47 protein-coding genes and 2 riboswitches (1 of these 49 running past the window's edge) are annotated in these 57,671 nt (G+C 36.6%); of the genes, 9 read left to right on the top strand and 38 right to left on the bottom strand.

Going from position 1 to position 57,671, the window contains the following annotated elements; genetic code table 11:
• From WKT09_RS03655 to WKT09_RS03585, 15 genes are all read right to left on the bottom strand, one after another.
• Positions 1 to 245, bottom strand: the 5' portion of a protein-coding gene (locus tag WKT09_RS03655; protein WP_340414746.1) for a DUF423 domain-containing protein. It extends 124 nt beyond the left edge of the window; the window shows 245 of its 369 coding nt (coding positions 1–245); the start codon lies at positions 243 to 245; the stop codon falls past the left edge of the window.
• Between the two features lie 39 nt (positions 246 to 284).
• A complete protein-coding gene (locus WKT09_RS03650) occupies positions 285 to 554 on the bottom strand; it encodes a DUF5327 family protein (RefSeq protein WP_340414745.1) in 270 nt (89 codons plus the stop codon).
• Between the two features lie 111 nt (positions 555 to 665).
• Entirely contained in the window at positions 666 to 1,832 is a 1,167-nt protein-coding gene (locus tag WKT09_RS03645; protein ID WP_340414744.1) for a M24 family metallopeptidase, read from the bottom strand.
• A gap of 149 nt (positions 1,833 to 1,981) precedes the next feature.
• Positions 1,982 to 3,064: a TRAP transporter substrate-binding protein DctP gene (dctP, locus tag WKT09_RS03640; RefSeq protein WP_340414743.1), complete on the bottom strand. Its 1,083-nt coding sequence runs from the start codon at positions 3,062 to 3,064 to the stop codon at positions 1,982 to 1,984.
• A 90-nt stretch (positions 3,065 to 3,154) separates the two neighbouring features.
• Complete coding sequence (locus tag WKT09_RS03635; RefSeq protein WP_340414742.1) at positions 3,155 to 4,447, bottom strand: TRAP transporter large permease; 1,293 nt, start codon at positions 4,445 to 4,447, stop codon at positions 3,155 to 3,157.
• A gap of 4 nt (positions 4,448 to 4,451) precedes the next feature.
• Positions 4,452 to 4,973 (bottom strand): TRAP transporter small permease, encoded by a 522-nt coding sequence (locus tag WKT09_RS03630; RefSeq protein WP_340414741.1) that lies wholly within the window; start codon positions 4,971 to 4,973, stop codon positions 4,452 to 4,454.
• Between the two features lie 46 nt (positions 4,974 to 5,019).
• A complete protein-coding gene (locus WKT09_RS03625; protein WP_340414740.1) occupies positions 5,020 to 5,754 on the bottom strand; it encodes a maleate cis-trans isomerase family protein in 735 nt (244 codons plus the stop codon).
• Positions 5,755 to 5,978: 224 nt separating this feature from the next.
• Positions 5,979 to 7,286: an aminotransferase family protein gene (locus tag WKT09_RS03620; protein ID WP_340414739.1), complete on the bottom strand. Its 1,308-nt coding sequence runs from the start codon at positions 7,284 to 7,286 to the stop codon at positions 5,979 to 5,981.
• A gap of 18 nt (positions 7,287 to 7,304) precedes the next feature.
• Positions 7,305 to 8,738: an aldehyde dehydrogenase family protein gene (locus tag WKT09_RS03615; RefSeq protein ID WP_340414738.1), complete on the bottom strand. Its 1,434-nt coding sequence runs from the start codon at positions 8,736 to 8,738 to the stop codon at positions 7,305 to 7,307.
• Between the two features lies 1 nt (position 8,739).
• Positions 8,740 to 9,969, bottom strand: coding sequence for a M20 metallopeptidase family protein (locus WKT09_RS03610; protein ID WP_340414737.1), 1,230 nt, complete (start codon positions 9,967 to 9,969; stop codon positions 8,740 to 8,742).
• Positions 9,970 to 9,979: 10 nt separating this feature from the next.
• Entirely contained in the window at positions 9,980 to 10,942 is a 963-nt protein-coding gene (locus WKT09_RS03605; RefSeq protein ID WP_340414736.1) for a cyclodeaminase, read from the bottom strand.
• Between the two features lie 259 nt (positions 10,943 to 11,201).
• Positions 11,202 to 12,851, bottom strand: coding sequence for a PucR family transcriptional regulator (locus WKT09_RS03600; protein ID WP_340414735.1), 1,650 nt, complete (start codon positions 12,849 to 12,851; stop codon positions 11,202 to 11,204).
• A gap of 18 nt (positions 12,852 to 12,869) precedes the next feature.
• Complete coding sequence (locus WKT09_RS03595; protein ID WP_340414734.1) at positions 12,870 to 13,841, bottom strand: threonine ammonia-lyase; 972 nt, start codon at positions 13,839 to 13,841, stop codon at positions 12,870 to 12,872.
• 16 nt (positions 13,842 to 13,857) lie between these two features.
• Complete coding sequence (aspA, locus tag WKT09_RS03590) at positions 13,858 to 15,279, bottom strand: aspartate ammonia-lyase (protein WP_340414733.1); 1,422 nt, start codon at positions 15,277 to 15,279, stop codon at positions 13,858 to 13,860.
• 180 nt (positions 15,280 to 15,459) lie between these two features.
• Positions 15,460 to 16,215 carry a TerC family protein gene (locus tag WKT09_RS03585; RefSeq protein ID WP_340414732.1) on the bottom strand — a complete coding sequence of 252 codons (756 nt, stop codon included), beginning with the start codon at positions 16,213 to 16,215 and terminating at the stop codon, positions 15,460 to 15,462.
• A gap of 303 nt (positions 16,216 to 16,518) precedes the next feature.
• On the opposite strand from WKT09_RS03585, the gene WKT09_RS03580 reads away from it, so the two are divergent.
• Complete coding sequence (locus WKT09_RS03580) at positions 16,519 to 16,698, top strand: SE1832 family protein (protein WP_340414731.1); 180 nt, start codon at positions 16,519 to 16,521, stop codon at positions 16,696 to 16,698.
• A gap of 378 nt (positions 16,699 to 17,076) precedes the next feature.
• Here WKT09_RS03580 and WKT09_RS03575 read toward each other — a convergent pair whose 3' ends face one another.
• From WKT09_RS03575 to megL, 5 genes are all read right to left on the bottom strand, one after another.
• Positions 17,077 to 18,906, bottom strand: coding sequence for a cation:proton antiporter (locus tag WKT09_RS03575; protein WP_340414730.1), 1,830 nt, complete (start codon positions 18,904 to 18,906; stop codon positions 17,077 to 17,079).
• Positions 18,907 to 19,161: 255 nt separating this feature from the next.
• Complete coding sequence (locus tag WKT09_RS03570; RefSeq protein WP_340414729.1) at positions 19,162 to 20,397, bottom strand: aminopeptidase; 1,236 nt, start codon at positions 20,395 to 20,397, stop codon at positions 19,162 to 19,164.
• A gap of 66 nt (positions 20,398 to 20,463) precedes the next feature.
• Positions 20,464 to 20,964, bottom strand: a complete 501-nt coding sequence (locus tag WKT09_RS03565) for an acyl-CoA thioesterase (RefSeq protein ID WP_340414728.1) — start codon at positions 20,962 to 20,964, stop codon at positions 20,464 to 20,466.
• A gap of 12 nt (positions 20,965 to 20,976) precedes the next feature.
• Positions 20,977 to 22,425, bottom strand: coding sequence for a cardiolipin synthase (gene cls, locus WKT09_RS03560; RefSeq protein WP_340414727.1), 1,449 nt, complete (start codon positions 22,423 to 22,425; stop codon positions 20,977 to 20,979).
• 47 nt (positions 22,426 to 22,472) lie between these two features.
• Complete coding sequence (megL, locus tag WKT09_RS03555; RefSeq protein ID WP_340414726.1) at positions 22,473 to 23,639, bottom strand: methionine gamma-lyase; 1,167 nt, start codon at positions 23,637 to 23,639, stop codon at positions 22,473 to 22,475.
• Positions 23,640 to 23,797: 158 nt separating this feature from the next.
• Between megL and rarD the strand changes: the two genes are divergently transcribed.
• The 5 genes from rarD (at position 23,798) to WKT09_RS03530 (ending at position 30,110) form a co-directional block, all read left to right on the top strand.
• Positions 23,798 to 24,706: an EamA family transporter RarD gene (gene rarD / locus WKT09_RS03550; RefSeq protein ID WP_340414725.1), complete on the top strand. Its 909-nt coding sequence runs from the start codon at positions 23,798 to 23,800 to the stop codon at positions 24,704 to 24,706.
• Positions 24,707 to 24,757: 51 nt separating this feature from the next.
• A riboswitch (SAM riboswitch) is annotated at positions 24,758 to 24,865 on the top strand.
• Between the two features lie 113 nt (positions 24,866 to 24,978).
• Positions 24,979 to 26,607, top strand: coding sequence for an O-acetylhomoserine aminocarboxypropyltransferase/cysteine synthase family protein (locus WKT09_RS03545; RefSeq protein ID WP_340414724.1), 1,629 nt, complete (start codon positions 24,979 to 24,981; stop codon positions 26,605 to 26,607).
• A gap of 291 nt (positions 26,608 to 26,898) precedes the next feature.
• On the top strand, positions 26,899 to 27,795 hold the full coding sequence (locus WKT09_RS03540) for an SGNH/GDSL hydrolase family protein (protein WP_340414723.1): 897 nt from the start codon (positions 26,899 to 26,901) through the stop codon (positions 27,793 to 27,795).
• The gene (locus WKT09_RS03535) at positions 27,788 to 28,417 is read left to right on the top strand and encodes a YpmS family protein (RefSeq protein WP_340414722.1); all 630 of its coding nucleotides are present in this window, start codon (positions 27,788 to 27,790) and stop codon (positions 28,415 to 28,417) included. Before WKT09_RS03540 ends, WKT09_RS03535 begins: the two co-directional genes overlap by 8 nt.
• Positions 28,418 to 28,490: 73 nt before the next feature.
• Entirely contained in the window at positions 28,491 to 30,110 is a 1,620-nt protein-coding gene (locus tag WKT09_RS03530; protein WP_340414721.1) for an ABC-F family ATP-binding cassette domain-containing protein, read from the top strand.
• A gap of 891 nt (positions 30,111 to 31,001) precedes the next feature.
• Here WKT09_RS03530 and WKT09_RS03525 read toward each other — a convergent pair.
• The 7 genes from WKT09_RS03525 to WKT09_RS03495 form a co-directional block, all read right to left on the bottom strand.
• Positions 31,002 to 31,994 (bottom strand): ABC transporter ATP-binding protein, encoded by a 993-nt coding sequence (locus WKT09_RS03525; protein ID WP_340414720.1) that lies wholly within the window; start codon positions 31,992 to 31,994, stop codon positions 31,002 to 31,004.
• On the bottom strand, positions 31,987 to 33,012 hold the full coding sequence (locus tag WKT09_RS03520) for an ABC transporter ATP-binding protein (protein WP_340414719.1): 1,026 nt from the start codon (positions 33,010 to 33,012) through the stop codon (positions 31,987 to 31,989). The genes WKT09_RS03525 and WKT09_RS03520 overlap by 8 nt, the downstream gene beginning before the upstream one ends.
• Positions 33,013 to 33,029: 17 nt before the next feature.
• On the bottom strand, positions 33,030 to 33,953 hold the full coding sequence (locus tag WKT09_RS03515) for an ABC transporter permease (protein ID WP_340414718.1): 924 nt from the start codon (positions 33,951 to 33,953) through the stop codon (positions 33,030 to 33,032).
• Positions 33,953 to 34,885 carry an ABC transporter permease gene (locus WKT09_RS03510; protein WP_340414717.1) on the bottom strand — a complete coding sequence of 311 codons (933 nt, stop codon included), beginning with the start codon at positions 34,883 to 34,885 and terminating at the stop codon, positions 33,953 to 33,955. Before WKT09_RS03510 ends, WKT09_RS03515 begins: the two co-directional genes overlap by 1 nt.
• A gap of 156 nt (positions 34,886 to 35,041) precedes the next feature.
• Positions 35,042 to 36,706: a peptide ABC transporter substrate-binding protein gene (locus WKT09_RS03505; RefSeq protein ID WP_340414716.1), complete on the bottom strand. Its 1,665-nt coding sequence runs from the start codon at positions 36,704 to 36,706 to the stop codon at positions 35,042 to 35,044.
• A 131-nt stretch (positions 36,707 to 36,837) separates the two neighbouring features.
• The gene (locus WKT09_RS03500) at positions 36,838 to 38,361 is read right to left on the bottom strand and encodes an MFS transporter (RefSeq protein ID WP_340414715.1); all 1,524 of its coding nucleotides are present in this window, start codon (positions 38,359 to 38,361) and stop codon (positions 36,838 to 36,840) included.
• Between the two features lie 123 nt (positions 38,362 to 38,484).
• Positions 38,485 to 39,390, bottom strand: a complete 906-nt coding sequence (locus tag WKT09_RS03495) for a DUF1002 domain-containing protein (protein ID WP_340414714.1) — start codon at positions 39,388 to 39,390, stop codon at positions 38,485 to 38,487.
• 269 nt (positions 39,391 to 39,659) lie between these two features.
• Here WKT09_RS03495 and WKT09_RS03490 point away from each other — a divergent pair, with 269 nt between their 5' ends.
• On the top strand, positions 39,660 to 39,905 hold the full coding sequence (locus tag WKT09_RS03490) for a DUF1450 domain-containing protein (protein WP_340414713.1): 246 nt from the start codon (positions 39,660 to 39,662) through the stop codon (positions 39,903 to 39,905).
• Positions 39,906 to 39,922: 17 nt separating this feature from the next.
• Here WKT09_RS03490 and WKT09_RS03485 read toward each other — a convergent pair whose 3' ends face one another.
• The 4 genes from WKT09_RS03485 to WKT09_RS03470 all read right to left on the bottom strand — a co-directional run bounded on the left by WKT09_RS03485 (position 39,923) and on the right by WKT09_RS03470 (position 43,576).
• On the bottom strand, positions 39,923 to 41,095 hold the full coding sequence (locus tag WKT09_RS03485) for an iron-containing alcohol dehydrogenase (protein WP_340414712.1): 1,173 nt from the start codon (positions 41,093 to 41,095) through the stop codon (positions 39,923 to 39,925).
• Between the two features lie 63 nt (positions 41,096 to 41,158).
• On the bottom strand, positions 41,159 to 41,536 hold the full coding sequence (locus WKT09_RS03480) for a RidA family protein (RefSeq protein ID WP_340414711.1): 378 nt from the start codon (positions 41,534 to 41,536) through the stop codon (positions 41,159 to 41,161).
• A gap of 84 nt (positions 41,537 to 41,620) precedes the next feature.
• On the bottom strand, positions 41,621 to 42,226 hold the full coding sequence (locus WKT09_RS03475; RefSeq protein WP_340414710.1) for a lysozyme family protein: 606 nt from the start codon (positions 42,224 to 42,226) through the stop codon (positions 41,621 to 41,623).
• 15 nt (positions 42,227 to 42,241) lie between these two features.
• A complete protein-coding gene (locus tag WKT09_RS03470; protein WP_340414709.1) occupies positions 42,242 to 43,576 on the bottom strand; it encodes an MATE family efflux transporter in 1,335 nt (444 codons plus the stop codon).
• A 146-nt stretch (positions 43,577 to 43,722) separates the two neighbouring features.
• On the opposite strand from WKT09_RS03470, the gene WKT09_RS03465 reads away from it, so the two are divergent.
• Complete coding sequence (locus tag WKT09_RS03465; protein ID WP_340414708.1) at positions 43,723 to 45,336, top strand: long-chain fatty acid--CoA ligase; 1,614 nt, start codon at positions 43,723 to 43,725, stop codon at positions 45,334 to 45,336.
• 108 nt (positions 45,337 to 45,444) lie between these two features.
• Here WKT09_RS03465 and WKT09_RS03460 read toward each other — a convergent pair whose 3' ends face one another.
• The 7 genes from WKT09_RS03460 to WKT09_RS03430 all read right to left on the bottom strand — a co-directional run bounded on the left by WKT09_RS03460 (position 45,445) and on the right by WKT09_RS03430 (position 56,107).
• The gene (locus WKT09_RS03460) at positions 45,445 to 45,594 is read right to left on the bottom strand and encodes a hypothetical protein (protein ID WP_336266577.1); all 150 of its coding nucleotides are present in this window, start codon (positions 45,592 to 45,594) and stop codon (positions 45,445 to 45,447) included.
• A 755-nt stretch (positions 45,595 to 46,349) separates the two neighbouring features.
• A complete protein-coding gene (locus WKT09_RS03455; protein ID WP_340414707.1) occupies positions 46,350 to 49,517 on the bottom strand; it encodes a DEAD/DEAH box helicase in 3,168 nt (1,055 codons plus the stop codon).
• Between the two features lie 34 nt (positions 49,518 to 49,551).
• A complete protein-coding gene (locus WKT09_RS03450) occupies positions 49,552 to 50,727 on the bottom strand; it encodes an MFS transporter (protein ID WP_340414706.1) in 1,176 nt (391 codons plus the stop codon).
• A 266-nt stretch (positions 50,728 to 50,993) separates the two neighbouring features.
• A complete protein-coding gene (locus WKT09_RS03445; RefSeq protein ID WP_340414705.1) occupies positions 50,994 to 52,037 on the bottom strand; it encodes a ribonucleotide-diphosphate reductase subunit beta in 1,044 nt (347 codons plus the stop codon).
• Complete coding sequence (locus tag WKT09_RS03440) at positions 52,018 to 52,452, bottom strand: flavodoxin (protein WP_340414704.1); 435 nt, start codon at positions 52,450 to 52,452, stop codon at positions 52,018 to 52,020. The genes WKT09_RS03445 and WKT09_RS03440 overlap by 20 nt, the downstream gene beginning before the upstream one ends.
• Entirely contained in the window at positions 52,449 to 54,674 is a 2,226-nt protein-coding gene (locus WKT09_RS03435; protein WP_340414703.1) for a ribonucleoside-diphosphate reductase subunit alpha, read from the bottom strand. The genes WKT09_RS03440 and WKT09_RS03435 overlap by 4 nt, the downstream gene beginning before the upstream one ends.
• Positions 54,675 to 54,863: 189 nt before the next feature.
• Positions 54,864 to 55,075, bottom strand: a riboswitch (cobalamin riboswitch).
• Between the two features lie 126 nt (positions 55,076 to 55,201).
• Positions 55,202 to 56,107, bottom strand: a complete 906-nt coding sequence (locus tag WKT09_RS03430) for a LysR family transcriptional regulator (protein ID WP_340414702.1) — start codon at positions 56,105 to 56,107, stop codon at positions 55,202 to 55,204.
• 160 nt (positions 56,108 to 56,267) lie between these two features.
• On the opposite strand from WKT09_RS03430, the gene gdhA reads away from it, so the two are divergent.
• Positions 56,268 to 57,650, top strand: coding sequence for an NADP-specific glutamate dehydrogenase (gene gdhA / locus WKT09_RS03425; protein WP_340414701.1), 1,383 nt, complete (start codon positions 56,268 to 56,270; stop codon positions 57,648 to 57,650).
• Positions 57,651 to 57,671 lie beyond the last annotated feature (21 nt).

Below are 57,671 nucleotides of genomic sequence, written 5' to 3'. Positions count from 1 at the left end.
GAGAATAATAATGTACCAATAACAAATAACCATCCTGCCGCTACTAATGAGCCAGTCTGTTCTTTTAACAATAAGATACTAACGGCTAATAATGCTCCCGTATGGAACATTTGGTACTTTACTGCTTTTTCCCAAGCATCTAACGCTTTTTCAGAAATTTTCCCTTCTAATCCATGTGCGCCAAACGCTCCTAATGCAACTGCTAAAAATCCATAAATCGCACTAATGACAAAAAATACTTTCATTCTCTCATCCTACCCTTTCCTTTTCTATTGATTTGCTTATTAAAAGTCAAAAATCGATGTGCCATCATCTTGATGGTCTATTGTTTGATGTTCTACCTGTTCTGGTGTAACGATCTTTTTCGTTTCTATTTGATTAGGAACACCCATCGATTGTGTAGACATTTTGGTCATAGATGTTTCTTCAATGATTAATTCCGCTAATACATGTACTTTTTGTATTTGCTGTCTCATAACCTCTTCATTCGACGTTTGTTTCGCTAATTGTAGTGCTTGGTCCATCTTATGAAGCAATGTCTTTTTTGAAATCATGTATTACCCTCCACTTCTTATCTTAGTATATCATGGACATTTATCCCTGTTGCATAAAAAAATGAACAACTTAGTAACAATATACACTTTACTAAATTGTTCATCGAATCATTACTTTATAAATAATTTTCTGTCTACGTTTGCTAATACTTCCACCCCTGTTTCTGTCACACGAAATGTTTCACTTATTTCCATACCGATATGATCGTACCATAACCCTGGAATCATATGAAATACCATATTTGGTTGTAACACTGTTTTATCTCCCGGTCTTAAACTAGCCGTATGCTCGCCCCAATCTGGCGGATAGTTTAATCCTGTCGCATATCCAATCCGCGATTCTTTCTCATAGCCACGTTTTTGAATGGATGTTCGCCACGCAAGTTCCACCTCTTCACATGTTACACCCGGCTTAATAATAGATAAAGCCGCTTCCATTCCTTCTACTGCTACATCTGCCAACTCTTTTAATTGATCTGTCGGCTCACCAATGACCATCGTCCTTGCAAGCGGAGAATGGTATCGTTTATGACAACCAGCAAGTTCTAAAATGACTGGATCTCCTTCTTTGTACACTTCATCTGTCCAAGTCAAATGGCAGGCAGATGTTTTTTCACCAGTCGGTAACAACGGAACAATCGCAGTATAATCTCCCCCATATGCTTCTGTGCCAGAAATTTGTTTATGATAAATTTCTGCTACGACATCACATTGTCTCACACCGGCATGTATTTGTTCTATTGCATGTTCCATCGTCATCGTTACGATGTTTGCAGCTCGCTTTATTAATTGTATCTCTTCATCCGATTTTACAATGCGAATCCAGTTGACTAAACTCGTTCCATCGACAAAACTAGCATTGGGCAACTTTTTCGTTAATTGAATATAGTTTTTCGCTGTAAAATAATATGCATCAAATTCAGCAGCAATCGTCTTAGTATCCTGATTCATCTCTTCTAACAAATCGGCAACAAAGTCCATCGGATGGCGATCCGTTGCTTGCACATAATGATCTGGATAGGAAAGGATGTTTTCATCTTTTAACCATGTCGTAAATTGTGCAGCAGTTGCATCAATGCCGCGACCAACCCATATCGGTTCATCATGGTCCAATGTAACGATAATTAATTGATGCACATAAAACGACCATGCATCAAATCCTGTTACATAATTCATGTTTGCTGGGTCTGTTAACAACAATACATCAATCCCACGAGACTGCATACTTTCCTTTGTTTTTTGTATCCTTTTTTCATACTCAGCCTTTGAAAACAACATATTATTTCACCCTCATTCTGTCCTATTTTGCGTAAAGAAAACCGAACAATACGATAATTGTATTTCTTCATTACCATCATTGTTCGGTATCTTTATTTACTTTATTTTATTTGTGTTTCGTCACATGAATAGAAAATGAACTGGAAAACTTATTCCCCTAATTCCGCTTCTGCCTCTTCAATTTCTTTTTCTAATGTTTCGATAATCTCCTTCGCTGCGTCACTTTCGTTTTTGTATAGTTCACGAGCTTCTAAAGATAGCTCTTTAAACACTTCGCGCTCTTCTGCAGTCAATTCAATAATTTCTACATCTTCTTCTTTTGCTTTCTCCATTGCTTTTTTCTGTTCTTCATCTTGCATGTCAAACGACCATTCATTTACTTCCTCTACTACTTCACGAATTAATTCTTGATGTTCTTCTGATAATCCCTCGAAGAAATCTTGGTTTGCTGCAGTTACTGTCGTATAAATATGGTGTTTAGAATCCATTAAATAATCTTGTACTTCTAGGAAGTTACTATTTACGATATAAAATAATGGGTTTTCTTGTGCATCGATCCCTTTCGTTTGTAGCATCGTATAAATTTCACCTGAATCTGTCGGTGTTGGGTTGGCACCCATTAATTCATACGACTTAATAATTAAACTCGTCGGCATCGTTCTAATTTTTAAACCTTTCATATCGTCCTCTGTCGTTACTTCTTTGTTTGCTGTCCAATACATAAATCCTTCTAACCAGAATTTAAAAGGTGTTAAACCTTTTTCCTCGTATTTTTCAGCAAGTGGACCATATAATGCTTCACTTTCGTTTAAAACCTTTTTATTTACTTCTAAATTATCTGAGAATAAAAACGGAATGGCCATAATTTGTGACTCAGTAATAACATCTCCAGAGAAACCTGGTGATGTAATGGCCATTTCAATTGCTCCTGTTTGTAATGACTGCAATACGTCCATATTCGATCCTAATTGACCTGCAGTATATACATCTACTGTTATATCTCCACCAGATTTTTCCTCAATAATCTCTTTAAATTTATTGGCATATAAATCTTGTACGTCTCCTTGCCCTTCTTCATGTGCGAAACGCAAGTTGATCGTATCCCCATCACCACCAGCATTTCCACCACCATTATTACCGCCTGCATTATTATTACCTCCACCACAAGCTGCCAAAAACATCGTCAACATTAACATCCCTACAAATACAATAAAACCTTTTTTGTTGAACAAAGCATTGCCTCCTTTAATTTTTCTATTTATGTTCATTAAAAATTGCTAGCTAAAATGGAACGATGACACCCCCTCAAATATAATTCCATTTTAACCGCCTTTCGAACTACCAAAAATTGTTTGATAAACCATAATAATATCTGGAAATAAAATGAGTAAAAAGTTAATCGCAACGAATATAATAATATACGGAGCAATTCCCCGAACAACCTCTAAATAAGGCCGGTTGAAAACGGCACTCGCCGTAAAAATGTTCACACCAAATGGTGGGGTAACTGTTCCTAAAGTTGCCTGCATCGTAATTAAAATACCGATCGCAACTGGATGAATATCAGCTGCTACTGCAATTGGGAAGAAAATCGGTGTTAAAATTGCAATGGCAACGAGTGAGTCCACAAACATACATGAGACTAAGAAAAATAACGACATAATAAGTAAAATTTGAAACTGTGATGGATCTGTACCTAATACCGCTTCTGTTAATTGTTGTGGAATTCTTAAATAAGAAATAATCCATGAGAATGCCCCACCAGCTGCAAGTAAAATAAATACGATACTCGTCACAGCTCCAGTTGAAATAGCAATACGATATACATCAGCAATATTGATGGATCTGAAAATAACGAGCTCTAGTAATAACGCATATAATACCGAGAATGCCGCAGCTTCTGTCGGACTAAACATTCCGGAGTATATCCCACCAAGAATAAGTACTGGGAATCCTAATGTTAAAAACGACTTTCTGAAAGAGCGCCAACGTTGGCCCCATGTCGCCTTTGGTTCTACTGGAATATCTTTTTTGATCGCGATAAAATACTCCCAAATTGCAAATCCTAAGAAAACCATTAAACCGGGGATAATTCCTGCCACAAACAAATCACCAACCGATGTTCCTGTTAACATACCATAGTAAATCATCACGATACTAGGTGGAATTAAGATGGCAATTCCTGCCGAGTTAATAATTAACCCCATAATATGTGAATCTTTATACCCGTACTGTAATGCACGTTCACGCATCGGTCGTCCGATTGCTGCAATCGTTGCTTGAGATGAACCGGAAACCGAACCAAAAAATGTACTCGTCGCCGCAGCAACAATTCCAGTTCCACCACGAATATGACCAATTAAATCATTAATAAAATCTAGTAATCTCGTTGCAGTTCTCCCTTCGACAATAATATCTGCAGCAAAAATAAACATTGGAATGGCTAGCAATACATAAGACTCTACATTACTCGTCATCTGTTGAATGAACATCACTAAGTTTAAGTCTCCAGCCATAAAAAACATCATGAGTAAAGCAGATACAATTAAAACTACCATAATGGGAAAGTTTAAAAATAACATGATGAACAACAATGCTATAATTCCCCACAACATACAATCACCTCTCTTCTGTTATTTCAAGTTCGTGCATAAAATTACTATCCTTTTGTTTTATACCGATAAATAAATCTACACAATAGCGTAGCCCAGATAAAAAGAATCCTAACGGAACGACAAACATTGTGACAGATAACGGTATCCGTAGAATAGTAGAAACTTGACCTAACTTTTGTAAGTGTTGTACGTATTCTAGCCCTAAATATGCACAATATAGTAAGACGATTGCCGAAATAAAATGAACACCCATTCCAACAATCCTTTGCATTTTAAATGGCATTAAATCAAAAAATCCGGACATTTCGATATGCATTTTTTTCCTTGCTGCAAATCCGAGTCCCATAAACGTTAAGACGATTACCCCCATTTTTCCAACCTCTTCTGTAAATGCCCAACTTTTATTAAAAAAATATCGACTTAACGCATTCCCAACTAACATTAAACTCATCGAAATCGTCGTTAAACTCAAAATTGCCTTCTCAATTTCTTCCCAAATTCTATCTATCGTCGCGATTATTTTCATCGTTCTTTCACCCCCTACATAATAAAAACGCTTTCAATTTTTTCCATTAAAAATCGAATATTTTTCCATATTGATTCGTGTTTTCATGAATACCACTCAAACGTAATAAATGCCAAAAAGTCGCTTGATTCGATGTTAATACTGGTTTTTGCAAATCCTTTTCTAATAATGGAATCACTTGTAGCGCTTGTATTCCTGTACACGATATAAAAACTGCTTCTGCATCGGGATGATCGGCTTGCACGGCCATATCATAAATTGTCTTCAAATCTAAAGCTGAAATATCGTAATCATTCATCATACCGAGTCCGACTAAATTGACCACATCAAATCCTGCCTCATTGAAATAATGAATTGCCTGATCTGTCACCTCTTTTGTATATGGTGCAGCAATGGCAATCTTTTGGGCATCTAATCGGTGGAATGCTTCGACTACAGCATTAGATGTTGTCGTACATTTCACTTGTGCAATAGCTTCCATCTTTTGAATAAGAGCTTTATCATATTGCACACCATTCACGAAACTTCCACTCGTACAACCAAATCCAATCGCCTTTACAGGTGCTTGCGCTAGAATAGATGTCGCCTCTAATGCTTTTCCTTCTAACTCAGCTAAATCATCGATTGTAAAACGAGTCGGATCTTCTGACAATTTAATTCTCGTTACATGGCTCGTTACACCACTTGGTGCCATTTCTTGGAATTCTACATCCATCGCATATGCAGATGCTATGTATATTAATCCAATACGCGCCCTAAAACCATATGGGTTTTTTTGCATGTTCTCCCTCCCTTTTCTTTTTGTCTTGACATAAGGTCGGGAATGGTAAAACGGGATAGTTGGTATACATTATAAAAACATTCCCTAATTGAAACAATATGAAACATGTATGAAGAAAATACATTTCTTTTCATACAAATTGTATGAAAGCATTTTTATTACATGGTGTGAAAAAAAGGTGGAACATTGTTGTAGCTCTCAACTTCATGTTCCACCTAAATCTATTATCCTACCGCTTGAATGGACTCATTTACAATGTGAATAATTTGATCCATTTCATCTTTTGAAATCGTAAATGGTGGTGCAAATGCTAACGTATCTTGCCCATCATAAACGACAGAACGACAAATCAATCCACGCTTTAATGCCTCTTGAACGATTTTTGGTGTTTTCGCCTCTGCACCTTCAGAGCGGTGTAAACTGATCGCACCAAGTAAACCAATTCCGCGAACGTCTACAACATGATCATGCTGTTCTTTGATCCATTCAAATCCTTCTAACATATATTTACCCATTTCATTGACATTATCGATTAAGTTTTCTTCTTTAATAATTTCTAAGTTTTTTAATGCAACTGCTGCAGCTGTTGGATGGCCACTGTATGTGTAACCATGCCAAAAGTTCCCTTCTGTTTTCTCATATAATTCTTTGTGTAATGTTTCAGAGATGACCATTCCACCTAGTGGTGCGTATCCACTCGTGACACCTTTTGCCATCGTAATAATATCTGGTGTAATACCAAAGTTTTCCATTCCAAAATTGGTACCAGTACGACCAAATCCACAAATCACTTCATCCGATATGAATAAAATATCATTCGCTTCACAAATCGCCTTTATTTCTTTAAAATAATTAGCCTCCGGAATGTTTACACCACCTGAACCTTGAACTGGTTCCGAAATAAATGCCGCAATAGTATGAGCACCTTCTTTTTCTATCATTTCTTTAAATGATTCCACGGTTGAATCAACATAATGAAAGTCTGGTGCAATAGATTGTGTAAATGTGTGAAACTCGGGAATACCTGTTGCACTTGTCGAGCCCATTGCTACCCCATGGTATGATTTTTTACGTGAAATAATCTTTTTCTTTTCAGGTTTTCCGTTCACATTCCAATAATGACGGACCGTTTTAAATGCCGTATCATTCGCTTCAGACCCACCAGATGTAAAAAATGTGACATTTAAATCTCCTGGAGTCCATGTTGCTATTTCTTCTGCGAGACGAATAATGGGTTCATGTGACCAATTACTAAACGTAGAAGTGAAAGCTAATTTCGTCATTTGTTCTTTCGCAACTTCCCCTAATTCCTCTCGACCGTGTCCGATATTTACATTCCAGAGAGATGATAAACTATCAATCAATTTCCTACCTTCTAAATCTTTTAAATAGATTCCATCCCCTTCTGTGAAAATAAATGTCGGTCCTTCTTCTTGTAGTTGTTTCATATTTGATGTCGGATGGATAAAATGCTTTTTATCCAGTTCTGTTAATGCTTGTTTTAACTGTTCATTGTTTAGTACTTGTGTCATGATGATCATCCTTTTCTTTTATAATTTAAATTGCACAACTTTCTTTTCTGTCATATCTTCCATCGCAAACTTAACACCTTCACGACCAATACCAGATCCTTTTACTCCACCGAACGGCATTGCGTCTACACGATAATCACTACTATCGTTCACGATCACCCCACCGACTTCTAAATCGTGAATTGCCTTAAATGCAATCTCAATGTTTTTCGTAAAAATACCTGCTTGTAACCCATAATTCACATCATTTGCTAATGCGATCGCTTCTTCCACACTATCAATTTTACATATGGATACGACTGGCCCGAACACTTCTTCTTCCATAATTCGCGCACCTTTTGGAACATTTTCCAACACTGTTGGCATATAAAATGCTCCATCACGCACCCCACCAGTTAAAAGAGTGGCACCTAGTGCAACAGCTTCATCGACTAATTTTTCGATACGAATCGCCTCTTTTTCATGAATAAGTGGTCCCATCATCGTCTCATCTGATCGTTTATCACCGACGATATATTTTTTTGTCTCTGCCACGAACTGCTCTACAAATGCATGATAGACTGCATCTTTTACATAAATACGTTGCACTCCGAGACAATTCTGTCCGACTGCACCAAACGCACCAGCGACACAACTTTGGACAGCATCCGTCATATCGGCATCTTCTAGTACGATAGCCGGTGAGTTGGAACCTAATTCCATACTAATTTTCTTTAGGCCTGCTTTTTTCGCAATCGATTCACCTGTTTCGAATCCACCAGTAAAAGATACGAGACGTACGGCCGGATGTGTCACAAGCACATCACCAATTTCCCCGCCACTACCTGTAATGACTTGTAAAATTTTTCTTGGTAATCCAGCATGGTCTAATGCTTCTGCAAGTAAAATAGCACTCACTGGTGTTAATGATGCTGGTTTCACGATAATCGCATTTCCAGATGCGATCGCCGGACCAACTTTATGGGCGACTAAATTTAATGGGTCATTAAATGGTGTAATTGCTGCAACAATGCCAACAGGGAAGTGGTAGTAATATCCAATTCGATTGTCGCCACCTTCTCGTTGACTAAACGGAATGGTTTCCCCGTGCATTCTACGCGCTTCTTCTGCCGATAATCGCATCGTATCCATGCAACGTTTCACTTCTGCACGAGCTTCCGTAATAGTTTTACTTCCTTCTGTCGCAATCGTTTGAGCATAATGTTCCTTATTGTCTTCGATATATTGAACTGCTTTATGGATAATATTCATCCGCTCAAAAACGGATAATGTTGCTGAAATTTTTGCCCCTTCTTTTGCTGCTTCAATCGCGTCTAGTGCATCTTTTACAGATGCTTTTGGTACCGTTGTAAAAATCGTATTGTCTTGAGGGTCACGAACCGTAATGGTTTCCTTCCGTTTCACCCACTCTCCACCTAGTAACATCCTCTTCTCCTTTACAGCTGTCATCATGCTAAGCCCCCCTTTGGATATTGTTTCGTTTTAATGGGTGATGAATTTCCTCTTCTTGCAAAAATAAGTTGACTGCTTTTACAAAGATTGCTGTGCCAATTGGCATACACGTTTCGTCCATATTAAAAATAGGCGTATGCAAATCACGGTCCTCTCCATCTTCTAACGAGCAACCTAAGAAGAACATTGCTCCTGGTATTTGTTCCGTCATATAACCAAAATCTTCCCCACCCATTCCAAATGGCTCCCAGTCAATCACCATATCTGGATATAGTTCATAAATTGCTTGTTCAATGACACGATTCACTTCCATATCATTGTTCAATGCTGGTTCTCCCTTTTCTATCTCAAACTCGTATTCCCCACCAAAAGCTTCTACGATTTTAAAAACATTTTCGACTTCTTCTGCAAGTTTTTCTCGTGCTTCTGGTGTATACGAGCGTAAGGTTCCCTCTATATAAACTTCGGATGGAATTACATTGCTTACTACTCCAGCTTCAATCTTTCCAATACTTGCTGCGACAACGTCCAACGGTGATACACGTCTACTAACCGTTCCGTAAAACGTCTGCAATACAGCACCGAGCATCCATAATGGGTCTGTCGATAAATGTGGATACCCACCATGTCCGCCACTTCCTCGAATCGTTGCATGAAATACATCGACATTTGCCATGCTAAACCCTTGGTTCATCTGTATGACACCTACTGGATGCCACGGACATACATGTAAAGCAATCACAGAAGATACACCTTCTAATACACCAGCCTGCATCATATACGGTGCGCCAGATAAACCATTTTCATCTGTCGCTTCTTCTGCCGGTTGAAAAATAAACTTTACCGTACCAGTCAATTCTCCACGTTCAAACTGTCCGCCAAGTAATTTTGCTGCACCAAGTAACATCGTCGTATGTGCATCATGTCCACAAGCGTGCATGATGCCTTTCTTTGTCGATTTATAGGTGAGGTCATTTTCTTCCTCAATCGGCAATGCATCCATATCAGCCCTTAACGCTATTGTTGGGCCATCTCCAGATGTTAATGTTGCAACAACACCATAACCACCAACATTTTCTTCCATTTTTATATTCGGAATCGTCGATAATTGTTGGACGACAAATTCCGCTGTTTCTTTTTCATCAAAACTTAATTCTGGATGAGCGTGTAAATGACGTCTCCATTCAATTAATTGTTCAAATAAATTTTCAGCCCCTTCTGCAATATGCATATGGAATCCCTCACTTTTCTTCCGTTAATTTTTTATATGCATACAGTGCGATCCTCGTATCTTGTGCACCCGTACCTGTAAGATCCGCAATCGTTATATCGTTTGTTGAGGTGCGTATTTTTTCTGCACGTGAGGTAATGTCGCCTAATTCCATAATGGAATGATCTTTCGTTACAACTCCCTTTTCTAATGCTGCACGTAATTCGCCTAATATTTCACATTGGGACAAAACATCTGCCACATAATAATTTGCCCGCTTTAAAATCATTGGGTCAATTTCATTTTTATGTTGTGCATCTGCCCCCATAGCCGTTATATGCAATCCCTCTTTCACCCAACTATCTTGTATAATTGGTTCGGAAGATGGTGTTGCTGTAATAACTAAGTCGCTCTGTTCTGTCACTTCTTTTGGTGTTTCTAAAATGGTTACTGGGACTGCTAATGTTGATTCGATTTCTTCTTTAAATTCTTGTAATCTACGTTTAGATTTCCCCGCTACAAGTACATGTTTGTATTCACGTACTACTTTCAACGCGATCAATTGATAGCGTGCTTGTGCTCCTGCACCAATAACACCTACTGTTTCTAACTGCTCATTTGCCATATATTTTGCAGCTACAGCACCGGCTGCAGCAGTACGAACATCTGTTAAATAACCATTGTCATAAAGTAATGCTTCAGGTTGACCGTTTAAAGCATTTATTAAAAACATTAATCCATCTGTACTAGGTAAACCTAGTTGATAGTTATTAAAAAATCCAGATGATATTTTCAAGGCGAACATTTCGTATCCAGGAATAAACGCTGATTTAATATCCACTTCTCCATTATGTTCTGGAATATCTACCCGCATAATTGGTGGCATTTGGACATCCTTCGTTTTTAAGTCGGTAAATGCAGCCTCTATTTCATCTATTGATTCCTTATTTATTTTCACATATTCTCTTATCTCTTCTTCTGTGAAAATTAACACGAACACTCCTCCTTTTCAGCCTTTCCAATAAAATGTACATTTTTTCTATCTTACATATATTATAAAATCAAGCGCTCTTTTGAAACAATTGCAAGAATGTATGAACTTTTTGTGACAGTTTATATACAATTTGTATGATAAACTTTATTTTGTTCTGTTCCGCCTAAAGAAAGACAAAAAAGAACACCTTTTCCATTTTGTCGAAAAGGTGTTTCATAAACAGATTATATAAATGTTTTTTTAGAATTGGGAATCCAATTTATTTGCTCGGCAATTGTGATTTCCAAACTTTTATGCTTAAGTTCAACAGGAACACATCGTCAGGTTGGTCGAGCGAGAGATTCGTTAAATTCTCTATTTTTCGCAGACGATATAAAAGAGATTGTCGATGTAAGTTTAAAGCACGTGCTGCCTGGCTTACATTCCCATTATGTTTATCATAAGCAATAAAAGTATCAATTAAATTCATTTCTCTTTTTTCTTCGTATGCTATTAATGGCTCAATCGTTCCTAATGTAATGTTTCTTACTTCTGCATCCCTTACAATATGAAGGAGAAGTCGTTTTAATTTTGTATCTTCAAAATGATGGCGTAATCCTTCTTCATCCTTCGTTAATCCCATTTCTAGAGCAGCTTGTGCCTTTTGATAGCTTTCATAGAACTTCATATAGCCGTCTCCACTTTTGCCAATTCCCCATGAAAAGACAATACCCGGTACGAGAGCATGTAATCTTTTATCTACTAAATCTAAAAAATGATGAACAGCAAAATGCTCCTCTTCTTCCAACTCCAAAAAGATAATTAGGTTTTCACCGTCAAATGTAAAGGCGACATGTTTATCCACAACAGATGCTGCATTGCGTACTTCTTCTTCAATATAATAAATGATATTTTTAAAGCCATATATTTCTTTTCCGTATTTCGTCTCTGAAAAAGTATCGAAGTTCTTCGAATAACCGACAAGGCAAATGTATGGTAACTCTAGTTGATAGCCAAACAACTTTGCCCGTGACAATAAGTTTTCATCGTATACCATATTCGGTGTTTTTGCTAATCCCCATATAAACTCATTTCGCAAACGGATTTCTGTTTTTACAATGGCATCTTCTCGTGAAATCCATAGGGCTGTTGCTGCTGCTAAACTTTCTAATACTTGACGATCATAATAGGACAAAGTGCGCTCTTCTTCAAAGTAAATAATAAAATATCCTTGTGTTAAATTTTTTGTACCAGAAGTGATTTCTTTTTTAATTAAAGACCCTGCATTTCCTTTGATGGAATGATATTGCATAAATGTGCCTAAATAATTTTCTTCGACCTCTTCTGCGTTATACCATAAATTAATATAATCATCCGGATGTTCGACCGTCCCTTGTTTTCGCCCTTTATTATCGGTAAATACGATCGTACAAGATAAATCACGTTCCACATAACGGATAATATCAGATAAATCTTTATCCATAATGACATATTGGATTAATGTTTGTTGGATGCGACGTGCTGTCTCTGAAAACTGTTCTTGTCGTCGATTAATTTCCATCATTGCTTCTCTTTGAATATCTGTAAAACGCAATTCCCACGGTAATGCTAATAAAATAAATTGACGTTCCTCACAATAATCCATTATTTCCCGGGGAATTTCTGTCACATACCTTCCTGTTGCAATCGCCAAAGCGGATGCATTTGCACGAAAGACATCTTTCACAAATTGAAATAGAGCATCTGTATCTTCTTCAAACCCCATTCCTGTCGTTAAAATAAACTCCTTTTCACGTACAAAGTTTTCTACAGGTCCTTCAATTGCAGACATCCATTCTACCTGGCGTTGTTCTAGCATTTCCATCCCCGTTAGAATCGTAGCTGTACTAAATATTGGCAAATTCACTATGTTTTGAACGGAAACAGACATCTTCCTCACACCCCATAATTATAATATTGTACGCAAAACAGAAATATTTACATTATTTCCTGTAATAATAGCCGCTACGTTTTTATGTTGAACATGGACCTTCTCACTTAAGATAGCAGCAATACTTGTCGCGGCTGCTCCTTCGATAAGCTGTTTATGTTCTTCCAACATATATTTCATCGCTTCTTTTATTTCTTCTTCTGAAACTAGCACAAATTCATCGATATACTTTTTCACCGCCGAAAAGGTATACCGATTATATTCTCCAATCCCACCTAATAAACTGTCTGCCAATGTATCATATTCTTTCAATATCACTGGCTTATTTGCGCGCACACTTTCATACATGACCGCACTACGCTCCATCGATACACCGACTACTTCAATATCTTTATGATACGATTTTAGCACATATGCGATTCCAGCAAACAATCCACCACCAGACGTAGGGATAATTACCATATCTATATTTGGTAAATCATCTAATATTTCTAAACCAATGGTACCTTGGCCTGCAATAACCGTTATATCATCAAAGGGTTCAATTAATGTCTTCCCTTCCTCTTGTAAGCGATAACAATATTGTGCAGCATCATCTTGACTTTCTCCTACTTTTATAATCTTTGCCCCATACGCTTCGAGCCGCTTCACTTTTGCATCTGGTACACGATTTGAGATACAAATTGTCGCTTCTATTCCAAGTTTTTGTGCCATATAAGCAACCGCCACCCCATGATTTCCGGTTGAAAATGTCGTTACACCATTTAATTTCTCTGTAGTTGTTAAAGAGAGCAGCTTATTCGCTGCTCCCCTAATTTTAAATGCACCTGTTTCATGTAAGTTTTCTAGCTTTAAATAAATAGATGCTTCATACATATTATTTAATTTTCCAGAAGAAATAAGTGGTGTTTGTTGCACAAACGGTCTCATTCGATGTTGTGCTTGTAAAACATGTTGCAAAGATAACGATGTTTGATCATGTAATTCCATCATGCCACCACCTGAACTATTTTTTCAATAATAATGCTCCGGCAATCCCTGGTCGAGTCATTTCAAATGGATTTAAAATCTCATTAATAGCAACTTCCGAAAGTAATTTATCACGTAACACTAAATCTTTCACTGGTATGCCTGTTTCTAATGCTTCTTTAGCAATCTTTGTTGCAGCTTTATACCCAATATGTGGATTTAATGCTGTAATAATTCCGATACTACGGTCTACATATGATTTACACACTTCTATGTTCGCTTCAATACCTTCCAAGCAGTATTGTCTAAATGTATTTAGCACACGGTCCATGATTTTGATGGATTGATGTAAATTAAAGACTAACACTGGTTCCATCACATTTAATTCAAATTGGCCTGCTTCAGACGCCATAGAAATCGTCTGATCATTTCCGATTACTTGGAAAGCTACTTGGTTTAAAACTTCACAAATAACTGGGTTAATTTTTCCAGGCATAATAGATGAACCAGGTTGTCGCGCTGGTAAAGTAATTTCCCCAAAACCTGCACGTGGCCCAGACGACATTAAACGTAAATCATTTGCCACCTTCGACATATTGAGCATACAGATTTTTAATGCGGCAGATACTTCTGTATAGGCATCTGTGTTTTGTGTTGCATCAACTAAATCAGATGCATTTCTTAAAGGGATTCCTGTTATTTCATTTAAATGACGGACAGATTTTTCCATATACGATGGGTCAGCATTTAATCCCGTACCTACTGCTGTAGCACCTAAATTCACATCTAACAAGTTTTCATATAAACGGCTGATCCGTTTCATATCACGTGATAACACTTTCCCATATGCTTGAAACTCTTGCCCTAAACGAATCGGTACAGCATCTTGTAAATGAGTTCTTCCCATTTTAATCACATAGTCGAATTCTTTTCCTTTATCTAAAAACGTATGCATTAGTTTATTTAATGTAATTTCTAATTCATCTAATAATTGGATTGTCGCAATATGAATTGCTGTCGGGAAAGCATCGTTCGTTGATTGCGCCATATTTACATCTGTGTTCGGATGAATAACATCGTATGCTCCTTTTTCTTTTCCTAAAATTTCTAGAGCACGATTCGCAATAACTTCATTTGCGTTCATATTAACAGATGTACCTGCTCCACCTTGAATCGGATCGACAATGAATTGATCATGGAACTTTCCTTTTATAATTTCATCAGCAGCTGCAATAATTGCTTTTGCCTTCGTTTCTTCTAACTGTCCAATTTCCATATTAGCTAATGCAGCAGCTTTTTTTACTGTCGCAATAGCTACAATCAGTTCAGGCTCGATCGTATATCCAGTAATATGAAAATTTTCTTTCGCTCGAATCGTTTGGATCCCATAATACGCATCAACAGGCACTTCTTTTTGCCCTAATAAATCTTCTTCTACCCGATAATCTTTTCCTGACATTTCTATTTACTCCTTCTATTATCTATTATAACATTCAGTTTGATTACTTTTCTTTATATAAATTGATTATAAATTCTTGAATCAATGTTGATTATACTTGGTTTTAATCGCTATTTCAATTAATTTTTTGAAAATTCATCAAAATAGCGTTACTAGTACTATATAATTATTTACGATATGTTATGACTGTTTTTTCTTTCCGATATCAGATAAAAACCAGCCACTCACCGCGATAATAATTAAGCCAAGGTAAAATGTAAGTTTCCAACCGAATGAATGAACAAATGTTTCTGGGATTATTTGTATGTCTGGATGTCCTAGTACGAGCACAGCTAATTTCACACCGACCCATCCAACGATAAGAAATGCTGCAACTTCTAAACCTGGACGTTTCTGTAATAAATTAACGAACATATTAGCAGCAAAACGCATCATAATGACCCCGATCATTCCCCCAGCAAAAATAACGATAAATTGTGCACCATCTAATCCACCAATATGGAATAAACCAGATGGTGGCAATGCAACAGCTAAAGCAACCGCAGCTAAAATCGAATCCACTGCAAAAGCTAAATCCGCTACTTCAACTTTCAATACGGTCATCCAAAAACCGCTCTCTTTCCGCTCTTTCATTTTAATGCCGTCTTTTTGGGTAAATTTATCGTATAAATTTTTCCCAGCGATATACATTAAATAAATCGCTCCAATAGCTTGTACTTGCCATACATCGACTAGGAACGAAATAATAAACAAGGAACCAAATCGTAAAATAAAAGCTCCTACTAGTCCATAGAATAATGCCTTTTTTCGTTTTTCTTCTGGTAAATGTTTTACCATAATAGCTAAAACTAGAGCATTATCCGCTGCTAACAATCCTTCTAACCCAATTAAAATAAGTAACACCCAAAGATATTCCAACAATAGCTGTGCGTCCATTTGATGCACTCCTTTTTATGAAAATAAAAAGAGACCTCTACTATGGATATATTTTCCCCATTGAAGCAGAAAATATATCTATAGTAAAGGTCTCGCAAACAACAAGAGTTGCCAGTTCAGCCGGAGAATGAATTCTCGTAATGACGACTTACCCTGTAAGCTACTCCCCTTTAATATGCTCTTTTGAATGATTTTATTATATCATACAACTTGTCCATTTTCCTAATAGTACACTTTTTATTGTCGTTTATAAGTGGAAAAGTTATACTTAATGTAAGTAATGTATAATAAGGAGGGACAAAAATGGACCGAAAACAATTAGAGGCTAAATTATTAGAACTAAAATCTGATTATATCCGAATTCAAGGAGATTTAGATAAAATGGAGGCAGTTGGAGGACAAGTTTCTCCGATTGAACAACAATTAGAACGATTAGAAGGAGAAATCTCTGCTATAAATGATCAACTAGCAAGTAAATCATAAAAAGCGTGAGCTTCGCTTCAGAAACCTACTTCGCTTTTCAGGGGCGGCCTCAGCCAACAGAGAAAAGTTCATTTTCTTTGTCGTCTTCGGACACGGCTGGTCCCCCAGGAGGCTTCGTAGGTTTCTTCCGCTAGATTTTTATTTTATCATCTATATTGCATATCATGAACATTAGACAAGTGATTTTCCTCTTACATTTGGTTTTCGACGACTTTAATGTTACAGGGAATTCACTTGTTTTCTATTTTTCTGTAACGAAAAATGGTGTTAGTGGATTTCTCCACCAACACCATTTATTGTACAACCAATCTTTCTTATAAGATTTGGAAACAGATGCATGTTTCCATCCTACCTTTTCATTTTCTCAGGCTCTTCTTTTTAAATAGTCGTATGATTGATTAGCTTTTCTTCCATTTCTTTGCTTTGCGGCGCCAAGCTAACGACAGTATCTCCTACTTGAGGGAATAACCGCATATCGTCCGCATAGAAAACAATTTGACCAGAAGGTTTTACGTAATAAATGAATACCGCCCGCTCGTCTTTTTCTTCCTTATACTGCTCATAATCAAATTGTTCTGTTAAAGTCGTTTGTTTAAACGTAAATCCATTATTAATTTTATCAATAAACTCATTCAGTGTAATTTCCTCTTTACATAATGAACGTCCACCGACACGATCTACAACTCCTGCATCTTCTGCATTACTCGGATCTACCTTAAACACATTCATCCGACCGTATTCAGGTAAAAACGCCGTACAAATTAATGCATTATACGAATGCTGCGGTGTTGCTGTAATAATGAAATCATATGGAATGGTATCTAAATTGAATTCTGTTTGCTCTGATAACAACTCACCATGATAAAATTGCACCCCTGCATTTCTAGCATAACGTAAATTTGCAAACGATGAATCAACAATTAATGATGGATAATTTAAATTCTCAAATGACTTTGCTAACTGGACCGTAAACGGATTACTTCCAACAACGATAATACCAGGTTTTCCTTCTAATGATAAACCGAGTTTTTTCGCTAATGGGCTAATCGTAAATCCATGTGCAACAACAGTAAAAATAACTAAACCAAATGTTAATGTCGTAAGAATTTCTGCATCTTCAAATCCTGCCTCTAATAAAATAATCGCAAAATAACTTGAAACCGTTAAAGCGACAATCCCTCGAGGTGCAATCCATCCGACAAGCGCTCGCTCTTGTATCGACAATTCCGTCCCAATAGTGGATAGAAAAATGGACAATGGTCGGACTACAAACATCATTAATAAAACATATCCAATAATATTCGGTTGGAAAATTTGGATGATGGTCTCCATTTGTAAAGAAGACGCAAGCATAATAAAAATAGCTGAAATAAGTAAAATAGACACATTTTCCTTAAAATGTCTGAAATCATCTAATGAACTAATACCGATATTCGCTAATGTCATTCCCATCGCTGTAACAGATAATAAACCAGCACCTGTTACAAAACTATCTGGTAATGTAAAACATAATAATACGACTGCAACGACGACAGGTGATTTTAAGAACTCCGGAATATGTCCACGTTCAAACATCCAACCAATTGCTCTTCCACAAAACCATCCAAAAAACATTCCAAAAGCCGCAATCATAAAGAAAAATAATAAACTTGTAATCGTCTTATCTTCCATCGTAAAAAATGTAATAATTTCAAAGGCAAATACGGCTAAAAGTACCCCAATCGGGTCAACGATAATTCCTTCCCATTTTAAAATCTTCGCAGGTCTTGCTTTCAATTTCGATTGGCGTAATAAAGGCATAATAACTGTCGGGCCTGTGACGATAAATAGCCCTCCAATGACAAAGGCAACTTCCCACGATAAACCAGCGACATAATGTGCTATGAAAGAACCTAAAATCCAAGCAATTAAAGCACCTACTGTTGCAATACGAAAGATGGGCCTTCCTAAACCAAAACCAGACAATTCTTTTATACGTAAATTTAAGCTTCCTTCAAATAAAATAATAGCAACCGCAACAGAAATGATCGGGTCATAAATCGCCCCAAAACTCTCTTCTGGATTCATAATATTTAATACAGGACCTACAAGCAGTCCTGCAATAGACATAATAACGATTGCCGGCAAACTATATTTCCACGCAATCCACTGTGAACCAATTCCTAACACACCAATTAACATAATGATAATTAATAAAGATAATTCCATGTAACTTTTCCGCCTTTTTTTCTAATTTTATCGTACATGAAAATGGATATAGGGAATATTGTAAAGAGGAAAGAAAAGATTGTAAAGTATTTGCAAGCAAAATAAATAGGATACATATTTTGGCCTATATAAGGATGAAATATATAGTGACTGGTTCCTCTCTTATGACGCGAGATAAAAAAAGGTCAAGGCATACGTGTCCAAGCTATACCGAAACATGTTTACGGTGCTTTTTAATACGCCTCAACCTATATATTATTCAAATGTTACTGCCCATGTTCCATCTTTAAAAATTGGCTCCACTTCCCCATCAGCTGTTACCCCATCAATATTCATTTCTGCTGAACCAATCATAAAATCAACGTGAACCATACTATCGTTAATCCCATGTTTGTCCAATGCCTCTTCATCCATTTCAGGACCACGAGCGACATTTGTCGGATATGCTTTTCCTAACGCAATATGACAAGATGCGTTTTCATCAAATAATGTATTATAAAAAATTAACCCTGATTGTGAAATAGGTGATTCATGTGGTACTAGCGCCAATTCGCCCAGACGTTTTGCCCCATCATCCGACTCTAATAAATGTTTCAGCACTTCTTCACCTTTCTGTGCTTGATAATCGACAACCATTCCATCTTTAAATGTCAATTGGAAATCATCAATGACATTTCCACCGTAATTTAATGGCTTCGTACTAGATACGACACCATTCACATTATATTTATGTGGTGCTGTAAACACTTCTTCTGTCGGCATATTCGGATTAAATACGGTACCATCTTCAGAAATAGCTGCACCGCCAGCCCAAATATGGTTTTTCGGTAAACCAACTTCTAAATTAGTTCCTTCCGCTTTTAAAATTAATTTTTCATATTGTTTTTCATTTAAGTATTCATTCGCTTTTTTCAATAGATCATTATGTGCATCCCAAGCAGTAATAGGGTCTTCTTTATCGACTCGAACCATCCTCGTAATTTCCTGCCATAATTTTTCCATTGCTTCTTCCTCAGATACATGAGGGAAAATCTTTTTCGCCCATCCAGTTGTCGGAATAGAAATAACTGTCCAACATACTTTGTCATTCATTATATACTCACGATATGTTTTCAACGCAATTCCAGCCGATTTATTTGCTTCTGCAATACGTGTTGAATCAACATCTTGTAATAAATCTGGATCTGTTGCATGAATAGAAACGAATGCCGCACCTTGTTCTGCGTATGATTCTTGTAACATTACTTTCCATTTTGGATATACCTGAAACACTTCTTCATTCGCATGTTTATATGTTAAATAAGTTAACGTGTCATCCGACCAATTTACATGCACCTCTTTTGCGCCAAATGCATATGCTTGCTTGGCCATTTCACGAACGAAATAAGCTCCTTCGATTGGTGCATTAATAACAAGTGGTTGATTTTTTTGAATGTTAACCCCTTTTTGTAAAACTAGCTGTGCATATTTTTCTATATTTTGTTGTTCCATTCGTTTCCTCACCTTTCTTATTTCTAGAATTTACATGCCATAAATTATTCGTGTAAGCATCCAAACTTAGTCTGTTCCGAATAATTCCGCCATTCTTTTGGATTCTTTTCTTCTTTCATTTCGACGTTCTCTTCGTAATGCTGCGCCTTCAAACAATACTTTTTCTTGTTCTGTTTCAGGGTATACCGCAGGAACCTCAGTCGGATTCCCTTCATCATCCAATGCAACAAACGTTAAAAACGCGGTCGCACAAACAGTTTGTTCATCTGTTAACAAGCTGTCCTTAATTACTTTCACAAACACTTCCATCGATGTTTTATGTACGTATGTAACAAATCCTTCTACACAAATAGAATCTCCTACTTTTACCGGGAATAAAAAATCAACAGAATCTGTAGATGCTGTGACAACCGATTTACGTGCATGACGTACAGCAGCAATTGCTGCAACATCATCAATATGTGCCATTAGTTTACCACCGAATAACGTTCCATATGCATTGGCATCTGGCGGTAAGATTTGTGCTGTTTTTACTGTCTTTGAATTTGAACTCGGTTTTTTCTCCATTATTTTCTCTCCTTATAAAATCGGTGATAATAATCTAGAAATAGATTCTTTAAACTTAATCCATAAAGAACGCTGTTCATATAACTGTTTTGTCATCTGAGTAGATAACATAATATCTTGTTCAAATATATCTACTAATTGTTGAGCAATTTTTACATCGTATAAAAAGGTATTTACTTCAAAATTTAAACGGAAACTACGAACATCAATATTCGCCGTTCCAACAGAAGACATTTTTCCATCTACAACAATTGTTTTCGCATGTAAAAATCCATTTTGATATAAATAAATTTCGGCACCTTCATTCAATAATTCCCCAACACTCGATAAAGTCGCCCAATAAACGAATATATGATCAGGTTTATTCGGAATCATAATTTTAATTTTAATGCCAGACAATGCCGCAATCCTTAATGCGTCCATCAAGCTTTCATCTGGAATAAAATATGGTGTTTGAATATAAACCGATTCTTTCGCCTCTAATATCATCTTTATATAACCATATTTCACTTGTTCCCATTGTTGATCTGGACCACTAGAAACGATTTGGATCCCTACATCTCCTCGGCCCTTTTCGCCTCCGATAAAATAGCGATCATCATATAATACATGATTACGTGATGCTTGATTCCAATCTAAAATAAACCTCGTTTGCATCATTCTAACTGCATGGCCTCGTACACGTAAATGTGTATCGCGCCAATAACCGAACTTTTCCGAATGACCTAAATATTCATCTCCAATATTGAATCCACCAATATACCCAACTTCCCCATCAATGATCGCTAATTTTCGGTGATTTCTAAAATTTACTTTAAAATTAATTTTCCCCACTTTAGGCGGGAAAAACGCTCCAACTTGTATGTTTTCTCTTTCTAATCGCTGTAAAAACTTCTTACTTAATCCACGTGAACCCATATCATCATATAAAAAGCGAACTTCTACTCCTTCACGTGCTTTTTGGATTAAAACATCCGCAATTTTTGTTCCTAGTTGGTCTTGCCGAATAATATAATAAAGTAAATGTATATGATTTTTAGCATTTTCTAAATCATGAATTAAGGAAGTGAATTTATCTGTTCCATCTGTAAATATTTCCACTTCGTTGTTTTGCGTGTAAATGGCATCATTATGTTTTAAATGTAAATAATATAATTCCTTGTATTCCTTTAGTTCTTCTTGCTTAAAAGGAAGTTGGTCTTCCTCGATTTTCTTTAGTTGCTCTTGCACTTCCTTCTTTACACCTAGCCTACTTTTCGTATCCCATGTAAATATTTTTTGGTGCGTTAAATTTCTACCAAATAATAAATATAGAAGGAAACCTAAAACAGGAATAAAAAATAAGACCATAAGCCATGCCCATGTGGAACTTGCATTTTTCCGTTCTAAAAAAATAACCGTAAATGCAAGGACAAAGTTCACAATCATGACTGATCCAAATAATATAGGTACAAGTTGCATAGGCATCCCCTCTCTCTTTCTTTCTTATATTCTAACATATTTTGAACTTAAGAGAGTGTATCTAATGCAACTTCAAGGTCCTTCCATACATCTTCCCAATGTTCTAGTCCTACAGATAATCGAATAAGGGAGTCTTTTATACCCATATGCGTTCGCTCTTCTTCTGGAATCACTGCATGGGTCATCGTTGCTGGATGCTCAATTAAAGTTTCTGCATCTCCAAGACTAACTGCCACTTTTACAAATGTTAATGCATTTAAAAACTGCTGGGCGTTATATTTATCCCCTTTAATGTCAAATGCTAGCACACCCCCACCACGATGCATTTGTTTCTTATACACTGTCGGATCATCTAATCCTGGATAATACACCGCTTCTACATTCGGATGTGTTTCAAGTTTGGCAGCAATTTTTTTTGCGTTGTCACAATGACGGTCCATTCGTAATGGCAATGTTTTCAGTCCCCTTAATAGGAGCCAAGCATCAAATGGTGCTAGCACGGCACCAATATTGTTTCGTGTCGTACTTGCAATTTCATCCATCCTCTCTTCTGTTCCAATGGCGATTCCCGCAATCACATCTCCATGTCCATTTAAATATTTTGTCGCACTATGTACTACGATGTCACAACCAAGTTCTATAGGACGTTGTAAATAAGGGGTCGAAAATGTATTATCCACAACGACAGGTATATCGTATTCTTTTGCAATTTTACTTATCTTTTTTAAATCGATTAATTGCATCGTCGGATTGACAGGCGTTTCAATATAAATGACCGCCGTATTTTCCTTTATCGCATGGCGGATTTTTTCTTCAGATGTAAAGTCTGTCAATTGTACATCCATTCCATACTTCTCTTCCATCATTTTTAATAAACCGAATGTACAACCATATAAACCATTCGAGCATAAAATATGCTCATTTGCTTTTGTAAGTGCAATGAGCACAGCAGATATGGCACCCATTCCCGAACCGAATGCTAAGGCACGCTCACCGCCTTCTAACACCGCCATCCTTTTTTCTAATACATCTACAGTCGGATTCCCAATTCGTGTATAAATATGCCCGTCTGCTTCTCCACTAAAGCTTTTCTCTCCATGTTCAGCAGACTGAAATTCAAATGTAGACGTTTGAAAAATTGGCACTGAAACACTACCCAGCAATTGTTTTGCATCATATCCATCATGAATGGACATCGTTTCAATTTTTTTCATGCTCGTTCCTCCTCTTATTTATGTAACTCTAGTATAACAAACTTTCTGACAATTCTGTTTCACCATGCATGAATGGATGAAAAAGTCGGAACAATTGCCAACAGCTAGAACATAGGCGTAAAATGATGGTAGAAAACATCAGTGAAGTGAGGCAGTAAATGAACAATAAAAACATGAAAACAGGCATTATGTTAGGGATTATTACATATATTTTATGGGGATTTTTCCCGATCTATTGGAAACTATTAGACATATACGAACCAGATGTCATTTTAGCGAATCGCATCATTTGGTCTTGTCTATTTATGGTTGGATATTTACTTTTCACACGAAAATTACGCTCTTTTTTCTCATTATGTACAACATTATTGAAAGATAAACAGAAAATGCTCTACATTACATTAGCATCTATTGTCATTAGCGCAAACTGGCTCATTTATATTTGGGCTGTACATAATGATTTCGTCATTCAAGCAAGTTTAGGCTATTATATGAATCCTTTATTAAGCATCGTATTAGGTGTCCTATTTTTAAAAGAAGCATTATACCCAGCGCAAAAAGTTGCATTGTTATTCGCGAGTTTTGGTGTCATATATTTAACAGTCTCCTATGGGGTATTTCCTTGGATTTCTATCGCATTAGCATTATCATTTGGTTTATATGGGCTATTAAAAAAAGCCGTTAAGCTAGATTCGGCCTATTCATTAACCGTGGAGACATTACTATTAACTCCGATTGCACTCATTTATTTATGCACATTTGTCGGAGTGGATTTAGGATTTGCAGCAAGCACATCATGGACGGATACAGGGCTATTACTCATATCCGGAGTTGCTACAGCCGTCCCACTATTATTATTCGGCTATGCCGTAACATACATTCCTTTGTCATTAGCAGGAATTTTGCAGTATATCGCACCGACAATTATGCTTTTACTCGGCGTATTCCTCTATGATGAACCATTTACATCCGCACATTTCGTGACGTTTACATGTATTTGGATTGCGTTAATTTTATTTGTGTCTTCTACATTAAGAGTCCATAAAGTTAGAAAATTCACAAATTAATTGACTTTGATTCATTTACAGGTATAATGGATACTAATTTCATCGACATATCTCTTATCAAGACGGATGGAGGGAATAGGCCCTGAGAAGTCCAGCAACCTTAAAGCAATTGCTTTTAACGGTGCCAAATCCTACAGATGATATTCTGGAAGATAAGAGGAGGACAATACATAATGATCCCTCTTCTTACAATCATGTAGAAGAGGTTTTTTTATATCATCACCTTCTCAAATAAAATACAATACGTTCAAAATTTTAAGGAGGAGTTTTACATGTCAACATTTCGTTATCAGAAAGATGAAACTATCTTACTTCATGCAGGTCAAGAACCAGATCCTACAACAGGCTCTCGTGCATTACCAATCTATCAAACTACTTCTTATGTATTTAACGATACAGACCATGCTCGCAACTTATTTGCATTAACAGAACCCGGTAATATTTATACACGCTTAATGAATCCTACGACAGACGCCTTTGAACAACGTGTCGCTCAGTTAGAAGACGGAACAGCGGCAGTGGCAGTTGCTTCCGGAATGGCAGCAATTACATATGCAATTTTAAATGTTGCTAGTGCAGGCGATGAAATTGTGGCAGATAGTAATTTATATGGTGGAACATATAATTTATTCATTCATACATTGCCACGCTTCGGTATTACGGTAAAAATCGTTGATGGGACAGATCTGGATGCAATTCGCAATGCGATTACAGATAAAACGAAAGCCATTTTTGGGGAAACGATTACGAATCCTAGTTTAAATGTGTTTGATGTGGAAGCAGTCGCAAATATTGCACACGAACATGGGATTCCATTAATTATTGATAATACTTTTGCACCAAAATTTGCGAAACCACTAAAGTGGGGAGCAGATGTTGTCGTACATTCCGCGACAAAATGGATTGGTGGACACGGAACATCGATCGGTGGAATTATTGTCGATGGCGGACGTTTCAACTGGGATAGTGACAAATTCCCTGGATTTACGGAGCCAGATGAAAGTTATGGTGGGGTTCGTTTTGCAGACTTAGGGCCTGTTGCATTTGCACTTCGTATTCGTGTGCAATTATTACGTGACACAGGAGCAGCTATAAGCCCACATAACGCGTTTTTATTAACACAAGGATTAGAAACATTACATGTTCGCTTAGAACGTCATAGCGAAAACGCCATAAAAATCGCCAACTTCCTGAAAGACCACCCTGGTGTAACGTGGGTGAACTTCCCTGGATTTGACGATCATCCATCACATGAACTAGCACATAAATATTTTGAATATGGATATGGATCTGTCATTACATTCGGTATTAAAGGTGGGCTAGAAGCTGGTAAAACATTGATCGACCATATTGAATTATGGTCTCACGTTGCAAACGTAGGAGATGCAAAATCATTAATCATCCACCCAGCTTCCACAACACACCAACAGTTAAATGAAGCAGATCTTGCAAAAAGTGGTGTAACAGAAGACCTTGTTCGTCTTTCTGTCGGTATTGAGGCGATTGACGATATTTTAGCTACATTAGATCGTGCAATTGGACAAGCAACTGGTGAAACGGTGCTGGAAACGACCAATCATATAGCGATCGATTGGGTAACGAACTCGCCATTTGATCGTTCTGAAGGGTTACGTGCAAAAACAATTGCCGTTCAAGGATCAGATGCGTTACTAGATAAAGCAAATGAATTACGTCCATTAGGATATCGTATTGTTCATGTACAGGATGTAGAAGAAGACATTGTAGATATCCTATATACGGACGAGCCAACAGTGGAAAATCATGTAGGTGCAACCATCGTCTGGTCTAATGGTGATGTGACGGCAAATGGTCAGGCAATCGTCATCACCAACAATGATCTAGTAACGACAGTGAAAAATGCTAGGAACAAACGTGCATAATAATGAAAATATAAAAAACTAGACATTGAACTTGATTTAAAAATAACCGTTCTGTTTATCTTTTTTAAGATAAACAGAACTTTTTTTATCCCAAAAAATGATAAAGCCATAGAGCATATGATGAAAGAAAAGGCCAAAATATTTTGTTATTTCAACCTATATCGGCTTCCTCTCTTTTTATGTAATGAATACCTTTATTTTCATACGTTTACATTTATTTAACGATTTTGGTAAAGTACTTATATAATCAAGGAATGTCATCTATAATATAGATAATATTGAAATATAGGTGTGATTTTTATTAAACGAACAATTATATTGTCCATCATTATTATAAGCATCATTTTGTTAGCATTTTTCTCTACGCCCAAAAAACAAAAACCTATAAATAAAATCATTGAAGATGAAATAACGAGTGAAATAGAAGGCGACGATAAAGAATTAGATGAGGATTTAGAAACAGCAATGATGAAAGAAGACCCCGTACGTGACTTTATTTCAGATCAATTAAAACGGGCTGCGAACTTCTTTTTCACAAGCGATATTAATGTCGTTGCTATTGGTGATTCTTTAACAGAAGGTGTAGGGGATGAAACGGGAAATGGTGGTTATGTCGGTGTTTTAGATGAAACAATTAATGAAGAAAAACAACTCGTCCATTTCGATAATTTCGGTAAACGTGGCAACCGAAGTGGACAATTAATCGAACGTCTAGAAGAAAAAGAAATAAAAAGGGCGATTGAAAAGTCACATATTGTACTTATTACCATCGGAGCGAATGATATTATGCAAGTATTTAAAGACAATTTTGCCGACTTATCATTAGATCCATTTACGAGTGAACAAATTAAATATGAACAACGACTCGAAACCATTTTTGATACCATAAAAGCATTAAATGAAGATACAGAAATTTACTTGATCGGTTTTTACAATCCGTTTAAACGATATTTTTCAGATATAGAAGAGTTGGACTATATTGTAGAAAGTTGGAATACAATAGGAGCAGACGTAGCAAATCGTTATGAAAAAGGATACTTTATTCCGATGGTCGATATTTTCGATGAAGCTGAAAATGACTTTTATTTATCCGAAGACCATTTCCACCCGAATCATACTGGATATGAAATGATGGCTGAACGTATTTTACAATTTGTCATCCATGAAGGGGAACGAAACCATGAATAAAAATATATGGAAAAAACGATTTTATATATTAGCGGGGGTTAATATTGGGGTACTCCTCCTATTAACACTTTATTTTTATTCTCCTGTACCTAAAGTCGATATTGAAAAGGAACGAACTGCCTATAAATTAGAAGATAGTTCGGAATTTATCGTTCGATCGACCAAACATCATGTTAATAATTTGGTTAATGCGTATTTAGATAAACTATTAGCAGATACAGAGCATCAATTTTATATTAATATTGATGAGGAAGTACAATTATTCGGGGAAATTCCCGTTTTCTCCTCCACCGTTCCGTTAGTAGTCAATTTTGAACCAATTGTTCAAGAGAACGGTGATTTATCCTTAAAACAAAAATCCATCTCTGTCGGCGATTTAAAATTACCGAACAAAAAAATTATGCAATATATCGAGCAATATTTACCAACACCGGAATGGGTAATTATTAATCCACGAGAAGAAGAAATTTATGTACAAGTAACAGAAATGGATATAAAGAGTAATTTCCATGTCGCTGTACATGCATTTGACTTGGAAACGAACAATATCGCCTTTAAATTTGATGTCCCTTATAAGACATTAGGAATTGATAGCCTCGCTAAAAAAGGATCGAATAATTAGAGCTAATTATTGACGAATATACGATAATCACTTACGCTTACTTGAGATAATAAATTTAGGAAGGAACATGTACATGTTAAATGTCACCGACGTTAGTTTACGATTTGGAGATAAAAAATTATTTGAAGATGTCAATATACAATTTAATAATGGGAACTGTTATGGAGTAATCGGAGCAAATGGTGCCGGTAAATCAACATTTTTAAAAATTTTATCTGGAGAAATTGAGCCACAAAAAGGCCATGTGTCACTAGATGCAGATCAACGTATTGCCGTGTTAAAACAAGATCATTTCGCATATGAAAATGAACAAGTGTTAGAGACCGTTTTAATGGGCCATGAACGTTTATATAACGTCATGAAGGAAAAGGACGCGATCTATTTAAAAACAGATTTCACAGAAGAAGACGGAATCCGTGCTGCAGAACTAGAAGGAGAATTTGCAGAATTAAATGGTTGGGAAGCGGAATCCGAAGCAGCTATTTTACTTTCTGGATTAGGCATACCAGATTCATTGCATGATAAACAAATGTCTGAACTAAAAAATGACCAAAAAGTTAAAGTGTTATTAGCACAAGCTTTATTTGGTACACCCGATGTATTATTATTGGACGAGCCGACGAACGGACTTGATATTCAAGCGATTCATTGGCTACAAGATTTCTTAGCAGACTTTGAAAATACGGTAATCGTCGTTTCACACGACCGTCATTTCTTAAACAATGTGTGTACACATATTGCAGATGTTGACTTCGGAAAAATTGAAATTTATGTTGGAAACTATGATTTCTGGTACGAGTCTAGTCAATTAGCGGCAAAAATGGCAAAAGAAGAAAACAAGAAAAAGGAAGAAAAAATTAAAGATTTACAAGCATTTATCGCGCGCTTTAGTGCGAATGCATCAAAATCTAAACAAGCGACTTCACGTCGTAAATTACTAGAAAACATTACATTAGATGACATTAAACCTTCTTCACGCCGTTATCCATATGTTGCCTTCACACCAGGTCGTGAAATTGGAAATGATTTGTTACGTGTCGATGGGTTAACGAAAACGATTAACGGACAAAAAGTGTTAGACAATGTGTCATTTACGATTAATAAAGATGAAAAAGTTGCTTTCGTTGGAAAAGATGACCTAGCAAACACGGTGTTATTTGACATTTTAAATGGAGAAATGGAACCTGATAGTGGAGCATTCCATTGGGGTGTCACTACTTCTCGCTCCTACTTCCCGAAAGATAACAGTGCTTATTTCGAAAATAACGAATTAACATTAGTAGAATGGCTACGTCAATATTCACCTGAAGATCAAACCGAAACATTTTTACGCGGATTTTTAGGTAGAATGCTCTTCTCAGGTGAAGAAGCTTTAAAACAAGCAAAAGTGCTTTCAGGAGGAGAAAAAGTACGTTGTATGTTATCTAAAATGATGCTTGCAGAATCAAACGTACTCATTTTTGATGAACCGACAAGTCACTTAGACTTAGAATCCATTACAGCTTTAAACAATGGATTAATTAAGTTTAAAGGATCGATTTTATTTACATCTAGCGACCATCAGTTTGTTAATAGTATTGCAAATCGTCTAATTGAACTTACACCAAACGGTATCATCGATAAATCGATGACATATGATGAATATGTCCGTGACGAAAAATTACAAAAAGAAGTGGCAGCAATGTACGTATAAATATTTTAGGATTCTAGCTTATTTTGCTGGAATCCTTTTTTGTTGCATCTGAAATTTGTTTATTGCATCTGTTTCCGCGGTGGTTGTTGCATCTGAAATTTGTTTATTGCATCTAAATTTTGTTTATTGCATCTGTTCTCACGGTGGTTGCATCTAAATTTTGTTTATTGCATCTGTTTTCGCAGTTGTTGCATCTAAATTTTGTTTATTGCATCTGTTTTTGTGGTTGTTGCATCTGAATTTTATCTATTGCATCTGTTTTCGCAGTTGTTGCATCTAAAATTTGTTTATTGCATCTGTTTGCGAGGTGGTTGCATCTGAAATTTGTTTATTGCATCTGTTTTCGCAGTTGTTGCATCTAAAATTTGTTTGTTGCATCTGTTTGCGCAGTTGTTGCATCTGAATTTTGTTTGTTGCATCTGTTTTCGTGGTGGTTGCATCTGAATTTTGTTTATTGCATCTGTTTGCGCGGTGGTTGCATCTGAATTTTATTTATTGCATCTGTTTTCGTGGTGGTTGCATCCAAATTTCGTTTATCGCATCCGTTTCCGCGGTGGTTGCATCTGAATTTTATTTATCGCATCTGTTTCCGCGGTGGTTGCATCTAAATTTTGTTTATTGCATCCGTTTCCGCGGTGGTTGCATCTAAATTTTGTTTGTTGCATCTGTTTGCGCGGTGGTTGCATCTGAATTTTATTTATTGCATCTGTTTGCGCAGTTGTTGCATCTGAATTTTATTTATTGCATCCGTTTGCGCGGTGGTTGCATCTAAAATTTGTTTATCGCATCCGTTTGCGCGGTTGTTGCATCCAAATTTCGTTTATCGCATCCGTTTCCGCAGTGGTTGCAACAAATGCAAAGAGCCACGAGATTATACTCCCGTGGCATCTATTATTCAAAATTATCTTTATAACGATCATCATATTTATGACATGCAACCCAGTGGTCTTTTTTGTATTCTTGATAAAATGGCTGCACATTTGCACATACTTCTGTCGCAAATGGACATCTCGTTCTAAACACACAACCACTTGGTGGATCAATTGGACTCGGTAAATCACCTTTGATTTCGATTCGTTCACGTGAGCGTTCTAATTTCGGATTCGGAATCGGCACAGCACTTAATAACGCTTGCGTGTATGGGTGAAGAGGATTTTCGTATAACTCTTCACTCGTCGCAACCTCGGCCATATTCCCTAAATACATGACACCGACACGGTCACTAATATGACGAACCATCGATAAATCATGTGCAATAAATAAATAGGTTAACCCATGATCTTCCTGCAACTCTTTCATTAAGTTTACAACTTGTGCTTGTATCGACACATCTAATGCAGAAATTGGTTCATCCGCTACGATAAATTCTGGATTTACTGCTAATGCACGTGCAATCCCAATCCGTTGGCGTTGTCCTCCACTAAATTCATGTGGATAACGGTTTCCGTGTTCTTTATTTAGCCCAACAATTTCGAGTAGCTCGTGTACACGCTGCAAACGTTCTTGTTTCGTCCTCACTAAACCGTGAATATCTAACCCTTCAGCAATAATATCAGTAACTGTCATACGTGGATTTAAAGATGCATATGGGTCTTGGAAAATCATTTGCATATTTTGATTAAATTTCTTTAAAGCATCCTTCTTTTTAGGGCCATGTACATCTTCCCCTTTAAAGATAACTTCTCCTTCTGTCGCCTCATACAAACGCATGATTGTACGTCCCGCAGTTGATTTACCACATCCAGATTCTCCAACTAATCCAAATGTCTCTCCTTTATAAATATCAAAATTTAATCCATCCACCGCTTTTAACACATTGTTACGGTCTATATTGAAATGCTTTTTTAAATTTCGAATCTCTAGTAATTTTTCGTTACTACTCATTGTTTTCCCCTCCTACCATAATATGTGCTGGAGGTTCCACTTTCGGTGCCCGTTCATCTAGTAACCAACAAGCTGTTTGCTGTGTGTTAGATGATGCTTTAAACTCTGGCATATGCTGATCACATACTTTCATCGAGTAAGGACAACGTGCCGCAAATGGACAACCTTTTGGAGGATCTTTTAAATCAGGTGGTGATCCCGGAATAGACTGTAACTTCTCTTTTGAGTGATTCAGCTTCGGCATTGATCCTAACAATCCCCACGTATATGGGTGTTTCGGCTGATAGAAAATTTCATCGACCGTTCCTGTTTCTACCACCTTTCCACCATACATCACCGCCACTCGGTCTGCGGCATTTGCAACGACCCCTAAATCATGTGTAATTAAAATAATAGCTGTATTCATTTCCTCTTGAATATCACGTAACAAATCTAAAATTTGCGCTTGAATCGTAACATCTAATGCTGTCGTCGGTTCATCCGCAATTAGTACCTTCGGGTTACAAGAAAGTGCAATCGCAATCATCGCTCTTTGTCTCATACCACCAGAGAATTCATGCGGATATTGATTAATACGACGTTCAGGATTTGGAATTCCAACAAGGTTTAATAGTTCAATTCCACGGTCATATGCTTCCCTCTTTGAAACACCTTGGTGTTTTATTAGTCCTTCTGTAATTTGGCGACCAATTTTCATCGTTGGGTTTAAAGAAGTCATCGGGTCTTGGAAAATCATTCCGATATCTTTTCCACGAATTTTCTCCATTTGTTTTTCTGATTTATCAATTAAATTTTCACCATCGAGTAAAATTTCGCCAGTTTTAAACTCTCCTGGTGGCATGGCAAGCAAACGCATAATCGATTGAACCGTTACACTTTTACCTGAACCAGATTCTCCAACAATTGCTAATGTTTCTTTTTCACACAAGTCAAAATTTACTTTACGGACCGCTTGTACCTCTCCGCCATATGTATGGAACGAAACAGATAGGTCCTTCACTTCTAACACTTTTTTCATCTTCATTCCCCTCCAAACTAACGACGATCTTTCGGGTCAAGTGCATCTCGTAATCCATCACCAATTAAGTTAAACGCAAGCATCGTTAAACAAATAAAGAATGCCGGGAAAAATAATTGATATGGATAATATTGTAATGCAGCAATCGCATCAGAACTCATCGTACCCCAACTAGCTCTAGGTGCTGGTACACCTAATCCTAAGAAACTTAAAAACGCCTCCGTAAAAATAGCCGTCGGGATTGTTAATGTTAACGTAACTAAAATCGGGCCTAATGTATTAGGTATTAAATGTTTCGATAATATTCGATAACTACTTGCTCCGAGTGATTTCGCGGCAAGTACATATTCTTCATTTTTCAATCGCATCACTTCTCCACGAACGATTCTGGCCATGTTTATCCACCCTGTAATCGTCATGGCGATAATCATCGTCCATAATCCTGGTTTCATAACAACCATTAATAAAATTACTACTAAAAGGTATGGTACACCAGATAAAATATCTGCCACACGCATCATATATTCATCTACTTTACCACCTAAATATCCTGAAACCGAACCCCAAATAATACCGATTAATACGTCAATAAACGCTGCCATTAAACCGATAAATAAGGAGATTTTTGCCCCATACCATGTACGAGCAAAGATATCACGGCCTAAATTATCTGTTCCAAACCAATGTTCAGCAGATGGTGACTGATTCGCCATCATTAAATCGTTGTCATAATAGTTGTGCCCTGATATAGATTCACCCGCAAATGACATCACACCTAAAAAGAGTATAATGAATACACCAAAAAGCGCTAATTTATTTTTACGGAATCGACGCCAAGCATCTTTCCAATAAGAAGTACTTTCTCCGGCTATTTTCTCAGCATCTGACTGCATATATTCCATTCGTTCAAAATCACTTTGATTTAATTGTGGTTGTGACATTACTGGTCCCCCTTTCCAGTAACTTTAATTCGAGGATCGATCAATCCATAAATAATATCGACAATTAAAATGGACACTAATAATAATACACTAAAGAATACGGTCGTCCCCATAATAACTGTATAGTCACGGTTCGTAATACTCGTTACGAATTCATTTCCAAGTCCTGGTATAGCAAAGATCTTCTCGATAATGAAACTTCCCGTTAATACTTGAACAACTAATGGTCCTAAGTAAGAAACAACAGGTAAAATGGCATTTCGAATACCATGACGGTAAATTGTCACACGACCACTTAAACCTTTTGCCTTAGCTGTCTTAATATAATCAGAACTTAATACATCCAGCATACTCGAACGCATTAGCCGTGCAATAAAGGCAAGTGGGGTCGTCGCGATGGCAACCGCCGGTAAAATTGTATGCCAAAAGGTGTCCATTTTTGCGATTGGAAATGCACCCATTTTGATAGCAAAGACATATTGTAATAGAGCCGCTAAAATAAAGCTCGGTACAGATATTCCTAGTACGGCAATAATCATCGCAACATAATCCCCAAATTTATTATGGTACAGTGCTGCGACAACTCCTAATAACACTCCAATAGAAAGAGCAATTAAAATCGCTTCGATTCCCAATACTAAAGAGTATGGAAAACTACGTGAAATAATATCGTTTACACTTTGACCAACATATTTAAATGATGGACCGAAATCCCATTTTGCTACTCTTACTAAATAATCCGTATACTGTACAAAAATCGGATCATTTAAACCATATAATTCGTTCATCTGTTCTTCAATTTTAGGAGGCAATTTTCGTTCTGATGCAAACGGACCACCTGGAGCTGCTTGCATTAAAAAGAAAGTAATCGTAACAATAAAAAACAAAGAAACGAAAATATATCCAATCCTCTTTAAAATATATTTAACCACGTGAACACACCTCCATACTAAACTCATTCATTATTTAAGAAGTTATTTATTCGTTCGAGGAACTACAATTCATTCTGGGGCAAGATATTGTAGATGTACAAAACATGAAAAAAGGGTGAAATGGATCACCCCCTTTTTCATGTGCAAACATGCATATTATTCTGCTTTGTAACCCCACTTAAGGTTGAATGCACCTACAGGTAGAGCCTCAATGCCTTTTACATTGTCTTTTGCAGCATATGTGTTTGTATAGAAGTAAACAGGAACGATTGGTAATTCTTCCATAAATAATTCTTCAGCTTCTTTTAAAATTTCTTGACGTTTGTCAGAATCAAGTTCTGCACGTGAATCTTCTAATAACGCTTTGAATTCATCGTTCTCCCAGTTCGTATAGTTGTTTCCACCAACTGTTTCGAATAACTCTAAGAAGTTAATCGCATCGTTAAAGTCTGCAATCCAACCCATACGACCGATTTGATAGTTTCCTTCTCCTAATGAGTCTAAGTAAACGTTCCATTCTTCGTTATTTAATTCAACATTTAAATCTAAGTTCTTATTCCACATATCTTGAACAGCTTGTGCAATTGCCGCGTGTCCTTCATCTGTGTTATAAGAAAGTTTAATTGCTGGTAATTCATCTAAACCTAATTCATCTAAACCTTTTTCTAAATATTTCTTCGCCTCATCAATATCATTATCTGCGAAGTATCCTTCTTCGTTCTCTTCAAACATGGAAGGTGGTACTAATGCCATTGCTGGCTTTTCTTCTGTTTGTGTAACATTATCTACAATTCCTTGGCGGTTAATAGATAAAGCTAATGCTTTACGGATATTTGCATTTGCTAACACTTCGTCTTCATGGTTAACTGCATAATAGTATAATCCAGCACGGTCAGCAATGTGTAATTCTCCCGCATCTTTCATCGATTGGATTGCCGCTAAAGGAATCGCATCAACAGGGTCTCCAATCCAGTCTAATTCATCATTTTCATACATAGATAATGCCGTTGACTCATCGTCAATCATATGCATGGTAACAGTTTCTAATTGTACCGTATCTGCATCCCAGTAATCTTCGTTTTTCTCAATAACGATACGGTCTTTATGCTCCCAAGAAACTAATTTGAATGGCCCGTTCGTGACGTAGTCGTCTCCAACATCTAAAGCCCATTTGTCATTTTTACTTGCAACATCTTTATTTAACGGATAATAAGTATGGAATGCTGTTAATTCTAAGAAATAATCTGTTGGCTGTTCTAACTCAACCACTAATGTTTTCTCGTCTTCTACTGTGATCCCAACGTCATCTAAAGATCCACCGTTTTCCTTTGCATCTTCCGCACCTTTAATTGGGTATAATTGATATGCATAGTCCGTATCTGCGCTTTCAGGATCTAACACCCATTTCCACGCATATTCGAAATCCTCTGCTGTAACAGGATCCCCATTTGACCATTCTGCATCTTCACGGATTTTAAATGTATATGTTAATCCGTCTTCAGATACATCAATGCTCTCAGCCATCGCTTCCTCTGGTTCTCCTTCTAAATTAATTCGAGTTAATCCCTCAAATATTTGGTCAAGTACTGCACTCGAAGTCGTATCAGATGAAGTACCCGGATGTAATGAAGGTGGCTCTGATTTAATATTAATGTTTAATGACTGATCGCCAGATGGTTCCGCGTTTTCAGCATTATTGTTTCCGCTTTCATCGTTGCCGTTATTTGATCCAGCATCATTATTTCCGCCACCACATGCTGCTAGAAATAACGAAAATGCGAAAGCGATTGTTAAAAGTAAAGACCATTTCTTCCAGTTCATCGTATGAACCCTCCCCTTTTTTAAAAATACAGATTTTATCTGATATTTCAATTATACATACTTTTTTTAACTTTTCCACAATTTGAGTTATAGTCGGAATATTCTGTGAACGGTTACATTCCGACTATCTTTTATTGCTTATGAAATGCTAAAAACATAAATCCAATGATACTAACAACTGTCGCTAAAACCATTGTCGTAAGGAACATATGTCCAAATCCTATTTCCATCGTGTTCGCAACGAACTGAAGCAATGTTTCTTTTTCTTCTCCTGCTTGCATTTGGCCAATTTTTTCCATAATGATTCCATAAAGGGCATCCTCATTTCCAGCTGGAATCGAAAACGTACTTACTGTCACGGATTGAATATCTGTACCTAACTGCTTTACACTGCTCGTCACAAAGCTTGCAAACACCATCGGAAAGATGGTCATTCCCATTTGTCTCATTAAAGATAATGTACCGAGTGACGAACCATACTCCTCTTCAGCAACCGTTAAACTCATCAATACATTTAGTGGTGCTCCTAATAAAAATCCTAGTCCGATACCTGCGAACATACTTGCAATAACGAACATAAACATATTGTCTACAAATTGATAAAAAAGTAAAAATCCCGTAAAACCGATGATCCCAGATAATATAATAGTTCTTTTTGGACCAATTTTGTCTGTTAAAAATCCACCAAGTCCTGAACCAATTCCAGATGCTATTGCCACAGGTGTTACCCAAAAAGCCGCACTTTCAACAGGGACTTGTAATACTTGTTCCACATAACTCGGTATAAATACAATCGTTGCTAAAAATCCACCCGATAAAATTCCTAAGAAAAGCGTTCCAATAAATGGCACATGACGCAATGTACTCGTCGCAATAATCGGGTCTTCTCCCCGCGCTTCCACTCGATACTCATGTCGTAAAAAGGCCACGCCGAGAATAACTGCCGCAACAATATAAGGTAAAACAGCAACCGATAACATACTATGTACCCATGCTTGTGGATCTAAGTTCGTTAAGCCCAACATAATAAATAGAATGAATAAAGATAAATATGCCGCACCAATTACATCTAAACGACCTTCACTTGTACGCTTTTCCTCATCCATTTTCCAAAGGCCCATACAAAATAAAAAGATTGCAATCGGTACATTAATTAAAAACATCCATTCCCATTTTCCTGTAAGATGTAAAATAAGTGCCCCTACATTCGGTCCAACAACTGCTGATAATCCATGCATCGACCCTAACAAACCGAGAAACTTCCCTTGATGTTCTTTTGGAACCGTTGTTAAAACATATGTAGAACCAATAATAAATATACCACCGCCACCAATCGCTTGAATGAAACGAGCGATTAATAACATCGTAAACGTTGGACTAAGAGCTACGAGAAAAGAGCCTAATCCAAATAAGAATATTTCAAATAAAAATAACTTTTTACGTCCATAACGATCCGACAATTTCCCAATAATAGGTACCGAAATCGCTAGGCCTAATGTATATAATGTAATCGCCCATGCGCCCCAACTCGGCGATACTTCAAACGATTGATATATCGTCGTTAATGCAGCACTAATAATTCCATTATCAAGCCCTGCCATAAATACCCCAATTGTAAATAAAATAATTGGCCACTTATATGACTGTTGTTGCACAAAACCACATCCTTCAATATTTTCCTACCATACATAAAAACACGAATACACCCTATCTTGTCGGATGAAAGAATCTACTATTTTTCATCTAGATGTATTCGTGTTTCCACGTTTTTACTTTACTTATTTAAAAAATGTTGCAATCCAATCAATGATATCATTGAAGAATGCTTTTACTTTTTCCCAAAACCCTTCATCTAAATTTATATCAAGATCGTCTAACCTGTCTTTAATTGTCGATGTAATATCTTCTAATTGATCCCTTACTTTTCCAAAATCGATATCTAAATCACGCATTTTATCAAATAAATCAATAAGTAATTGACGGTCTTCATCACTTAGAGTAATTTCTAAACGGTCTAACTGTTCAGACACGATTTGTTCCACATCTTCTCGTGTTGCCGGTTTTTCCTCTGAAATTACCTTTTTAATTTCTGTCATTAATGCTGTTACTTGTTCATCGGAAAGTCCTTCTTTATCTGCTAAATCAGATGTAATTTCTAGTTCATCATTCGCAACTTCCATTCTTCCTTGATCAAGCTCCACCCCACTAGCATCGTATGCTTTATAAATACCAGATAATGCGGATTCACCTGTTACTTGAATGGGGGACCCTACTTCAATCACTGCATTTTCAATCCCAGCTGTTAATAATGCATTACGATACATATCTGCATTTACTTTTGTTATATTGTTCGCTGTTAAAATTTGTACAGCAATGCCATGCCCTTCTTCTTTCGGTGTAATTTTTACAGAAGAGTACATATTTGAATTTGGGTCTCCATTAATATAATGTGCGATATCTTGTCCAGTTACACTATATTCTGTATCTCCATCTTCTACACTTAAAATATCTTTTACTTCCGCTTTTTGTGCCTCATTTAAATTTCCACCATAAACGACAATCGTTTCACCTAATAAATCTTCTTCTGTTTTCGCAATTTCTGCTGCCTCTACAAATGGTGAAAACTGTATCATTAATCCAAAAACTAAGATTCCTACGAGTAACCATTTACTAAATCGTTTCATCATCAAATCTCCTTTATTCCTTTAAAAATGGACATTTCCGTATACATATTTTATGCTTTCTATGGTAAAAATACAATGAACAATATTCGACATATAGATAAAGCAGTAACTTTGCCTTCCCCTACCTATTCCGTTTACAATATTACATAGATAAATAATCATATGCTTTTATCTTTAGTATTGAAGGTAGAAATACGAGCATACGTGCATATAAATTACATCTGTTTGTAAGAACATCACTTGAATAAAAATATAGGAAGTGTGAAATATTGGGAATAGTCATTGTAGACGTTTGTAGTGTAAATCCAATTATGACATTAGATATTGAAACAATTATTGAATCAGAATATCCAGAGGTAGCTGTCATCGTCAATAGTTGCCTTTCCTTTTGTGGACTATGTGCAAATAGCCCTTATGCTCAAGTAAACGGCAAACTCGTACACGGAAAAACAGCTGAACAATGTTTAGATAATATACGAAAACAAATTGAAAAAGAACTAGAAATGTATGCATAGTTTCTAGTTCTTTTTTGTTATAAACTTCTTTGTAAGATTTGTAGAACATCTTCTTTTTGAAGACGTTTAAAGTTCCCACAATTTGGTGCCGTCTCCATCGTTTTATGTGCAATTAAAGAAAATGTCTTATCATCATGAATGTCATAATGCTCCAAAGAGGAAGGTGCGCCCCATTCTTTCCATAAGCTAGCTAATGATTCAATACCTTCTTGAGCAATTTGTTTATCTGACTTTCCATTAGCATCTACCCCAAAAACATTTACAGCAAATCGTTTAAACCTACTAACATTTTCATCATCTAGTACATATTCCATCCATTTCGGGAATAAAATCGCCATGCCCCCACCATGTGGAATATCATGTACAGCTGAAAGTGCATGTTCAATATGGTGTGTACCCCAATCTCCAACAAATCCCATATTCATTTGATCACTTAATGCGATGGAACTTGCATAAGCAATCGTTTCTCGATATGATTCATTGGACAAGTCTTCTAATAACTTCGTTCCCGTCGTTGCAACATTGCGTAATGCCGCTTCCAAAAACTCATCTTGAATATTCGTATTGTTTCCGTGATGAAAATAATGTTCCAACAAATGACTCATCGTATCCACAACACCGTTTATCGTATGTTTACGAGGAACAGAAATCATTAATGTCGGATCCACAATGGAAAATTTCGCTCGTGAAAATGAGGAAACAAATGCGCGTTTCTCTTTCGATTCTTCATTTGAAATGACCGCACTCAAACTTAACTCTGCACCTGTACCTGCTAAAGTAACAATGGAACCATAAGGAATCCCATCAATTGCCCTCGTTTTTCTGCAAATAATATTCCACACATCTGCTTCCGTCCTCGCTCCAACGACAATTGCCTTCGTGCAATCGATGACACTTCCACCGCCAACCGCTAATATAAAATCAATCTTCTCCCGTTTACAAATATCAATGCCACGACGAACTGTCGATAATTTGGGGTTGGATGCCACCCCCATTAGTTCGACCCATTCCACATTCGCTTTCTTCAATTCATAGGTAATTTTTTCATAAACCCCGTTTCGCTTAATACTTCCACCGCCATAAACGAGTAAAATTTTTCTACCATACTTCCCTATTTCATTACTTAATTGATCTATTTGACCTTTTCCAAATAATAATTTAGTCGGATTATAATACATAAATGGTTGCATCGTTTTTCACCTCTTTATTTGAATTTTCACTCTAATGTAGGGAAAAAAAAGGGGTAATGTACATTACCCCTTTAAATACGCTACAGCATCAATTTCTACTAAAACATCTTTTGGCAAACGACTTACTTCAATTGTCGCTCTCGCCGGATATGGCTTGTTTAAATAACGACCATAAATTTCATTTACTGTACCAAAATTATTCATATCACTTAAATAGATTGTAAATTTCGCAACTTGAGAGAAAGATGCTCCAGCCTCCAACAAAACTGTCCGTAAGTTCTCCATTACTTGGATTGTTTGCTTCTCAATTCCGTCTACTACTTCTCCTGTTTCTGGATTTATACCGATGGCACCTGATGCATATAAGAAATCACCTGCAACAATCGCTTGAGAATAAGGTCCAATCGCTTCTGGTGCTTTATTTGTAAAAATTTCTTTCATCTCATTTCATCCTCTCTTTTTTTACTATAATCTTATCATAACAATTAATTCCCTGTATGAAAACCACTACATGGCTTCTTTTCGTTATTTTTGGAAATTTTCCTTTTGCTCTAATACGTCACGAGCATAATAAATATCTCCATAACATGCATCGTATTTAGCAGCCTCTTTACGTAAACATGAATAATGATTCGTGTCATCTAATTTTTCATACATTTCTTTTGAAAATTGAATCGCGATATCTAAATTATAGTTCGTTTCATGTTCTTTTACATATGCAATAAACCCGAGCCCAAAATTATATGACTGAACCGCTAACTCCAACTCGCCATTCGCCCGTTCCAATGCATGTGAAAAATATTGGACCCCTTGTTCAATCGATTCGGTTCGGCTTTTGATACAACCAATTTCCCCACAGGAACTTTCTGATGACTGCATCGGATCCTTTCCTCTACCACCAGATTCTTGTAGCATCATTGCCAATAATACATCCACATATTCTTCTACATGGTATTTTTTTGCGTACTTTGTAACGGTTTTTCGTTCATTTTCTACATGATATATTTGTAAATCTTCCATTAACTGCTTTTCATCTGAATGACGATCAACAAGTAAGGAAACTGTGACCAATATGCCACTTATCAATAATATAATTGATAAAACACTCCGCCCTGTTCTTTTTTGTCCCATCCTAAAAACCTCATCTTAAGATAATATTTCTTTTTTACGCCATTTTCCAAATTTATAATATAGAAAAGCTAATACACTACTGAGCACAAAACTCGTTCCCATACCAATGGCAATACCAACTTCCTTATATTGTTGTGAGAAAAAATACGTTAACGGATACCTTAATATCCAAAAAGATACAATATTTAATATTAATACTTGATACATTGCCCCAGAGGCACGAACGACTCCATTTAAAACAAAATTAATGCCTAGAAATGGGAAACAGAATGCCATAATACGTAAATACGTTACCGCAAATTGTACAGCTACTACATCACGAATAAATAGTTGTACAAAGAAAGGTGCAAATAATATAATAACAAGTCCAATCACACTCATACAAATAAAATTGTATAACAATCCATATGTTGCAATTTTATCCACTCGCTTCCAATTCTTCACACCCATATTTTGCCCTGCCATACTATTTACCGCCGTCCCAAGCGCCTGTGCCGGTATCATAATCAAACTATCTAATCTTTGCGCAGCACCGAAGCCACCGACAACAGCTGAACCAAACGTTGTCACGACACTCATAATGGCAGCAGAACCAGCCGAAATAACAGACATTTGTAAGCCAGCCGGAATCCCTAATTTTAATATAAGCGATACTTCTTTTGCAGTTGGTAATTTAGGCATTTGAAAAGGCACTAAGTTACGTCGTATGACATAAAATAACCCATATACAAAAGCAATCCCTTGAGATAGTATCGTTGCATATGCTGCCCCATCTACACCTAAATGGAATCCTTCAATAAATAAAGGATCAAAAACAATATTTAATATGACAGCAATAAACACAAACCGTAATGGACTTTTACTATCTCCTACCGCACGTAAAATTGTGCTAATAAAATTATAACCGAATAAAAAAAGTACCCCAATAAAATTTATTTGTAAATAACGAGTTGCATACGGCATTAAGTTTTCTGGAGTACGTAATAGTTGCAACATATGCTCAGCGAAAAGAACACCGACAATTGCCATGATGACAGATAAGAAAAGTAACGTAACGACGAATGCATTCACATAATTCTTTAGTCCTTCCTCATCTCCACGTCCCTTTTGTTGGGACAATATCGTTAAGGCAGCATTGTTTAATCCAATCACAAATGATAGCAATGTAAAAACAATGACACCTGAAACAGCTACGGCTCCTAAAGCATCCGCACCTAGTAAATTACCAATCCATAAACTATCGACCACTTGATACGATGTTTGTAATAGATTTGCTAAAATAATCGGACCTGAAAAGAAAATTAATTGTTTAAAAATATTTCCTTCCGTAAAATCATACTGGCTTTGCAATGTATATCGACTCCTATCAACATATTTGTTATTTTACCATAGGAATAGCTTATTTGATGTAATAAATACAATTTTGAAAATTCTATATTTTCAATTAATTGGTTTTAGTATATAATAGTGGAAAGTAGATTAGGAGGCTGATATTCATGATGGATCATTCGTTAACAATTGGCGCTATGATGGAACGTGCAGAGAAGTTTTTCCCGAAAAAGGAGGTTATCTCTCAAACACATGATAAAATTCATCGATTGACGTACAAAGAAATTGGAAAACGAACACGAAGCTTAATGAGTGCTTTAGAGAAACTCGGCATTCAAAGAGGCGACCGTGTCGGTACGCTCGCTTGGAATACTCACCGTCATTTAGAAATTTATTTTGCCGCACCAGGAATGGGAGCAGTACTCCACACAATCAACATACGACTATCACCCGAACATATTATTTATATCATCAATCATGCAGAAGATAAAATTATTTTTGTAGATGAAGATATTTTCCCTTTAATCAATCAACTCCATGAACACTTCACAACCGTAAAAACTTTCGTAGTGATGACAGACAAAGACACTTTACCCGAAACAACTTTAACCAATGTATATTCATATGAAGATTTAATTCGTGACGGGGATGAAACATACGAATTTTTAGAAGATATTGATGAGCGTGACCCAGCTGGAATGTGTTATACTTCTGCAACGACTGGAAAGCCAAAAGGAGTTATTTATACACACCGTTCTATCGCATTACATAGCTATGCACTTGGGCTAGCAGATTCAGCGGCAATATCCGAATCAGATGTTGCAATGCCTGTCGTGCCACAATTCCACGTAAATGCTTGGGGAATGCCATTTGCATGTACTTGGTTTGGGTCTACACAAGTAATGCCTGGCCCAAGATTTACACCTGAGCTACTTGCACGCTTGATTGAAGAATATAAAGTAACGATTACAGCAGGCGTCCCAACAATATGGCTCGGCTTATTAAAAGAAATCGAAACAAATGAATATGACTTATCCAGTTTGCGTGGCATACTATGTGGTGGTTCTGCTGCACCAATCGGCATGATTCGTGCATTCGAACAAAAACATCATATTCCATTCTTCCATGCTTATGGTGCAACAGAAACAACACCACTTGCTACATTTTCTCGATTAAAGAGTTATCAAACAGACTTATCCATGGAGGAAAAAATTCAAGAAAGAACACGACAAGGTATACTAGCACCTGGTTTAGAAATGAAAGTTGTCGATGAGAATGGCGACATCCCTTGGGACAATGAATCCATGGGTGAATTATTATTACGAGGACCATGGATTGCTAGCGAATATTATAATGACGATCGAACAGAGAAATCATTCGTAGATGGTTGGTTTCATACCGGAGATGTTGTAACAGTAGACGAAGAAGGTACAGTCAAAATTATTGACCGGACGAGTGACCTTATAAAGAGTGGTGGAGAGTGGATTTCTTCTGTTGAACTTGAGAACGTACTAATGGCACATGAAGCTGTATTTGAAGCATGTGTTGTCGCTGTACCAGATGAGAAGTGGCAAGAGCGCCCGATTGCGTGTGTCGTTTTACATGATGGGTATGATGGCAAAGTAACGAAAGAAGAGTTACTCGACTTTTTAAAGCCACAGTTTGCGAATTTTTGGATTCCTGATGACGTTTTATTTGTCGAGGAAATACCGAAATCGTCTGTCGGAAAGTTTTTAAAGCGTGAATTACGTAAAACAGTTTTAGCAGCCATAGAACAATAAATAAAAACCGAATGTTCGTTATATGCTTCCCACAAAAAGCTAACGAGCATTCGGTTCTTTTATGATACATATTGCTTTTTCCAACTTTTTCGTTCTCCCTATTCACGATTATTGTTTGTTTCCAAAAATATAATTAACTAAGTTATCCAATGTTGAAACATCACTCGTTATAAGAAATACTGGCATAATCATAATGACAAAAATAACCGCAACATAGGATAATACCCATTTCGAAAAACCACTTGCTACAGCTCTCATTATTTTCTCCCCCTTCCCTTTCTTGTGTTGATATTTTATAATATTCTGACTATTTATGCAAGTATTTTTGTCTAAATTGTGAACATTTTCAGGAAAAAGTGGTAAATGTCTAGTTCTAGTTATCCTTTAAAGGGAAATGACGAAATTTATTACAGCTAAATTGACATATACATCAGCATATTGCGAGTGTTGTGGAGTTAAAAACGAAGATTACACGGTCTACAAAAATGGAACGAAAATATCATGGATTACATTGCCTATTTCAGGAGCTTATCCAACATACAGCTTAAGCTACAATGGAAAAGGTAACTAGTATATAAACAGCCATATGAAACGTAGGAAATGTACGTAGACTCCTGCGTGAAAAAAGGCCTAGATAAGACAAGTGAAGGCAAAGCCTGAACTTGGCTTAGCAGCCGCACACGGAAAGCGGAGTACATTTCCGAAGTGACGTATTCACGCTATTCTTATTGGCTCCACATCATTAAATATTAGATGACTTTAAAAGGGTCACCAATACCATTTGACAAAGGGCCAATCCTCTGTACATTTTTTCTGTTTTATGCATAAAAAAGGTGCCAGTGAATTTTCTCCACCAACACCAAATATTGTAGAGCCAGAGAATTCTTCCGGCGTAGATAAAAATTTTGTAAGGCATCTCCAGAAAACTACTCTGTACATTTCTAATTTGATTATCTAGCAATAACTAATCGTTTTGCAGCAATCTTTCCAAGTTATGGCTGAAACATGTTGTTTTATATACTTAATAATTGTTTTATATCTTCTTCTGATAACGTAGAAAGCATCGACTCACCTGGTTGGATCACTTGGTCAATCAATTCACGTTTTTTCTGTTGCAATTCATAAATCTTTTCTTCAATCGTCCCTTCGGCAATTAAGCGAATGACTTGAACGACATTTTTTTGGCCAAAACGATGTGCACGCCCTGCCGCCTGATCTTCCACTGCTGGATTCCACCATAAATCATACAATATGACCGTGTCCGCCCCTGTCAAATTCAAGCCTGTTCCACCTGCACGCAACGAAATAAGAAATACACTATTTTCCCCTTCATTGAATGCTTCACTCATTTCTACACGTTTTTTCGCAGGTGTTTCACCATGGATATAAAAGTATTTTATATGACGTTTCTCTAACTCTTTTCTTATAATGTCATGCATCGATGTAAATTGCGAAAAAATGAGCATCCGTTTATTGTCTGCTATACTTTGCTCGATCATTTCTAACAGGCGCTCTAACTTTCCCGAGGTTCCTTCATAATTTTCTAAAAACAGGGCAGGGTGACAACAAAGTTGACGTAGTCGAGTAATTCCAGCCAAAATTTTCATCCGATTCTTTTGGAAACTTTCTCCAACTATAGAGTCTTGCGCATCTCGTTGTACTTGTTGTAAATATCCAACATATAAATGTTTTTGTTCCTCGGTTAATTCGGAAATAGAGGTCGTTTCAATTTTATCTGGTAATTCTTTTAACACATCTTCTTTCACTCTTCGTAAAATAAACGGACGTGTTAAAGACGCAATTTTTTCATTCGGTAGTTCGCGGAAAGTCTTTAAATTTGGCATAAGCCCCGGCAATACAACTTGGAAAATAGACCATAATTCGTCGATAGAATTTTCAATCGGAGTTCCGCTTAAGGCAAAACAATTACGGGCGTTTATTTCACGTATCGCTTTTGCTGTCTTCGTTTCATAGTTTTTAATAAATTGTGCTTCATCTAATATTAATGTATGGAAAAAACGCCCTTTTAATAATTCAATATCTTGACGTGCGGTCCCATATGACATCACCCAAACATTTGCCTGTTCATGTAAATCCATCAATGTTGCCCTTTCTTGCCTCGTTCCAGAAATAACCGCTACATCTAAATGTGGTGCAAATTTCGTACACTCATGCTTCCAATTATATACGACAGAGGACGGCACAATAACTAAATGCGGGTTTTCGGAATGCTCAGACATTAAATAGGTAATCGTCTGAATCGTTTTTCCAAGTCCCATATCATCTGCTAAAATACCACCTAAACGATATTCACTCAACGATTTAAACCATTGATAACCAGCCTCTTGGTAAGCTCGCAACGTCGCATTCAATCGATCTGGAACTTCATAGCTCGTCTGTTCTGGTGATCGCAATTGTTGTAATAATTTTCGAAACGATGGATCATAACTTTTCTTCAAATCGAGCAATTCATCTACTTGCATACTATGGTATGCCGGTATCTCCATCTTTCCATCATGTAATTGCGAATCTTTAATGTCTAACGTAGAAACAAGGTTTTGAATGGATGCAAACTGTTCATTTTCCAACGAAACAATGGTTCCATTTCGCATACGGTAAAAACGTTTTTTCTCCATAACAGCTTGTAACATCGCCGTTACCTCTGCCTCTTCCACTCCAGAAATGTCAAAACTTATTTCCAATAAATTTGTCGTTTCATCAATCCGAACGGCACTATTTGGAATCGGTTCAACTTCAGCCATCATCGCCTGAATATCTGCTGTTAAATATACTTCAACATATTCATCTAACTGTGGCAAAATCGTATATAAAAACTCATACACTTCTTCATCTTCATATAATTGAATGAACAATGTTTCCCCATTATATTTAAAGTTCGACTGTTCAATAAAATGCATAATTTGTTCTTCTTTTTCCATATCACGAATAATAATTTTTTGTTGCTTTTTCTTCGTATGTTGAAAAGGATCTATTTTATGAGCACCATAATGATATTCGAGTTTCCCTGTTATTTTTTCGCCATCCATCTCTAAATATAACTTCGCGATTAATGGAGCCTCCACAATATCATCCTGAATGGACTCATTCATTTCCACTGGCGTAATTTGCCTTATTTTCGGTAAGGTTTCTGAAAAAAATGTGTCCTTTAACGACGATGGAATTGGCATCACAAAGGATCTTTTTTCCACACGACCAAATTCATGCAATAAATTTCGTTGTAATGGTCCTAAAAAGTAAAATGTTCCACCTTGGTACAATGCATTGTACATCGTTAAATCATAAATTGGTGTCTCTTCATTTCCCTCTACATATAGTGCTAAATTATCTTTATAATCCTTTACCGAAAATTGCAACGGTAACTTGTCTGTCTCTATTTGCACAGACGTATATACTTCTTTATCATTTGATCCTGTTAGGTACACCGTACGTTTTTGTAATTTCTCCAGCAATAATTGTAAATTGGAAGGAGAAAGGAGTAAATGACGACGGTCATAAGCATTTCCCGGGTCATAACGACGATCCGTATATACATCTCCTGTTTGAATAGACGATTGTAACAATTCAAAGATAGCCATATCTTGCTGTAAAAAATAATGATCTTCCGGGCGAAAGCTAAATTTTTTCGTAAAGAAATGCTCTTCTCCGTGCAATGCATGATATAACAAATCACGAATTTGATGCACAACATACAAATGGTCTGTCCCTGTCTTTATTTGCAACCATATTTTCCCTGTATATTCCACATTTATTTCGTACGCTATTTTCATTGGTATTTTGTTTAAGACATATGACGTATCATGTAATTCATATTGAGAAACATTTTGAATAAAGTGTTCTGCAGTAGCACGGTTCATCGCTTTTATCGCTTCTTTTTCTTGATCACTTATTTCTAATAGAACCGCGACGATATGCTTACACGTATGATATACCGCAAAATTCGGGCATTCGCAATATGGCTTAATCGTTCCTTGATCAATGTGGTTCATATCCACTTCCACATAATAAGAAGATGTTCCTTCTACTTCTGCAAACCAAGCATCACTGTTTTTATTAAAACTTAACCCATGAACACGACCTAAATGATAATATTGTAAACCTCGCTCATATATTTTTGGCGAAAATAATTGTTGAATATTCGTATGTGTTAATTTTTGCCCCATCCATATCTATCCTTTATCGTTAAATTCGATTCCTTTAAGCTTTACGTGGATTACGTCTTCCTGATAAAACTAAATACAAATAGTACGTTAATGCAACAATCGCAGAAACTGCGGATACGATATAAATATATTTATAGCCGAATAAAAATGCAATCTGTCCAAACACCATCGCACCAATCCCAACACCTAAGTCAAAGAAAGAGAAAAACGTTGCATTTGCCATTCCTTTTCGATTCACCTCAGCTTTATCTACCGCCCATGCTTGTAATGCAGGTTGAATCATGCCAAAACCAAATCCGTATAAACTTCCTGCAACTATTAACGTTACGGTGTTCGGTAACCATGCAAGTAATAACATCGCAGTAAATACGAGTAATATACCTGGTGGGATCACATATAAATCTCCTCTATTATCATATATTTTCCCAGCAAAAATACGAGATAACATTAAAAATGCTGCATAAAAAATAAAATACATTTCAATTCCAGCTACATCTTTTTCTACTGCATGTAACGGAAGAAACGATGCAATTCCACCGAATGTCAATGTAATAAAAAATAATATAATTGCAGGATTAATCGCTGACTTTTCTAATACGTCAAAGCGGGCTACTTTTGTTCGATGAGGAGACTGTGCTACTTTTTTATATTTTATGTTCATCGATAACAAAAATGCTATGACACCTAATGTAGCACTGCTTAAAAAGAGTGCTTTAAATGAAATAACACCTACCAGTGAAAGACCTAGAGCGGGGCCAAAAGCTAAAGCTAAATTACCAGAAAGCCCATAGTAACCCATTCCTTCTCCACGTCTTGTTGGTGGTATTAAGTCTGTTGCAATTGTACCTGAAGCTGTCGTTGAAAATCCCCATCCGACTCCTTGTATAACACGCATGACGAATAACATTACCATACTTGTCATGAAACCGAATGTCCCAACAGATATAATAAATAAAAGTAGGCCAAATAAATAGACTCGGCCTCTTCCTTTTGTTTCTAATGCATGTCCTGCATACGGTCGAAACAAAAGTGCTGAGAAAGTAAAAATACCAACGATTAGTCCGACTAATTGATCTGAACCACCTAGTTCTTTGACGAAAATCGGTAATGTTGGTAACGTCATTTGAAACCCTAAAAAAATAAAAAAGTTCGCAAGCCAAATAAATGCGAAATCTTTCGTGAAAATCTTATCTTGATGATCATCTTGCATACATTATCTTCCTTTCCTTCTTAATAGTATACATGAAGGAAAAACCAATTTAAAGCTAATGATTTGCTTCGTTTGTCATTAGTTTGCACATTCTTATGTAAAATATAAAAATGAGGTTTGGATAGAAGAGGAAATGATCGATAAGACCAAGAATTAGCGAATGAATAAAGCGAGTTTGTCGCGTATATGATGATTATTCACCCAATTCATGTGTCTGTATCGTATTCCAACTATACCCAAACCTCATCATTATGTTGTTTTTGTTTTTATAGATCGTCAAAACCGTTTAAATCACTTGTTTTCGTATATTGTCTTGATGTTTGTTCAAAAAAGTCCGTTTTTGTACCATCAAAATTATCTACATAGGCACGAATCCATTTCATCGGGTTTTCCGTATACTCTGGATATAACTCACTTAATCCCATCATTCGTAACATTTTATTGGCACGATATTTCACATAACCAGCCATTTCATCTAAATTAATACCGTCCACATCTTTTAAAACATAAGTCGACCATTCAATTTCTAATTCAACAGAATCACGGAAGCTATCATATACCCATGAAATAAATTCCTCATTGTTATAAGATGGATTTTCCGCTAATGTTGCACGGAACATTTCCGAAATGAAGCGACCATGTTCTAATTCATCACGGTTAATATAACTTACCATTGTAGACGTTCCAACCATTTTATTATGACGTGCTAAATTATAAAAGAACGCAAATCCAGAATAGAAGAACATTCCTTCTAATAAAATCGTATATACCATCGTTTTTAGGATGTTTTCAATCGTTGGCTCTTCGGCAAATTTATTGTAATGGTGCATAATCTTTTCGTTTCGTTTTAATAAAACAGGATCTTTTCTTCCGAGTTCAAATGATTCATTTTGTTCTGCAAGTGAAACGACAGAAGATAGTACATATGAATATGATTCGTTATGTACCGCCTCTTGTTGTGCGATGACTGCCATAATTGACTGGACAGATGGATCTGTCGCATATAATGAAAACAGTAACGCCGTTCTCGTCTGTGGTGCGTCTAATGTCGATAATAACCCAATAATTTTTAAATAAGCATCACGTTCTTCTTCTGTTAACGTAGGGAACTGCTTAATATCACTCGACATGTTCACCTCATCTGCTTGCCAATAATTTCCGACTAATCGTTTATACATTTTATACCAATGTGGATACGCAATGTCGTTCCAATTTAAAATACCACTCGATTTTCCACCGAAAATCCCCGTTGATTTGTTCGGGTTACGCGGTTCTAACGTTTTTGCACGTTCAAGCAGTAACTCTGACATCTTCTAACACTCCTTCTAGCCAGTTATCAATTAATACTTCTTGGGAGCCTCTTGGGGACTGTTCGATTTTCAAACCGTCCCACTTACTCTCATAAAACTTCACTAATTTATCCACAGCTCCACAAAACATAGCATCTCCACCAAATTGTGTATCGCCTGAACCAAATACTGCTACATTATTCGGTTTATAGCCGACTTCTAATACAAAATCTTTCACTTCATCTGGCGTTCCACCCATATCCCACGTAAATGTGCCGAGAAATATATAATCGTACACACTTAAGTCTGGTACATAATCAATGCCAATCGATAACATATCGACCTCTATTCCTTCACATACTAATTTCCGTTCAATATGTTCCGCAATCTCTTCTGTATTTCCGCTATAAGATAAATAAGCAATTAAAGTTCTCATGAATGACACCACTCACATTCTTCAATATCGTTCGCAGTAGATCGAACATAATACGATGTTTTTAGCCCCTCTTTCCAAGCTTGTACGTGTAAATTTAATAAAACAGACGCACGAATCGTATTTGGTACATACATATTAAATGAAATACTTTGATCAATATGCTTTTGTCTTACTGCGTTTTGCTTTACAGACCAACGCTGATCTACAATATATGCAGAACGACGATAAATGTTATACGTTTTATGGTCTAATGCTGGTGCAGTGACTGGAATTTTGAAGTCCTTTTTCTCCTCGTAATAGAACACTTGGAAAATCGGGTCAATACTCGCAGTGGATCCTGCAATCATCGCTGTTGATGAGTTCGGTGCTACTGCCATTAAATACCCATTACGAATACCATTTTCTTGTACTTCTTGTTTTAATGCTTCCCACTTTTCACCTTTATATCCACGTGAAGTGAAATAGCTTCCTGATTGCCACTTACTTCCTTCAAAGAGACGGTAAGCTCCTTTTTCTTTACTTAATTCCATACTTGCTTGAATCGTTAAATAAGCAATTTGTTCATATAATTCATCCGTGTAAGTTAATGCCTCTTCTGACTCCCATTCGATACCTTTCAGTGCAAGCAAGTGATGCCAACCGAACGTTCCTAAACCTACCGCTCTATATTTCTGGTTTGTCAGCTGTGCTTGTAAAATCGGCAATGTGTTCATATCGATGACATTATCCAACATCCTTACTTGAATCGGAATGAGTCGCTCTAAAACACCTTCTGGTACTGCGCGACCTAAGTTGACAGAACTTAAGTTACAAACAACATAATCCCCAGTTTTGTACTTTTTCACAATAACATCTTCATTTTCAATATACTCTTCTAAAAACTCTGTTGGTGATTGATTTTGTGTAATTTCTGTACAAAGGTTAGAACAGTAGATGATGCCAGCATGACTATTTGCATTCATACGGTTTACTTCATCACGGTAAAACATAAACGGTGTACCTGTTTCTAACTGAGAAATCATGATACGTTTCATAATATCAATTGCCGGTACTTTCTTTTTCGTTAAACGTTCATCGCGGATACATTCTTCATATTTCGTCCGCCACGTTCCAGCACCTTTTTCTTCATCATAAAAATCTTCTAAGCTATACCCCATCACTTGTCTTACTTCATGTGGGTCAAATAAATACCAGTCACCACGTGCTTCTACTTGTTCCATAAAGTAATCTGGTAAACATACCCCAGGGAAAATATCATGTGCTCGCATACGTGCATCCCCGTTATTTAATTTTAAATCTAAAAACGGTTCAATATCGATATGCCATACATCTAAATAAATCGCGATCGCACCTTTTCTCGTACCTAACTGGTCTACACTTACCGCTGTATTATTTAACTGACGAATCCATGGCACAACACCACTCGACATTCCTTTAAATCCTTTGATTGCACTCCCACGGCCTCGGACTTTCCCCATATAAACACCAATTCCACCGCCGTTTTTTGATAACTGTGCTACGTCTGTATTCACATCGTAAATCGATTGTAAACTATCCTCGACTGTATCGATGAAACAGCTAGAAAGTTGTCCATGTGTTTTTCCTGCGTTATTCATTGTCGGTGTTGCAACCGTCATATATAAATTACTTAAAGCCCAATAAGCTTCTAAAATATAATCCATTCGTTTCTCGCGATCTTCATCCTGCATTAAATGCATGGCGATAATCATCCAACGTTCTTGTGGCAATTCAAACACGTTTTTCTCATGGTCTGTCGCCAAATACCTTGTCGCTAATGTATAAATCGCTAAATAGTGAAATAAACTATCGCGTTCTTGTTCGATCTTACTTCCTAAAAAGTCGATCTCTTCTTTTGTATATTTTTCTAATAATTTATTCGTATAAATGCCTTTATTCGTTAATTGATTAATTAATGTATAAAAATCTCCATATTTTTCAGCTGGATCATATCCGCGGTTAGCTGCAGCTTGTTCATACAATTGTGCCGCATATAAACGACTGGCAAAGTATGTCCAATCCGGATTAGCTTCATCAATATTTTCTAATGCGATTTTAATCATTTCGATGTGAACATCTAACCCTGTCACATTCTCTGTTGCGTTGAACATCTTTTCTTTATATGGTGTGACATCTACATTTAATCCTTCTTGTGCCAACGTCATTAATGCTTCTACCTTGTTTTCTACCTCTAACATGCTCATCTATAAATCCCTCCTGAAAAATGATCCCCGTATTCCATATGGTGATCGCTTCGTTTCCTGTTCTCCTACGTATGTACATGTATAATAAAAAGCCGTTTATTCGCATGAGGAATAAACGGCTAAAAAGACAACAAAATATGTACTATTTCAATATCCATGCCGTTTCGAAAATCCCTCACCCCGGAGAAGTGAAACTAATGCGATTAGGCAGGTCTCCTGACTTATATGTATCTCCAGAACCCCTTCCTATATGTGTTGCCTTTCTCTCGATAAACAACTACATATAGTGAGCATGTCCTTTCATATAAACAACATAATTACAGTTGCGGGGGCAGTTCTAGCTTCCCACTAGATTCCCTTTTTAAGACTTTCGTATGTCACCTTAATCACTATATATTGTGTATTCAATTTTATATTTCATCTATATATTGTGTTTTAATCTTAACATATTCATTTTTATGATGCAATATATTTTTACAAATTTAGCGATTATTAGCATAGCATGTTTATAGATTTGTAACACTAATTTAGTTTTGATACACTTCTAAGCGCATAAAGAAATCTTTTATAAATTGATAAAACAATTTTTCGGTTGGTAATAATTCACGTTCAGCAGGAATAATCGCACCGACTGATCGTTTCAAACTAGGTTCGGTAATAGGAACCTTTACGGTAGCACGTGGCAAACAATCCACCAATGTTACTTCCGGAATTAATGTCACACCTAATCCCGCAGATACAAGTCCTTTAATCGCATCTAAATCTTTTCCTTCAAATGAAATTTTCGGTTGGAAACCACGTTGTAAACAACCTTCCATAATGACATCGTGTAAAATAAACCCTTTAGGAAACATGACAAACGATTCATCGCGCAATTCGATTAATTTTAACGAAGACCTGTTTGCAAGAGAATGATTGCTCGGTAACAAAGCGACAATATCTTCTGTAAAAAGAACTGTACTTTTTATTTTCTCTTGGTCTTGTGGTAATGGCCCTAATAACGCAATATTAATTTCGCCCTTTTTCACCCAATCAAGTAGTTCACTATGTGTCCCTTGATTTAGCACGAATTTTACATCTGGATACTGTTTTCGGAAATAAAAAATAGCCGTCGGTAATATATAAGATGCTAAACTGGCTGCAAAACCTATATGAATGGTTCCTTTTTTAGGATCGGTATATTCAATCACTTCTTGTCTTGCGTCATCAATCACATTGATCGCTTTTTCCATATGTTCTAAAAAAACTTTCCCAATCCTCGTTAGTCGAACCGTTCTTCCTTCACGAATAAATAAATCTACCCCGAGTTCTTCTTCTAAATTAAAAATTTGTCTGCTTACTGCTGATTGCGCTACATGCAAAGCATCTGCCGCTTCCGTTACATGCTCACGTTTTGCAACTTCAATAAAATATTTTATTTGTCTTAACTCCATTTTTGTCACCTCGTATTTTCTATTATCTCATAAAAGCATTAATAATATCTATTAATAATATTGTTTAGATTGATACATGTATGATAAATTAGTAATAGAGGAATTATATAGAATAGATGGAATAGACGGAATTAATAGAAAGAAATGGGAGGCGAGCATCATGACTCAACTAGAGCGCGTCGTTTCAAAGGAAGAACAAGAAGTAATCGACTATATGGACGAACTTTATGAAAAAATAAAAGCACGTGACGCACATGAAGTGGAGTTTTTACAAGCTACAAAAATGTTACTAAATTCTCTTGTGCCAGTCTTTGTGAAGAATCGCACATATAGAGAAAAAAATATATTAGAACAATTGATTGAACCCGAAAGAATCATTACATTTCGGGTTCCGTGGATAGACGATAACGGAAAGACACACGTAAATCGTGGGTACCGCGTACAATTTAACAGTGCCCTTGGCCCGTATAAAGGTGGCCTTCGTTTCCATCCAAGTGTAAATTTAAGTGTTATGAAGTTTTTAGCCTTAACACAAATTTTTAAGAACTCTTTAACTGGCCAACCAATTGGTGGCGGGAAAGGTGGTGCAGACTTCGATCCAAAAGGGAAGTCTGATAACGAAATTATGCGTTTCTGTCAAAGTTTCATGACCGAATTATATCGCCATATCGGTCCGGACATAGATGTACCTGCAGGAGATATTGGAGTTGGAAAACGTGAAGTTGGTTATATGTTTGGTCAATACAAACGTATCCAAGGAGCGTACCATGCAGGAGTATTAACTGGAAAAGGACTAAACTATGGTGGTAGTTTAGGTCGTACAGAGGCAACGGGATACGGAACCATTTATTTCGTACAAGAAATGTTGAAAGACAGACGTGAAGATTTTAAAAATAAAACAGTGATCACATCTGGATCTGGAAATGTTGCTATTTATGCAATGGAAAAAGCAATTAAATTAGGAGCAAAAGTTGTCGCATGTAGTGATTCAAGTGGATATGTATACGACCGTAATGGGCTAAGTTTACAGACGATTAAGCGAATAAAGTTTTCCGAAGGGGCACGAATTTCCGAGTATGTCAAAACACATCCTGAAGCGGAATATTTTGATGATGGATCTAAAATTTGGTCCATTCCATGTGATATTGCACTTCCTTGTGCGACACAAAATGAAATCGATGAAGCATCTGCAAAAATGTTAGTGAAAAATGGCGTACAAGTTGTTGCGGAAGGAGCAAACATGCCTTGTTCCATCGAAGCAATCGATGTCTTTTTAGAAAATGATATTATGTTTGGCCCTGCACAAGCAGTAAATGCAGGTGGTGTCGCTTGCTCTTCATTAGAAATGGCACAAAATAGCCAAAGACTTAGCTGGACAGTTGAACAAGTAGATGAACAACTACAAAAAATTATGAAAACTATCTATTCAAACTGTAAACGTGCTTCCAATAAATATGACCACCCGGGAAATTTAGTTGTCGGAGCAAATATTGCAGGATTTACAAAAGTAGCAGACACAATGATCGAACAAGGGGTTATTTAAGACAAAACGGCGAAATAAAAT

It is taken from the genome of Pseudogracilibacillus sp. ICA-222130, assembly GCF_037892545.1.
Classification (GTDB): domain Bacteria; phylum Bacillota; class Bacilli; order Bacillales; family Amphibacillaceae; genus Pseudogracilibacillus.
Note: the sequence above shows the minus strand (reverse complement) of the source record. Positions and strands in the feature narration are given on the sequence as shown.

What these genes read in the sequence shown, in the direction of transcription:
- WKT09_RS03585 (WP_340414732.1), bottom strand. Translation starts at nt 16,215, where the DNA reads ATGGACGCACAGCTATTGTTGGAATATCTTTGGGTGTTACTTATTTTA.
- cls (WP_340414727.1), bottom strand. Translation starts at nt 22,425, where the DNA reads ATGCAACTTGTACCTATATTATTTGGATCAGTCATGATTGTGAACTTT.
- WKT09_RS03485 (WP_340414712.1), bottom strand. Translation starts at nt 41,095, where the DNA reads ATGCAACCATTTATGTATTATAATCCGACTAAATTATTATTTGGAAAA.
- WKT09_RS03465 (WP_340414708.1), top strand. Translation starts at nt 43,723, where the DNA reads ATGATGGATCATTCGTTAACAATTGGCGCTATGATGGAACGTGCAGAG.
- WKT09_RS03620 (WP_340414739.1), bottom strand. Translation starts at nt 7,286, where the DNA reads ATGACACAAGTACTAAACAATGAACAGTTAAAACAAGCATTAACAGAA.
- WKT09_RS03600 (WP_340414735.1), bottom strand. Translation starts at nt 12,851, where the DNA reads ATGTCTGTTTCCGTTCAAAACATAGTGAATTTGCCAATATTTAGTACA.
- WKT09_RS03610 (WP_340414737.1), bottom strand. Translation starts at nt 9,969, where the DNA reads ATGCATATTGCAGAAGGGGCTGAAAATTTATTTGAACAATTAATTGAA.
- WKT09_RS03630 (WP_340414741.1), bottom strand. Translation starts at nt 4,973, where the DNA reads ATGAAAATAATCGCGACGATAGATAGAATTTGGGAAGAAATTGAGAAG.
- WKT09_RS03635 (WP_340414742.1), bottom strand. Translation starts at nt 4,447, where the DNA reads ATGTTGTGGGGAATTATAGCATTGTTGTTCATCATGTTATTTTTAAAC.
- megL (WP_340414726.1), bottom strand. Translation starts at nt 23,639, where the DNA reads ATGAAAAAAATTGAAACGATGTCCATTCATGATGGATATGATGCAAAA.
- WKT09_RS03530 (WP_340414721.1), top strand. Translation starts at nt 28,491, where the DNA reads ATGTTAAATGTCACCGACGTTAGTTTACGATTTGGAGATAAAAAATTA.
- WKT09_RS03480 (WP_340414711.1), bottom strand. Translation starts at nt 41,536, where the DNA reads ATGAAAGAAATTTTTACAAATAAAGCACCAGAAGCGATTGGACCTTAT.
- WKT09_RS03515 (WP_340414718.1), bottom strand. Translation starts at nt 33,953, where the DNA reads ATGTCACAACCACAATTAAATCAAAGTGATTTTGAACGAATGGAATAT.
- WKT09_RS03495 (WP_340414714.1), bottom strand. Translation starts at nt 39,390, where the DNA reads ATGAAACGATTTAGTAAATGGTTACTCGTAGGAATCTTAGTTTTTGGA.
- WKT09_RS03650 (WP_340414745.1), bottom strand. Translation starts at nt 554, where the DNA reads ATGATTTCAAAAAAGACATTGCTTCATAAGATGGACCAAGCACTACAA.
- WKT09_RS03440 (WP_340414704.1), bottom strand. Translation starts at nt 52,452, where the DNA reads ATGAGAACTTTAATTGCTTATTTATCTTATAGCGGAAATACAGAAGAG.
- WKT09_RS03450 (WP_340414706.1), bottom strand. Translation starts at nt 50,727, where the DNA reads ATGCAAGATGATCATCAAGATAAGATTTTCACGAAAGATTTCGCATTT.
- rarD (WP_340414725.1), top strand. Translation starts at nt 23,798, where the DNA reads ATGAACAATAAAAACATGAAAACAGGCATTATGTTAGGGATTATTACA.
- WKT09_RS03535 (WP_340414722.1), top strand. Translation starts at nt 27,788, where the DNA reads ATGAATAAAAATATATGGAAAAAACGATTTTATATATTAGCGGGGGTT.
- WKT09_RS03645 (WP_340414744.1), bottom strand. Translation starts at nt 1,832, where the DNA reads ATGTTGTTTTCAAAGGCTGAGTATGAAAAAAGGATACAAAAAACAAAG.
- WKT09_RS03520 (WP_340414719.1), bottom strand. Translation starts at nt 33,012, where the DNA reads ATGAAAAAAGTGTTAGAAGTGAAGGACCTATCTGTTTCGTTCCATACA.
- WKT09_RS03570 (WP_340414729.1), bottom strand. Translation starts at nt 20,397, where the DNA reads ATGGAACAACAAAATATAGAAAAATATGCACAGCTAGTTTTACAAAAA.
- WKT09_RS03595 (WP_340414734.1), bottom strand. Translation starts at nt 13,841, where the DNA reads ATGGAATTACATGATCAAACATCGTTATCTTTGCAACATGTTTTACAA.
- WKT09_RS03460 (WP_336266577.1), bottom strand. Translation starts at nt 45,594, where the DNA reads ATGAGAGCTGTAGCAAGTGGTTTTTCGAAATGGGTATTATCCTATGTT.
- gdhA (WP_340414701.1), top strand. Translation starts at nt 56,268, where the DNA reads ATGACTCAACTAGAGCGCGTCGTTTCAAAGGAAGAACAAGAAGTAATC.
- WKT09_RS03445 (WP_340414705.1), bottom strand. Translation starts at nt 52,037, where the DNA reads ATGTCAGAGTTACTGCTTGAACGTGCAAAAACGTTAGAACCGCGTAAC.
- WKT09_RS03430 (WP_340414702.1), bottom strand. Translation starts at nt 56,107, where the DNA reads ATGGAGTTAAGACAAATAAAATATTTTATTGAAGTTGCAAAACGTGAG.
- WKT09_RS03455 (WP_340414707.1), bottom strand. Translation starts at nt 49,517, where the DNA reads ATGGGGCAAAAATTAACACATACGAATATTCAACAATTATTTTCGCCA.
- WKT09_RS03435 (WP_340414703.1), bottom strand. Translation starts at nt 54,674, where the DNA reads ATGAGCATGTTAGAGGTAGAAAACAAGGTAGAAGCATTAATGACGTTG.
- WKT09_RS03580 (WP_340414731.1), top strand. Translation starts at nt 16,519, where the DNA reads ATGGACCGAAAACAATTAGAGGCTAAATTATTAGAACTAAAATCTGAT.
- WKT09_RS03475 (WP_340414710.1), bottom strand. Translation starts at nt 42,226, where the DNA reads ATGGGACAAAAAAGAACAGGGCGGAGTGTTTTATCAATTATATTATTG.
- aspA (WP_340414733.1), bottom strand. Translation starts at nt 15,279, where the DNA reads ATGTCAGGAAAAGATTATCGGGTAGAAGAAGATTTATTAGGGCAAAAA.
- WKT09_RS03615 (WP_340414738.1), bottom strand. Translation starts at nt 8,738, where the DNA reads ATGATGACAGCTGTAAAGGAGAAGAGGATGTTACTAGGTGGAGAGTGG.
- WKT09_RS03625 (WP_340414740.1), bottom strand. Translation starts at nt 5,754, where the DNA reads ATGCAAAAAAACCCATATGGTTTTAGGGCGCGTATTGGATTAATATAC.
- WKT09_RS03525 (WP_340414720.1), bottom strand. Translation starts at nt 31,994, where the DNA reads ATGAGTAGTAACGAAAAATTACTAGAGATTCGAAATTTAAAAAAGCAT.
- WKT09_RS03545 (WP_340414724.1), top strand. Translation starts at nt 24,979, where the DNA reads ATGTCAACATTTCGTTATCAGAAAGATGAAACTATCTTACTTCATGCA.
- WKT09_RS03575 (WP_340414730.1), bottom strand. Translation starts at nt 18,906, where the DNA reads ATGGAATTATCTTTATTAATTATCATTATGTTAATTGGTGTGTTAGGA.
- WKT09_RS03565 (WP_340414728.1), bottom strand. Translation starts at nt 20,964, where the DNA reads ATGGAGAAAAAACCGAGTTCAAATTCAAAGACAGTAAAAACAGCACAA.
- WKT09_RS03505 (WP_340414716.1), bottom strand. Translation starts at nt 36,706, where the DNA reads ATGAACTGGAAGAAATGGTCTTTACTTTTAACAATCGCTTTCGCATTT.